Annotated in this window: 51 protein-coding genes and 12 tRNA genes (2 of these 63 only partly in view); 54 read left to right on the top strand and 9 right to left on the bottom strand. The window is 64.2% G+C overall.

What is annotated here, in order from left to right; translation table 11 throughout:
* The 16 genes from rlmE to ACFPME_RS01530 form a co-directional block, all read left to right on the top strand.
* Positions 1–333, top strand: the 3' portion of a protein-coding gene (rlmE, locus tag ACFPME_RS01605) for a 23S rRNA (uridine(2552)-2'-O)-methyltransferase RlmE (RefSeq protein WP_377302813.1). The gene continues 318 nt to the left of window position 1, outside the view; the window shows 333 of its 651 coding nt (coding positions 319–651); the start codon falls outside the window, past its left edge; the stop codon is at positions 331–333.
* Positions 330–2288 (top strand): ATP-dependent zinc metalloprotease FtsH, encoded by a 1959-nt coding sequence (ftsH, locus tag ACFPME_RS01600; protein WP_377301339.1) that lies wholly within the window; start codon positions 330–332, stop codon positions 2286–2288. The genes rlmE and ftsH overlap by 4 nt, the downstream gene beginning before the upstream one ends.
* A gap of 227 nt (positions 2289–2515) precedes the next feature.
* A tRNA-Arg gene (locus ACFPME_RS01595) sits at positions 2516–2592 on the top strand.
* Positions 2593–2769: 177 nt separating this feature from the next.
* A tRNA-Pro gene (locus ACFPME_RS01590) sits at positions 2770–2846 on the top strand.
* Between the two features lie 24 nt (positions 2847–2870).
* Positions 2871–2947: transfer RNA gene (locus tag ACFPME_RS01585), tRNA-Arg, on the top strand.
* A gap of 15 nt (positions 2948–2962) precedes the next feature.
* A tRNA-His gene (locus tag ACFPME_RS01580) sits at positions 2963–3039 on the top strand.
* A gap of 19 nt (positions 3040–3058) precedes the next feature.
* A tRNA-Lys gene (locus ACFPME_RS01575) sits at positions 3059–3134 on the top strand.
* 294 nt (positions 3135–3428) lie between these two features.
* A tRNA-Leu gene (locus ACFPME_RS01570) sits at positions 3429–3513 on the top strand.
* 89 nt (positions 3514–3602) lie between these two features.
* Entirely contained in the window at positions 3603–4895 is a 1293-nt protein-coding gene (tig, locus tag ACFPME_RS01565) for a trigger factor (RefSeq protein WP_377302811.1), read from the top strand.
* 35 nt (positions 4896–4930) lie between these two features.
* Complete coding sequence (gene clpP / locus ACFPME_RS01560) at positions 4931–5560, top strand: ATP-dependent Clp endopeptidase proteolytic subunit ClpP (protein ID WP_377301337.1); 630 nt, start codon at positions 4931–4933, stop codon at positions 5558–5560.
* Positions 5561–5669: 109 nt separating this feature from the next.
* A complete protein-coding gene (clpX, locus tag ACFPME_RS01555; protein ID WP_377301335.1) occupies positions 5670–6962 on the top strand; it encodes an ATP-dependent Clp protease ATP-binding subunit ClpX in 1293 nt (430 codons plus the stop codon).
* Positions 6963–7138: 176 nt separating this feature from the next.
* Positions 7139–9613: an endopeptidase La gene (gene lon, locus ACFPME_RS01550; protein ID WP_377301333.1), complete on the top strand. Its 2475-nt coding sequence runs from the start codon at positions 7139–7141 to the stop codon at positions 9611–9613.
* 340 nt (positions 9614–9953) lie between these two features.
* The gene (locus ACFPME_RS01545; protein WP_113724836.1) at positions 9954–10226 is read left to right on the top strand and encodes an HU family DNA-binding protein; all 273 of its coding nucleotides are present in this window, start codon (positions 9954–9956) and stop codon (positions 10224–10226) included.
* Positions 10227–10245: 19 nt separating this feature from the next.
* Positions 10246–10320: transfer RNA gene (locus ACFPME_RS01540), tRNA-Val, on the top strand.
* A gap of 9 nt (positions 10321–10329) precedes the next feature.
* Positions 10330–10406, top strand: a tRNA-Asp gene (locus tag ACFPME_RS01535).
* Between the two features lie 125 nt (positions 10407–10531).
* Entirely contained in the window at positions 10532–12433 is a 1902-nt protein-coding gene (locus tag ACFPME_RS01530; protein WP_377301330.1) for a SurA N-terminal domain-containing protein, read from the top strand.
* A 107-nt stretch (positions 12434–12540) separates the two neighbouring features.
* Here ACFPME_RS01530 and ACFPME_RS01525 read toward each other — a convergent pair whose 3' ends face one another.
* The gene (locus ACFPME_RS01525) at positions 12541–13536 is read right to left on the bottom strand and encodes a transglycosylase SLT domain-containing protein (RefSeq protein WP_377302809.1); all 996 of its coding nucleotides are present in this window, start codon (positions 13534–13536) and stop codon (positions 12541–12543) included.
* A 206-nt stretch (positions 13537–13742) separates the two neighbouring features.
* Positions 13743–14507, bottom strand: coding sequence for a hydroxyacylglutathione hydrolase (gene gloB, locus ACFPME_RS01520; RefSeq protein ID WP_377301328.1), 765 nt, complete (start codon positions 14505–14507; stop codon positions 13743–13745).
* A gap of 253 nt (positions 14508–14760) precedes the next feature.
* Between gloB and ACFPME_RS01515 the strand changes: the two genes are divergently transcribed.
* From ACFPME_RS01515 to dnaQ, 3 genes are read left to right on the top strand one after another with little or no spacing between them, the layout of a single operon-like run.
* Positions 14761–15447 (top strand): class I SAM-dependent methyltransferase, encoded by a 687-nt coding sequence (locus ACFPME_RS01515; protein WP_377301326.1) that lies wholly within the window; start codon positions 14761–14763, stop codon positions 15445–15447.
* Between the two features lie 27 nt (positions 15448–15474).
* The gene (rnhA, locus tag ACFPME_RS01510; protein ID WP_377301324.1) at positions 15475–15918 is read left to right on the top strand and encodes a ribonuclease HI; all 444 of its coding nucleotides are present in this window, start codon (positions 15475–15477) and stop codon (positions 15916–15918) included.
* A complete protein-coding gene (gene dnaQ, locus ACFPME_RS01505) occupies positions 15915–16622 on the top strand; it encodes a DNA polymerase III subunit epsilon (protein ID WP_377301322.1) in 708 nt (235 codons plus the stop codon). Before rnhA ends, dnaQ begins: the two co-directional genes overlap by 4 nt.
* A gap of 19 nt (positions 16623–16641) precedes the next feature.
* On the opposite strand, the gene ACFPME_RS01500 is transcribed toward dnaQ, so the two are convergent.
* On the bottom strand, positions 16642–17343 hold the full coding sequence (locus tag ACFPME_RS01500) for a PP2C family protein-serine/threonine phosphatase (RefSeq protein WP_377301320.1): 702 nt from the start codon (positions 17341–17343) through the stop codon (positions 16642–16644).
* A 111-nt stretch (positions 17344–17454) separates the two neighbouring features.
* Between ACFPME_RS01500 and ACFPME_RS01495 the strand changes: the two genes are divergently transcribed.
* Positions 17455–17544 (top strand) — tRNA-Ser (locus ACFPME_RS01495).
* Positions 17545–17869: 325 nt separating this feature from the next.
* On the opposite strand, the gene ppsA is transcribed toward ACFPME_RS01495, so the two are convergent.
* Positions 17870–20242: a phosphoenolpyruvate synthase gene (gene ppsA, locus ACFPME_RS01490; RefSeq protein ID WP_377301318.1), complete on the bottom strand. Its 2373-nt coding sequence runs from the start codon at positions 20240–20242 to the stop codon at positions 17870–17872.
* Positions 20243–20474: 232 nt separating this feature from the next.
* On the opposite strand from ppsA, the gene ppsR reads away from it, so the two are divergent.
* On the top strand, positions 20475–21290 hold the full coding sequence (gene ppsR, locus ACFPME_RS01485; protein ID WP_377301315.1) for a posphoenolpyruvate synthetase regulatory kinase/phosphorylase PpsR: 816 nt from the start codon (positions 20475–20477) through the stop codon (positions 21288–21290).
* A 27-nt stretch (positions 21291–21317) separates the two neighbouring features.
* On the top strand, positions 21318–21779 hold the full coding sequence (locus tag ACFPME_RS01480) for a DUF1249 domain-containing protein (RefSeq protein ID WP_377301313.1): 462 nt from the start codon (positions 21318–21320) through the stop codon (positions 21777–21779).
* A gap of 71 nt (positions 21780–21850) precedes the next feature.
* On the opposite strand, the gene ACFPME_RS01475 is transcribed toward ACFPME_RS01480, so the two are convergent.
* The 3 genes from ACFPME_RS01475 to ACFPME_RS01465 all read right to left on the bottom strand — a co-directional run bounded on the left by ACFPME_RS01475 (position 21851) and on the right by ACFPME_RS01465 (position 22116).
* Positions 21851–21927, bottom strand: a tRNA-Asp gene (locus tag ACFPME_RS01475).
* 28 nt (positions 21928–21955) lie between these two features.
* Positions 21956–22031 (bottom strand) — tRNA-Glu (locus ACFPME_RS01470).
* A gap of 9 nt (positions 22032–22040) precedes the next feature.
* A tRNA-Ala gene (locus ACFPME_RS01465) sits at positions 22041–22116 on the bottom strand.
* Positions 22117–22288: 172 nt separating this feature from the next.
* Here ACFPME_RS01465 and ACFPME_RS01460 point away from each other — a divergent pair.
* The 5 genes from ACFPME_RS01460 (at position 22289) to ACFPME_RS01440 (ending at position 27281) form a co-directional block, all read left to right on the top strand.
* Positions 22289–24055 (top strand): cation:proton antiporter, encoded by a 1767-nt coding sequence (locus tag ACFPME_RS01460; RefSeq protein ID WP_377301311.1) that lies wholly within the window; start codon positions 22289–22291, stop codon positions 24053–24055.
* Between the two features lie 152 nt (positions 24056–24207).
* Complete coding sequence (locus ACFPME_RS01455) at positions 24208–24957, top strand: FKBP-type peptidyl-prolyl cis-trans isomerase N-terminal domain-containing protein (RefSeq protein WP_377301309.1); 750 nt, start codon at positions 24208–24210, stop codon at positions 24955–24957.
* A gap of 151 nt (positions 24958–25108) precedes the next feature.
* Positions 25109–26452, top strand: coding sequence for a UDP-glucose dehydrogenase family protein (locus tag ACFPME_RS01450; RefSeq protein ID WP_377302807.1), 1344 nt, complete (start codon positions 25109–25111; stop codon positions 26450–26452).
* On the top strand, positions 26449–26673 hold the full coding sequence (locus tag ACFPME_RS01445) for a SlyX family protein (protein ID WP_377301307.1): 225 nt from the start codon (positions 26449–26451) through the stop codon (positions 26671–26673). The genes ACFPME_RS01450 and ACFPME_RS01445 overlap by 4 nt, the downstream gene beginning before the upstream one ends.
* 29 nt (positions 26674–26702) lie before the next feature.
* A complete protein-coding gene (locus ACFPME_RS01440) occupies positions 26703–27281 on the top strand; it encodes a DUF2058 domain-containing protein (protein ID WP_377301305.1) in 579 nt (192 codons plus the stop codon).
* Between the two features lie 96 nt (positions 27282–27377).
* Here the strand turns inward: ACFPME_RS01440 and ACFPME_RS01435 are convergent, their stop codons facing one another.
* Positions 27378–29459, bottom strand: coding sequence for a 3-hydroxyacyl-CoA dehydrogenase NAD-binding domain-containing protein (locus tag ACFPME_RS01435; RefSeq protein WP_377301302.1), 2082 nt, complete (start codon positions 29457–29459; stop codon positions 27378–27380).
* A gap of 299 nt (positions 29460–29758) precedes the next feature.
* Between ACFPME_RS01435 and ACFPME_RS01430 the strand changes: the two genes are divergently transcribed.
* The 11 genes from ACFPME_RS01430 (at position 29759) to recO (ending at position 42111) form a co-directional block, all read left to right on the top strand.
* Positions 29759–30253, top strand: coding sequence for a hypothetical protein (locus tag ACFPME_RS01430; RefSeq protein ID WP_377301300.1), 495 nt, complete (start codon positions 29759–29761; stop codon positions 30251–30253).
* A gap of 13 nt (positions 30254–30266) precedes the next feature.
* Positions 30267–32831 carry a putative bifunctional diguanylate cyclase/phosphodiesterase gene (locus tag ACFPME_RS01425; RefSeq protein ID WP_377301298.1) on the top strand — a complete coding sequence of 855 codons (2565 nt, stop codon included), beginning with the start codon at positions 30267–30269 and terminating at the stop codon, positions 32829–32831.
* A gap of 207 nt (positions 32832–33038) precedes the next feature.
* Positions 33039–33620: an RNA polymerase sigma factor RpoE gene (rpoE, locus tag ACFPME_RS01420; RefSeq protein WP_377302805.1), complete on the top strand. Its 582-nt coding sequence runs from the start codon at positions 33039–33041 to the stop codon at positions 33618–33620.
* 9 nt (positions 33621–33629) lie between these two features.
* Positions 33630–34322, top strand: a complete 693-nt coding sequence (locus ACFPME_RS01415; protein WP_377301296.1) for a sigma-E factor negative regulatory protein — start codon at positions 33630–33632, stop codon at positions 34320–34322.
* A 161-nt stretch (positions 34323–34483) separates the two neighbouring features.
* Entirely contained in the window at positions 34484–35962 is a 1479-nt protein-coding gene (locus ACFPME_RS01410; protein WP_377301293.1) for a Do family serine endopeptidase, read from the top strand.
* Between the two features lie 183 nt (positions 35963–36145).
* Entirely contained in the window at positions 36146–37939 is a 1794-nt protein-coding gene (gene lepA, locus ACFPME_RS01405; protein WP_377301290.1) for a translation elongation factor 4, read from the top strand.
* A gap of 101 nt (positions 37940–38040) precedes the next feature.
* The gene (gene lepB, locus ACFPME_RS01400; protein ID WP_377301288.1) at positions 38041–38952 is read left to right on the top strand and encodes a signal peptidase I; all 912 of its coding nucleotides are present in this window, start codon (positions 38041–38043) and stop codon (positions 38950–38952) included.
* Between the two features lie 205 nt (positions 38953–39157).
* Positions 39158–39541, top strand: a complete 384-nt coding sequence (locus ACFPME_RS01395) for a DUF4845 domain-containing protein (protein WP_377301286.1) — start codon at positions 39158–39160, stop codon at positions 39539–39541.
* Between the two features lie 4 nt (positions 39542–39545).
* Complete coding sequence (gene rnc / locus ACFPME_RS01390) at positions 39546–40205, top strand: ribonuclease III (protein ID WP_377301284.1); 660 nt, start codon at positions 39546–39548, stop codon at positions 40203–40205.
* Between the two features lie 140 nt (positions 40206–40345).
* Positions 40346–41278, top strand: coding sequence for a GTPase Era (gene era / locus ACFPME_RS01385; RefSeq protein ID WP_377301281.1), 933 nt, complete (start codon positions 40346–40348; stop codon positions 41276–41278).
* 101 nt (positions 41279–41379) lie between these two features.
* Complete coding sequence (recO, locus tag ACFPME_RS01380; protein WP_377301279.1) at positions 41380–42111, top strand: DNA repair protein RecO; 732 nt, start codon at positions 41380–41382, stop codon at positions 42109–42111.
* 29 nt (positions 42112–42140) lie between these two features.
* Here recO and ACFPME_RS01375 read toward each other — a convergent pair whose 3' ends face one another.
* Positions 42141–42890 (bottom strand): response regulator, encoded by a 750-nt coding sequence (locus tag ACFPME_RS01375; protein WP_377301277.1) that lies wholly within the window; start codon positions 42888–42890, stop codon positions 42141–42143.
* A gap of 45 nt (positions 42891–42935) precedes the next feature.
* Between ACFPME_RS01375 and ACFPME_RS01370 the strand changes: the two genes are divergently transcribed.
* The 16 genes from ACFPME_RS01370 to ACFPME_RS01295 all read left to right on the top strand — a co-directional run.
* Complete coding sequence (locus ACFPME_RS01370) at positions 42936–44957, top strand: translocation/assembly module TamB domain-containing protein (protein ID WP_377301274.1); 2022 nt, start codon at positions 42936–42938, stop codon at positions 44955–44957.
* 52 nt (positions 44958–45009) lie between these two features.
* Positions 45010–45621, top strand: a complete 612-nt coding sequence (locus tag ACFPME_RS01365) for a YdbL family probable chaperone protein (RefSeq protein ID WP_377301272.1) — start codon at positions 45010–45012, stop codon at positions 45619–45621.
* 113 nt (positions 45622–45734) lie between these two features.
* Positions 45735–47072 carry a 23S rRNA (uracil(1939)-C(5))-methyltransferase RlmD gene (gene rlmD, locus ACFPME_RS01360; protein WP_377301270.1) on the top strand — a complete coding sequence of 446 codons (1338 nt, stop codon included), beginning with the start codon at positions 45735–45737 and terminating at the stop codon, positions 47070–47072.
* The gene (locus ACFPME_RS01355) at positions 47069–47590 is read left to right on the top strand and encodes a CYTH domain-containing protein (RefSeq protein ID WP_377301268.1); all 522 of its coding nucleotides are present in this window, start codon (positions 47069–47071) and stop codon (positions 47588–47590) included. The genes rlmD and ACFPME_RS01355 overlap by 4 nt, the downstream gene beginning before the upstream one ends.
* Entirely contained in the window at positions 47584–48600 is a 1017-nt protein-coding gene (gene nagZ / locus ACFPME_RS01350) for a beta-N-acetylhexosaminidase (RefSeq protein WP_377301266.1), read from the top strand. The genes ACFPME_RS01355 and nagZ overlap by 7 nt, the downstream gene beginning before the upstream one ends.
* Complete coding sequence (locus ACFPME_RS01345) at positions 48597–49157, top strand: hypoxanthine-guanine phosphoribosyltransferase (RefSeq protein ID WP_377301264.1); 561 nt, start codon at positions 48597–48599, stop codon at positions 49155–49157. Before nagZ ends, ACFPME_RS01345 begins: the two co-directional genes overlap by 4 nt.
* Positions 49154–49900: an S-methyl-5'-thioinosine phosphorylase gene (locus ACFPME_RS01340; RefSeq protein WP_377301262.1), complete on the top strand. Its 747-nt coding sequence runs from the start codon at positions 49154–49156 to the stop codon at positions 49898–49900. Before ACFPME_RS01345 ends, ACFPME_RS01340 begins: the two co-directional genes overlap by 4 nt.
* A gap of 157 nt (positions 49901–50057) precedes the next feature.
* On the top strand, positions 50058–50261 hold the full coding sequence (locus tag ACFPME_RS01335; RefSeq protein WP_140655135.1) for a cold-shock protein: 204 nt from the start codon (positions 50058–50060) through the stop codon (positions 50259–50261).
* Positions 50262–50343: 82 nt separating this feature from the next.
* Positions 50344–51423: a glycosylasparaginase gene (locus ACFPME_RS01330; RefSeq protein WP_377301260.1), complete on the top strand. Its 1080-nt coding sequence runs from the start codon at positions 50344–50346 to the stop codon at positions 51421–51423.
* A 12-nt stretch (positions 51424–51435) separates the two neighbouring features.
* Positions 51436–52170 carry a copper homeostasis protein CutC gene (locus ACFPME_RS01325; RefSeq protein ID WP_377301258.1) on the top strand — a complete coding sequence of 245 codons (735 nt, stop codon included), beginning with the start codon at positions 51436–51438 and terminating at the stop codon, positions 52168–52170.
* 110 nt (positions 52171–52280) lie between these two features.
* Entirely contained in the window at positions 52281–52790 is a 510-nt protein-coding gene (locus ACFPME_RS01320; protein ID WP_377301255.1) for an HIT family protein, read from the top strand.
* A gap of 96 nt (positions 52791–52886) precedes the next feature.
* On the top strand, positions 52887–53288 hold the full coding sequence (locus ACFPME_RS01315; protein ID WP_377301253.1) for a VOC family protein: 402 nt from the start codon (positions 52887–52889) through the stop codon (positions 53286–53288).
* An 89-nt stretch (positions 53289–53377) separates the two neighbouring features.
* Positions 53378–54580, top strand: a complete 1203-nt coding sequence (fabV, locus tag ACFPME_RS01310; protein ID WP_377301251.1) for an enoyl-ACP reductase FabV — start codon at positions 53378–53380, stop codon at positions 54578–54580.
* A 96-nt stretch (positions 54581–54676) separates the two neighbouring features.
* Entirely contained in the window at positions 54677–54991 is a 315-nt protein-coding gene (locus ACFPME_RS01305; protein ID WP_377301249.1) for a type II toxin-antitoxin system RelE/ParE family toxin, read from the top strand.
* Between the two features lie 2 nt (positions 54992–54993).
* The gene (locus ACFPME_RS01300; protein WP_377301247.1) at positions 54994–55284 is read left to right on the top strand and encodes a helix-turn-helix domain-containing protein; all 291 of its coding nucleotides are present in this window, start codon (positions 54994–54996) and stop codon (positions 55282–55284) included.
* Positions 55285–55634: 350 nt separating this feature from the next.
* A protein-coding gene (locus ACFPME_RS01295; RefSeq protein ID WP_377301245.1) for a type I restriction-modification system subunit M crosses the window boundary here: on the top strand, positions 55635–55789 show its start. The gene runs 2239 nt beyond the window's last position; the window shows 155 of its 2394 coding nt (coding positions 1–155); its start codon is at positions 55635–55637; its stop codon lies beyond the right edge, outside the window.

The following is a 55789-nucleotide window of genomic DNA, read 5'->3' as shown; positions in this document are numbered from 1 at the left end:
GAGGCCCGGCTGGAGGGGCATCGGCTTGATCTTGTACTGTGCGATCTGGCCCCCAATATGAGTGGTGTGGCGCTGGCCGACCAGATCCGCGCGATGGCTCTGGCCGATCTCGCGCTCGATTTCAGCAGGCAGTGGCTCAAGCCGGGCGGGTCGTTCCTGATCAAATTGTTCCAGGGCGTCGGCTTTGACGAATATTTGCGCAGCTTGCGCGCGGACTTCACCCGCGTGACCATGCGTAAACCTAAGGCCTCCCGCGCACGTTCGCGTGAGGTGTACGCACTGGCGGTGGGTTTGAAGCCTGCCGTCGTGTCACCGGGCGAGAACCGTGCATGAATGAAACAGCGAAAAACGTGTTGCTCTGGGTGATCATCGCGGTGGTCCTTTTCACCGTGTTCCAGAGCTTCAACCCGCGCGGCGCGGCCTCTTCCGATCTGCCTTACAGTTCGTTCGTGCAGAGTGTGGACAACGGCAACGTCGCCAACGCCACCATCAGTGCCGATCAGCCCGCCACCATCAGCGGCAAGCTGAAGGACGGCAGCGCGTTCCGCACGGTCGCCCCAATGCTCGGTTTTTCCACCAATGCGGTGGTCAAGCAGATGCAGGACAAGGGTGTCGAAGTCCGCCAGGATCCCTCCGAGGGTTTCTCGCTGATCGGTCTGCTGGTGAGCTGGTTGCCGGTGTTGCTGATCGTCGGCGTGTTCATCTGGTTCATGCGCCAAATGCAGTCTGGTGGCGGCGGTCGCGGTGCGATGAGTTTCGGTCGGTCGCGCGCCAAGTTGCAGGGCGAGGACCAGATCAAGGTCAATTTCAGTGATGTCGCCGGTTGCGACGAAGCCAAGGAGGAGGTCGGCGAGCTGGTCGAGTTCCTGCGCGATCCGGGCCGTTTCCAGAAGCTGGGTGGCAAGATTCCTCGCGGTGTGCTGATGGTCGGCCCTCCCGGCACCGGCAAGACTCTGCTGGCGAAGGCCATCGCGGGCGAGGCAAAGGTGCCGTTCTTCGCGATCTCCGGCTCCGACTTCGTCGAAATGTTCGTCGGCGTTGGCGCCAGCCGCGTGCGCGACATGTTCGAGCAGGCCAAGAAGCATGCCCCCTGCATCATTTTCATCGACGAGATCGACGCCGTCGGTCGCCATCGCGGTGCCGGCCTGGGCGGCGGTCATGATGAGCGCGAGCAGACCCTGAATCAGTTGCTGGTCGAAATGGACGGTTTCGAGGGCACCGAGGGCATCATCGTGATCGCCGCTACAAACCGTCCCGACGTGCTGGATCCGGCGTTGCTGCGGCCGGGCCGTTTCGATCGCCAGGTGGTGGTGGGCCTGCCGGACGTACGTGGTCGCGAGCAGATCCTCAAGGTCCACATGCGCAAGGTGCCGACCGCCAGCGACGTCAACGCGATGACCATCGCGCGAGGCACGCCGGGCTTCTCCGGCGCCGACCTGGCCAACCTGGTCAACGAGGCCGCCCTGTTTGCCGCACGCGAGAACGCGCGCGAGGTCCGCATGAGCCATCTGGACAAGGCTCGCGACAAGATCCTGATGGGAAGCGAGCGTCGCTCGATGGCAATGAGCGAGGACGAGAAGAAGCTCACGGCGTATCACGAGGCAGGCCACGCCATCGTCGGCCGGCTGGTGCCGGAACACGATCCCGTCTACAAGGTCACGATCATCCCGCGCGGCAGGGCGCTGGGCGTGACCATGTATTTGCCCGAGGGCGACAAGTACAGCATCAACCGCGTGGCAATCCAGTCGCAGCTTTGCTCGTTGTACGGCGGTCGCGTGGCCGAAGAGCTTATCTTCGGGGCCGACAAGGTGACCACCGGAGCGTCCAACGACATCGAACGGGCCACCAAGATGGCACGCAACATGGCCACCAAATGGGGGCTGTCGGATGAGCTCGGCCCGATCACGTACGGCGAGGATGAGGACGAAGTGTTCCTTGGTCGCTCCGTCACTCAGCACAAGAGCATCTCCAACGAGACCGCCAGCAAGATCGATGAGGTAGTACGTGGCATCCTCGATCGCGCCTACGCGCGCAGTAGGGAGTTGCTGACTGCCAATCTCGAGAAACTCCACGCCATGGCCGAGGCGCTGCTTCAGTACGAAACCATCGACGCGCATCAGATCGACGACATCATGGCCGGGCGCGAGCCGGGCCCACCTGCCGACTGGACCAAGAACGCCGCGACCGGCGCCACACCGCCGCCTCCGCCGCCCAAGGGCGACGCCGGCTCCACGGTGGGCAAGATGGGCGATCCGGCGCCGCAAAGCCGCAACAGTCTGGAAAGCTGATACGTGTTTGGACGTCCATAGTGTGCAGCCCTTCCTCGTTCGGTCCGCTGCGGGGTGCCCCCGATGGTCGGGTCGATGAACCGTGGGGCCCGGACGGTTTGGAATCACGCCAGATAAAAATTTGCGAAAAAGGTTGACGCACGGTGGCGGAGTCTGAATAATTCCGCTTCTTGCTTCACCGCCTCGACGCCCAAACGTCGACGTGGCAGGGCAGAAAGTTTTTCAGTGCGCCCGTAGCTCAGTTGGATAGAGTACCTGGCTACGAACTAGGTGGTCGGGAGTTCGAATCTCTCCGGGCGCACCATTTTTACAAGGCGAGGCGGGGTGCTTGCACCCCGTTTTGTTTTCGCGGAAAGGTTTGTTCCTTTGCACGAAAACAGTTGATTGGAAATGATGGTGTGCTTCGTACGGATTGACTGAGCGAAGCATCACCCGTAACATTTGAAGGCTTCGATGACTTGAAGTGTTCGAGGATTCGTTGCGGGGTATAGCTCAGTCTGGTAGAGCGTTGCGTTTGGGACGCAAAAGTCGGGGGTTCGAATCCCTCTGCCCCGACCAGCAACGTATCCTGCGGCAGAGACTGCGCCTGTAGCTCAACCGGATAGAGCATCGGCCTTCTAAGCCGACGGTTGCAGGTTCGAGTCCTGTCGGGCGCACCAGTTACAAGATTTATGGTGGGTGTAGCTCAGCTGGTTAGAGTCCCGGATTGTGATTCCGGTTGTCGTGGGTTCGAATCCCATCATCCACCCCAGTTCCAAGCCAGGTTTCCTGGGCCGTTAGCTCAGTTGGTAGAGCAGTTGACTCTTAATCAATTGGTCGAAGGTTCGAATCCTTCACGGCCCACCAATGCAGACAAGACGCCGATCGCTTGCGATCGGCGTCTTGCTTTATGCCATCAAGGAAGCCCGGTCGTCGGGATTCGGCTGGCGAGCCGTGGACGGCTCGCTGACATGACAGGCCCTTCTTCAGCGCGCTTGTGCTGCAAGGTCATGCAACCGTAAAATGATCAGCTTTCGTATAAGGTAATCATCGACTTAGGCGGGCGTGGCAGGTGAATTTCGCAGCAGTGGCCAGGCGACATGGCCACCGGGGCATTAGCTTCGAGATCATGTACTTACGAACGTCAATGAGCGTGGCAAGGCGAGAGTGGCGGAATTGGTAGACGCACCAGATTTAGGTTCTGGCGGTTAACCCCGTGGGGGTTCGAGTCCCCCCTTTCGCACCATGCCCCGATGTTATTCCCTTGGTTTTATCGGCGGCACAGCCGCCATGGCGCCTGCGGCAGGCCCACAACATCAGGTACCAGGAGACGTCATGCAGGTTTCGGTTGAGAACATCGGCACGCTTGAGCGCAAGCTCACGGTGAAGTTCGCCGCAGAGCGGTTCGAGACACAGGTCAGCGCGCGGATCGCGGAAATGGGCCGCACGGTTCGTCTGAAAGGTTTCCGTCCGGGGAAGGTGCCGACGACGGTGATCAAACAGCGTTTTGGGGAGCAGGTCCGTGGCGAAGTGTTGTCCGATCTCATCGGCAGTACGCTGCGCGAGGCGGTGGAGCAGGAGAAACTGAAGCCGATCGCCAACCCCGCGATCAATACCACCGGCAAGCCGGAGAACGGCGAGATTGCCTACACCGCTACCTTCGAGATCATGCCGGAGTTTCCGGCGATCGACGTGACTGCGCTGGAGATCAACCGGCCGGTGGCCACGGTGACCGATGCCGATATCGACAAGATGCTGGAGACGCTGCGCCAGCAGCGCCGCAGCTTCGATGAAGTGGAGCGCGCCTCGGCCGACGCCGACTTCGTGATGTTCGAATATGCCGCTGAGGCGGGTGACTACCGTTTCCCCGCCGAGGGTATGGAGCGGGCCGGCAGCGTGTTGGGCTCGGGCACGTTGTTCAATGCGCTCGACCATGCATTGATAGGGCGCAAGGCGGGCGAAAGCTTTGATGCCGACATCGCGTTTCCGGCGGATTTCCGCAACGAGCAGTTGGCCGGCAAGACTGCCCGGGTCAGCTTTGCCGTCGTCAAGGTGCAGGCGCCGAAGCTGCCCGAGATCGACGGCGAGTTTGCCAAATTGTTCGGTATCGAAGACGGCGACCTGGAGACTTTCCGCAAGGAGGTTCGAGCCAATCTCGAGCGGGAACTCAATGCGGCGCTGATGGCGCGACTGAAGTCCGAAGTTGCCGAAAAGCTGGCCGATGCGCACGCCGGGCTCGACGTGCCGAAGCTTATGGTGCAGTCCGAGGCGCGCAACATGGCTGCCGGCAGCGTGCCGCAGGGCCAGCAGCCGCCGCCGCAGTTGATCGATGCCGCCATGCCGACCGCACGCAAGCGGGTGATCGCCGGCCTGCTGATGGGCGAGGTCGCGCGCAAGCACGAGATCAAGATCGACCGCAAGCGCGTCGCTGAGCAACTCGCCGCGATAGCCTCGACCTACGAGGAGCCGGAGAAGGTCATTGAACTCTACAACGGCGACCCCCAATTGATGTCTGGGCTGCAGAATCGTGTGATGGAAGATCAGGTGGCTGAGTGGGTGGCGGATCATGCCAAAACCACGCAGCAGGACTTGAGCTTCGACGACGTGATGCGCCCGGCTAACGTCTGAGCCTCTACAGGCATATTCACCGGAGAGCTGCCAACATGGCCATGGACCCGATCCAGAACCTCAATTTGATACCGATGGTCGTCGAGCAGACGGCCCGCGGCGAGCGCTCCTATGACATCTATTCGCGCCTGCTGAAGGAGCGTGTGATCTTCCTGGTCGGCGAAGTCAACGATCAGGTTGCCAACGTGATCGTGGCCCAGATGCTGTTTCTGGAGTCGGAGAATCCGGACAAGGACATCCACTTCTACATCAACAGCCCCGGTGGCGCGGTGACCGCGGGTCTGGCGATCTATGACACCATGCAATTCATCAAGCCGGACGTCAGCACGATGTGCATCGGTCAGGCGTGCAGCATGGGTTCGCTGCTGCTGACCGCAGGCGCCAAAGGCAAGCGGTTCTCGTTGCCGAACTCGCGCGTAATGATCCATCAGCCTTCAGGTGGCGCGCAGGGTCAGGCAACCGACATCGAGATCCAGGCGCGCGAGATCCTATACATGCGTCAGCGCCTGAACCAGATCTATGTCCAGCACACCGGACAGGCGATCGAGAAGATCGAATTGGACATGGAGCGGGATCGCTTCATGAATGCCGTTGACGCCAAGACGTATGGCCTGATCGATGAAGTGCTCGACAAGCGCGCCGGCGAGACCGTGAAATCGGCCTGATCCACAGGCCCCACCCCATAGTCACGGGATGGGCTCTGCGTCTGCAGGCAGACGCGGAGCCCTGTGTTATTCTCGCGACGCATTCAGATTTACCAGCGGGATCGAGAGTATGAGCGACGACCGGCAGGGGCGTTCCAGCGACAGCGGCAAGATTCTCTATTGCTCTTTCTGCGGCAAGAGCCAGCATGAAGTGCGCAAGCTGATCGCGGGTCCGTCCGTGTTCATCTGCGACGAGTGCGTAGAGCTGTGCAACGACATCATCCGGGAGGAACTGGAAGAAAAGGCTGCCTCCGGGCGCACCCAGTTGCCGAAGCCGCGCGAGATCCGTGAATCACTGGATCAATACGTGGTGGGCCAGACCCGCGCCAAGAAGGCGCTGGCGGTGGCGGTATACAACCATTACAAGCGGATCGAGTCGCGCCAGAAGAGTGACGACATCGAGCTGGGCAAATCCAACATCCTGCTTATCGGTCCGACCGGTTCAGGCAAGACGCTGTTGGCCGAAACGCTCGCTCGTCTGCTCAACGTGCCGTTCACCATCGCCGACGCCACCACGCTGACCGAAGCCGGTTATGTGGGCGAGGATGTCGAGAACATCATCCAGAAATTGCTGCAGAAGTGCGACTACGACGTCGAGAAGGCGCAGTCGGGCATCGTCTATATCGATGAGATCGACAAGATTTCGCGCAAGAGCGAGAACCCCTCGATCACCCGCGACGTGTCGGGAGAGGGCGTGCAGCAGGCGCTGCTGAAGTTGATCGAGGGCACCTTGGCCTCGGTTCCACCGCAGGGTGGGCGCAAGCACCCACAGCAGGAATTCCTGCAGGTGGACACCAAGAATATCCTGTTCATCTGCGGTGGCGCATTCGCCGGCCTGGAAAAGGTCATTCAGCAGCGCTCCGAGAACACCAGCATCGGTTTTTCCGCCGAAGTGCGCAGCAAGGAGCGCACCGAGAACCTGGGCAAGGTGCTGGCCGACGTGGAGCCTTCGGATCTGGTGCGTTTCGGCCTTATTCCGGAATTCGTCGGGCGCCTGCCGGTGGTGGCCACGCTGGATGAACTCGACGAAGCGGCTCTGGTGAAGATTCTCACCGAGCCGAAGAACGCTGTCACCAAGCAGTTCAAGAAGCTGTTCGAGATGGAGGAGGTGGAGCTGGAGTTCCGCCCCGAAGCACTGCAGGCCATCGCCAAGAAAGCGCTCAAGCGCAAGACGGGCGCACGTGGCTTGCGCACCATCCTTGAGCAGGTGTTGCTGGACACGATGTACGAGCTGCCCTCGCTGGAGCATGTCAGCAAGGTCGTGGTGGACGATGCCGTGATCGATGGCCAGGCCGAGCCATACCTGATCTATCGCGGCAACCTGCAACAGCGCGTGGCGGGCGAGGGTGGCGACGCAGCCTGATCCGCACTACGCGCAGCAGCAACAGCGGCTCCGGTGTTCTCCGCCGGGGCCGTTCTGTTTTTGGGCGTCTCACATACCTTGACTGCGGGCCTTGCCGCCTCCACTTGACCTGATGACGGGCCCGGCGCAGTGTCGGGACGTACCACATAGAACCGAAAATCGAGGGACTTCCATCCATGGCCAAGAACGCCCCCCTTCCCGTTGCACTGGATGCACTCCCGGTATTGCCATTACGCGATGTGGTGGTCTATCCGCACATGGTCATCCCGTTGTTTGTCGGACGCGACAAGTCCATGCGCGCGCTGGAGCGCGCCATGGAAGGCGAACGACAGATCCTGCTGGTCGCCCAGAAGAGCCCGGATATCGACGATCCCGAAATTGCCGATCTTCACCAGGTCGGCACGCTGGCCGGCGTGCTGCAATTGCTGAAATTGCCCGATGGCACGGTCAAGGTGCTGGTCGAAGGCCAGTCACGGGTGGCGGTCGAGGACTTTCAGGAACAGGACGGCATGCTGGTGGCGCGGTCGCGCCTGATCGAGCCGGTCTACAACGCCAAGGAACGCGAGTTGGATGTGGTGTCGCACACGCTGATTTCGCTGTTCGAGCAACTGGTCAAACAGAGTCGCAAGCTTCCACCGGAAGTGTTGGCCAGCCTTTCGGGCATCGATGACCCGTCACGCGTCGCTGATTCCATTGCAGCCCACCTTTCCGTGCGCATGGCAGACAAGCAAAGGGTGCTGGAGACCGCCGACGTCGGGCAGCGGCTGGAGCTGTTGATCGGGCTGGTCGACAGCGAGATGGATCTGCAGCAGGTCGAGAAGCGCATCCGTGGCCGCGTCAAGTCGCAAATGGAAAAGAGCCAGCGCGAGTATTACCTCAACGAACAGATGAAGGCGATCCAGAAGGAGCTCGGCGACAACGAGGAGGGTCCCAACGAGGTTGAGGAGCTGCAGAAGAAGATAGAGACGTCAGGCATGCCAAAGCCGGTGCTGGCCAAGGCGCGCCAGGAGTTCAGCAAGCTCAAGCAGATGTCGCCGATGTCGGCCGAGGCCACCGTGGTGCGCAACTACCTCGACTGGCTGGTTGGTGTGCCCTGGAAAAAGCGTGCCAAGGTGCGCAAGGATCTTCAGGTCGCGCAGGAGGTGCTGGACGCCGATCATTTCGGCCTGGAGAAGGTCAAGGATCGCATCCTGGAGTACTTGGCCGTGCAACAGCGCGTATCTCAGATGAAGGGCCCCATCCTGTGCCTGGTCGGCCCCCCGGGCGTGGGCAAGACGTCACTGGGGCAGTCGATCGCCAAGGCGACCAACCGGAAGTTCGTGCGTATGAGCCTGGGCGGCGTACGTGACGAAGCCGAGATCCGCGGGCACCGGCGCACCTATATTGGTTCGATGCCCGGCCGCATCGTGCAGAATCTCAACAAGGTGGGCAGCAAGAATCCGCTGTTCATGCTGGACGAGATCGACAAGATGTCGATGGACTTCCGCGGCGATCCCTCATCGGCGCTGCTTGAGGTTCTTGATCCGGAACAGAACCATGCGTTCAACGACCACTACCTCGAAGTCGATCTCGACCTGTCCGAGGTGATGTGGATCGCCACGGCGAACTCGTTGAACATTCCGGGTCCGCTGCTGGACCGCATGGAAGTCATCCGTATTCCTGGCTATACCGAGGATGAGAAGCTGGGCATCGCGCAGAAATACCTGCTTGCCAAGCAGCTCAAGGCGAACGGGCTCAAGCCTGAAGAGCTCAGCGTGACCGAGGACGCTCTGCGCGACATCGTGCGGTACTACACGCGCGAATCGGGCGTGCGCAACCTGGAGCGCGAGATCTCCAAGATCTGCCGCAAGGTGGTCAAGGAGCTGACCCTGGCCCAGGTGAAAAAGGCCAAGGCCAGAACAGCGCCCGCAAAGACGGCCAAGGCCAGGGTCAAGGCCGACACGGGAAGGGTCAAGGTGGATTCCGCCAACCTGGATCATTATCTGGGCGTGCGGCGTTTCGACTTCGGTCGAAAAGAGTTGCAGAACGAAGTAGGGCTGGTGACCGGGCTCGCCTGGACACAGGTCGGTGGCGAACTGCTGAGCATCGAATGTTCCGTGGTGCCGGGCAAGGGCAAGCTGGTGCATACCGGCCAACTTGGCGACGTCATGAAAGAGTCGATCCAGGCGGCCTTGTCGGTGGTGCGCGCCCGCGCCGACCAGTTGGGCATCGATCCGGATTTCCATCAAAAGCTCGACGTGCATATCCATGTTCCGGAGGGAGCCACGCCGAAGGACGGCCCCAGCGCGGGCATCGCGATGTGCACGGCACTGGTCTCCGTGCTTACCAAGGTGCCCGTACGTTCCGAGGTGGCGATGACCGGTGAGATCACCTTGCGCGGTCGTGTGCTGCCAATCGGCGGGCTCAAGGAGAAGTTGCTGGCAGCGCTCCGCGGCGGAATCACCACGGTAATCATCCCCGAGGACAACAAGAAGGATCTGGTGGACATGCCCGCCAACATAACCTCGTCGCTGGAAATTCATCCGGTGCGCTGGATCGACGAGGTGCTCGACATTGCGCTGGAACGTCCGCTGCGGCCCAACCCGGTCAAGGACGAGGCTTCGGCGACGATGGCGGGCGAGCCATCGGAAGTTCACTCGCTCACGCACTGACAGGCGGAGATCGTTGCTCAGCGGGTCCGGGGCGCCCTGCTGCGGCAGGGCGTTTCCGTTTCCGTTTCCGCTGCCGGCTGCTGTTGCACGTAGTCTTCTGGCGCCCGTTTTGCAAGCGGTTCCGGCAGACGCCAACCTCGCGGAAATGTTGCTGTGGCTTGTGTTGCGGATTCCAGCAAGGCACTGGTATAAAGGCGATACCGCAGTCCCGGCGCCGATATCTCGGTGCAGCGACGCGGGGTTGCGTCAAGCACCTGCGAGAGCCAACCATCATGCCGGCGTTGTCCCGTTCTCGGGCCGACTGCGCTGGCGAAAAATCCGAACAAGGGAGTTTCTTTCAATGAATAAAACCGATCTGATCAATGCCATCGCCGAAAAAGCCGAATTGACCAAGGCTGATGCAGGCCGCGCCCTCGAGGCGTTCTTCGAGACCGTGCAGAAGTCGTTGAAGGCGGGCGAGGATGTGTCGGTCGTGGGCTTTGGCACGTTCACTGTGCGCAAGCGCGCAGCGCGCACCGGCCGCAATCCGCGCACCAACGAAGCGATCAAGATCAAGGCCTCGAAAGTGCCCGCGTTCAAGGCTGGCAAGACCCTGAAGGATGCCCTAAACTAAGCGGCTGACGCTTGGTTTCGGGTGCTTAGCTCAGCGGTAGAGCGTCGCCCTTACAAGGCGGTGGTCGTAGGTTCGATCCCTACAGCACCCACCAGAAAAATGCGGAGTGGTAGTTCAGTTGGTTAGAATGCTGGCCTGTCACGCCGGAGGTCGCGGGTTCGAGTCCCGTCCACTCCGCCACAGTTCGCAAGGGCGCCCGCGTGGCGCCCTTGTCATTTGAGCAGTGCGTGTTCGCCTGATCTCGGAACAGGCCGCTTGCATCACCATGCACCACGCGTTTTCAACCACGTTGCGGGAAGATTTCAATGCTGCAGGCAATGCGTAACAAGATGCATGGATGGCCGTCCATCATTGTTCTTGGTCTCGCCGTTCTGGCGATGTCGCTGTTTGGCATGGAGAGCTACTTCACGTCGCGTGACGACGCGTTCGTGGCGAAAGTCGGCAAGCATGAAATCAGCCAGAACGCCTATCAGGACAGGATCAACCAGCTGCGGCAGCAAACCAGCGCCGAGCAGGGCGAGCATTTCGATTCCAGCATCTTCGAGAAGCCCGAGACAAAGCAGCGGATCCTGGATGGCATGGTCGATCAGCAATTGCTGCTCCAGGCCAACGATGACTGGGGCATGCGGGTATCGGATCAGGCCATACGGGATTACATCGCGGGCATTCCGGCCTTCCAGGTCAACGGTCAGTTCGACGCGGTCAGCTATCGCGCATGGCTGGCCAGCCAGCGCAAGACGCCGGACATGTTCGAGAGCGAGATACGTTCTTCGTTGGCCACCCAGTTGCTGCCTGACGCCATCAACGACAGCACCATCGTCAGCGACGCGCAGGTTGACCAGTTCCTGAGTCTGCTCACCCAGCGCCGCGACCTGCGTTACTTCCAGCTGCCGCGACCGGCGCTGCCCGATAATCAAGTCAGCGATTCGCAGATCGAAAGCTGGTACAAGGCGCATCTCGCCGATTACATGACTCCCGAACAGGTTTCGGTGAAATACGTCGAAGTCAACGGCGCGGATCTGCCGCTGGAAGCCGCACCCAGCGACGACGACCTCAGAAAACGCTATGAGGATGAAAAGCAGCGTTTCGTGCAGCCGGAACAGCGGCTCGTTTCGCATATCCTGATCAACGTACCGGCCAATGCCACGCCCGAGCAGCAAAAAGTTGCGCTGGCGAAGGCCGAGAAGATCGCCGCCGAAGCCACCCCCGGGGACTTCGCCAAACTGGCCGAACGGGACTCGCAGGACCTCGGTTCAAAGCGGCAGGGAGGCGATCTCGGATGGCTGGAGAAGGGCGTGACCAACCCCGCCTTCGACGCGGCGTTGTTCGCCCTGCAGAAAAACCAGATTTCCCAGCCCGTGCTGTCGTCCGATGGCTATCACATCATCTGGCTGCGCGATGTTCGCAGCGGCGAATCCAAGCCGTTTGAAGAGGTTCGGGACCAGCTGGTGAAGGAGGCGTCGTCGGCCGAACGCGACCGCACGTACAACGAGGTTGCCGGCAAGATGTCCGACAACACCTATCAGAACCCGACCTCGCTGGAGCCCGCTTCGGTCGCCTTGAAGCTGCCCATCAAGACGACGGCGCTGTTCGGTCGTTCCGGTGGCGAAGGTCTTGCCGCCAATCCCAAGGTGGTCGCTGCGGCGTTCAGCGATGACGTGCTGGTACAGGGCAACAACTCCGGTCTGATCGACCTTGGCGGCAACCACTCGGTAGTCATCCACATCGACAAGCATGTGCCGGCGGCGGCGCGTCCGCTGGCCGAAGTGCGTGCCGACGTGCAGAAGCGGATCCTCGACGAGCGCGCAGCGGCCCTCGAGAAGAAGCAGGCCGACGACGCGCTGGCGCGCTTGCGCAAGGGTGAATCGATGTCGACAGTGGCATCATCGTTGGGAGCCACCCTCACTGCAGTGAACGAGGCCGTGCGGCAGTCCCAGGTGCCGGCGCCCCTGTTGACGCAGGCGTTCCAGCTGCCACACCCCGCTGCCGACAAGTCGCAGTTCGCTGTTGTGGACATGCAGAACGGGACGTTCGCACTCCTGGCGCTGGACAAGGTTCAGGGCGGCGATCTTTCCAAGGTGCCGCCGGAGCAGCGCGAATCGTTGCGCCAGCAGATGGCCCAGGCCTACGGTTCCGAGACAACAAGAGAACTGATTTATCTGCTCAAGGCAAAGACCACGATCAAGCTCAACAAGGCGCGGTTGTAATGCATGCGGCGCCGCGGCCACGCGGCGTGGGGCGGTGTGAACAAGGAGGGCGGCCGATGGCCGCCTTTTTTTGTTTGAGGACGGCTCGACCGGGACGAGCGCGCAACTCAGTTTGAACCGCTTACCTGCAGTACCTGGCCCGGCTTGAGCGCACGCCCATCGAGATGGTTCCAGCGTTGCAGCTGGCGTATGTCGACCGAGTAACTCCTGGCGATTTGCCACAGGCTGTCGCCACGCCTGACCGTATGTGTTCTGCGGGGTGTCGTTGAGTTTGCCGTGGCAGCGGTTACGGCCTTGGCTGCAACGTCGTAAGCCAGCCCGTCCGGGGTATCCGTGGCGGGCTGCGCCAACAGGGCGTCCTGGAAATGCCGGGCATGACTCGCCGGCAGCAGCAGGTAGGAGGCTGCGCTGGCATCGACCAGATCACTGCGGAAAGCGGCGTTGAGATCCTTCAATGTATCCACGGACATGCCAGCGTGATCGGCGGCCCGGCTGATCGGCATCGAGTGAGGGATTTTCACCTGCACCAGCTGTTGCTCATCCGGCAACGTGGGCAGCTTCACCTTGAAGCGCCCCGGTTCCCGCACCACGCAGGCGATCGCCAGCAGTTTGGTCAGGTGCGCACGCGTGCCCTTGCGAACGGGCAATTCCGGGATCACCGGCTCGCTTCCCGGCGCGCCGTGTTGCTGGACGAGCTTGCGTACGGAGAACTCGCCGGCGTTGTAGGCGTAGTCAGCCACGCGCCAGTCATGAAACTGATCGTGATATTGCTTGAGCAGCTTCATCACCGCATGGGCAGCTGCCGGTACATCAAGGCGTCCGTCGTAGCGGCCATCGACCCGCAGACCCATGGTGCCGGCGGTGGCCGGCATGATCTGCCACATGCCGGCAGGTCGTTGCCTGCGTGCGGCCACCGGCCGGAAATGGCTTTCCACCCAAGGCAGCAGGACAAATTCCCCTGCGACATCGTATTGCGAGGCTACCTGCTGCACGTAGGCCAGTCGAGGCAATACCTGCCGCAGCTGGTTCTCGAACTGTCGGGGATTGCGTGTATAGCGTGCGGCCCAGGCCATTACCGAAGGGTCGGCATCGCAGTCGGCCATCGCGAAACTGCGTCGCAGTTGATCCCATGTAGTGTCCGGCGGTGCCGTCTCCAGTTCGCTGGCCGCTGGCGAGGTCAAGGGCACCCTCGTCGGTGCTGCGGCTGGCTCGATCTTGGTCGCTTGCGGCTGCGGTGCGTGTGAGGGCGCAGCGACGCACGCGGTCAACAGGATCGACAGTGCCGATGGCAGGAACCGCAGATGCCTGCTCATCCGGCAAACTCGTTCTTGGCTTCACGCAGGGCGGCAAAACGAGCGACGCGGTCCGCACCGACGCCTCGTCGCCCGCCCCATGCCCCGATCGCGTCGGTGTCCACGCGCAGGAACGGATTGGTCGCCAGCTCACCGGCCAGTGCAACCGGCAGCGTAGGCCGCCGCCGGGCCCGCAGTTGTGCGACTTCCTGCACTCTGCTTTGCAGGGCCTGGTTGTTTGGTTCGACGATGCGCGCGAAACGGCCGTTGGCTTCGGTGTACTCGTGGCCCGCGCAAACCCGGGTGTCGGCTGGCAGCGTCGACAGCCGGTCCAGTGATGCGAGCATCTGGGCCGGGGTGCCCTCGAACAAGCGGCCGCAGCCGAGGCTGAATAGCGTGTCGCCGCAGAACAGCAGCCCCGCTCCCACGAAGGCGACATGACTGAGCGTGTGGCCGGGCACGGCAATCACCTCGAAGTCGACCTGGGGCGCCGCCAGCCGGATCCGATCCCCGTCCCGCACCTGTTCGTTGACCCCGTCGATGCGTTCATCGACAGGTGCATAGACCGGAACGCCATGCCTCGTTCGCAGAGCGGCTGCTCCACCGATATGGTCGTGATGATGGTGTGTCAGGAGAATCGCCCGCAGCCGCAGCTGAAGCGTTTCCAGGGCCCGTTCGACGACGGTCGCATCGCCGGGGTCGACCACGATGGCATTGCCGTCGTCGTCATGCATGAGCCAGATGTAGTTATCGGCCAGCGCCGGTAGCGGTATGAGATGCAAGGCGGGCTCCGCTGCGTTTCAGGAGCACCCGGCGAGTCAGGTGCGTTGTCCGTGGTCAACGACAAACGCAGCCGTCCGGGTGCGCACGAGGCGGTCGACTATAAGCGGCCTATCGGGTCAGCTCGTTAGAAGGCCGTTAACGGTGCCATCCTCCGTTCAGCGGCGTGCGGCAGTTCCGGCCCGGCTGTGATCTGCAGCCGGCTGTCGTCAACCGGTTACACTGGAGATATAGAAAGAATGCCAGGCCCGCTGCATGCACCAACGCGATGATGACATCTATGCCAGTGCGCCACTGCGCCGATTGCTGGATGAGCAGACGCGGGCACTGAGGCCAGAGCTGCAGCGCTGTCACGGCATGCATGGGCTGCTGCTGCGCGCCTGCGGCGACGACAGGCCTCCGGCGCTGCCGATGCTGCGCTGCTGGACCAGCCTGCATCTGGATGGCGCCGGCTATGGCGGTGATTTGCGGGCCGCCGCGAATGAGCCGTTGCCCTTCGTCGACGATGCCTTCGACCTGGCGCTATTGCGGCATGTGCTGGAGGTGGCGCCGAATGCACCGGCGCTACTCGACGACGCCGTCCGCATACTCGCACCTGGTGGCGTACTCGTGCTTACCGGCGTGCATCCGATCAGTGGCTGGGCCCCTTGGTTCTACTGGCGCACGCGTGGCGAATCTCGGGTATTGCAGATGCCGCTTCACCTCGGTCACGACCTGCGGCAGGCGGGGCTGGAGATCGAGTGCATGCAGCGTGTGGGGCGCGCATGGCCAAGCCAGGAAAGGCCGGGTTCGGCACGGGGCAGCGCATTCGGCGGAGGTTACATCCTGATCGCACGCAAACGTCGCCGCATGGCGACGCCACTGCGGATCAAACCGGTACCGGTGACGGTGCCATCCAATGGCCAGTTATCGCCGGGCGCACGACGCAGCTCGGCGTCGTGACCTTTCAATGGACTTGTGTGAGCAACGATGAGCGAAGTGGAAGCATTTACCGACGGTGCCTGCCTGGGCAATCCGGGCCCGGGCGGCTGGGCCGCCCTGTTGCGCGCCAGGGACAACGAACGCATGGTTGCCGGCGGTGATCCGGCCACCACCAACAACCGGATGGAACTGATGGCTGCCATCGGCGCCCTTGAGGCGCTGAAGCGACCTTGCAGCGTCGTGCTCACCACCGACTCGCGCTACGTGATGCAGGGCATCGAATTGTGGCTGCCCAAATGGCGCGCCAACGGCTGGCGCACCGCGGACAGGAAGCCGGTCAAGAACCAGGATCTTTGGCAGCGCCTTTCGGATGCCGCAAGTACCCACCAGGTGCGCTGGCTGTGGGTGCGCGGTCACAACGGCCATATTGAGAACGAGCGGGTCGACCAGGCCGCGCGCGAACAGGCAGAACGGCTCAGGAAGCGGCCATGAGGCAGATTGTCCTCGACACCGAGACCACCGGGCTGGAAGTACGCCAGGGACATCGCCTCGTTGAGATCGCCTGCATCGAGATGGTCGAGCGACGGCTCACTGGCCGCCACTACCAGACCTATCTCAACCCGCAACGGGCGATTGATGAAGGCGCCCGGCTGGTCACCGGCATCGAAGATGAATTCCTGCTCGACAAGCCTTTGTTCGCCCATGTGGTCGACGAGTTTCTCGCCTTCATCGACGGCGCGGAGCTGATCATCCACAACGCCAGTTTCGACATCGGGTTTCTCGATGCGGAACTGGCGCGCCTGGGCAACGGCTTCGGCAGGATCGGCGATCGTTGCCGTGTCCTCGACACCCTGGCGATGGCGCGCGAGCGCTATCCCGGCCAGCGCAACAGTCTTGATGCCCTGTGCAAGCGGCTCGGCGTGGACAATTCGCGACGCGAGATGCACGGTGGCCTGATCGACGCCCAGTTGCTGGCGGACGTCTACCTAGGGATGACCTCGGGGCAGGTGGCGTTCGACCTGGGCTTCGAAAGCGGCGCGGAACAGCAGGGCGCTGTACCGGTTGCGCCGCTCGTGCTGCGGGTGCGCCCTTTCGTGTTGCGTGCTTCGCCGGATGAGCTGCTGCAGCATGAGCAGCGCCTGGATGCGCTCGACAAAGGCGGCGAAGGGCAGAGCGTCTGGCGCCGGCTGGGTTGACGAATCGCTGCTGTCTGACTCAGCAGGAGCGCACGATGATCACGGTGATGTTGTCGTCGCCGCCGCTGTCGAGTGCGGCCAGCAACAGCTGGTCCACGCATTCTTGAGCGGCAAGGTCCCTGCGTGCCGCCATACGCGCAATCGATGCGTCGCTGACCTCTTCGGTCAAACCATCGCTGCACAGCACGAACCCCATGTCCGGTTCCAGTTGTCCGCGTGCCATCCCGATATGCAGCTGCTCGGTGGTGGTCACACCCAGCGCCTGCGTAAGCACGTTGCGCTGCGGATGCCGGGACGCCAGCGCGGGATCGAGCTGGCCGGCTTCGACGAGCGCCTGAACCAGCGAATGGTCGTGGCTGATCTGACGCAGTTCCTGCTTCCACATGTAGATCCGACTGTCGCCGACCCAGGCCACTTCGTAGCTGTCGCCGATGGTCCGCAGGGCCGCAATCGTGGTGCCCATGGGCAGCAAGTCAAAACCTCGCCGGGTGTGGGCCAACAAGCGCTCGGCTGCGCCGTGTATCGCCTCTATCAAACTTTGGCCACGGGTGACCAGATCGACCACCGCATCGCGCACCAGCGCGGAAGCCACTTCGCCGTGCTGATGTCCGCCCATGCCGTCGGCAACCAGGAACAGGCCGAGCGAAGCGTCAGCGTAGTAGGTGTCCTCATTGCGTGTGCGGCGCAGGCCGACATGCGTTCCGTGTCCGAATTCGATCATGGGTTTTCAGTTGGGGCGAGCCGTCGCAGCATGCCGCAAGACCTGCTTGTTGTCACGGCAAGTTCGCTCGCGTATTATTCCCGGCTCGCATGCGCCACCATGCATCCCACTGGAGAGGTGGCAGAGTGGTCGAATGTACCTGACTCGAAATCAGGCGTAGCTGTAAGGCTACCGTGGGTTCGAATCCCACCCTCTCCGCCAGAAACGCAAACGCCCCCACGTGGGGGCGTTTTGCGTTTCTGGCGGAAGGATGCTGGACGAACTCCCTGGTTCGACGAATTCGTCCGGAACGAATTCGGACACCGCAGACTGGCCGCGTGGCACGGAAGGGATCGGCCCGAGGACGGGCCGATCCAACCCGTTGCAAGAAGCGGGATGTTCCGAAGCTGGAACACATCTGTACCGCCTGCGGCCGTCCGTTGAGCGCGCAACTTGAACGCGTTCGGCCCCAGATGGCCGAATCATTCCGCCCCTGGATCCCGGGCGTGTTCTTGTTGGTCAGGCCGGTGAATGACCCAGCTGCAGCTCAGCCAGCCTTCTTCTTGGCCAACCGCAACCACGTATCGACGACCGTATCGGGATTGAGCGACAGCGATTCGATGCCCTGTTCCATCAGCCATTCGGCCAGGTCAGGATGGTCGCTCGGGCCCTGGCCGCAGATGCCGATGTACTTGCCCTTGGCGCGGGCGGTCTTGATCGCCATCGCCAGCAATTTCTTGACCGCCGGGTCGCGTTCGTCAAACAGGCTGGCGACGATGCTGGAGTCGCGGTCGAGGCCGAGGGTGAGCTGGGTGAGGTCGTTCGAGCCGATCGAGAAGCCGTCGAAGATGTCGAGGAACTCATCGGCCATCAGAGCGTTGGAGGGCACCTCGCACATCATGATGACCTTGAGCTCGTGCTCGCCCTGCCTGAGTCCGTTCTTCGCCAGTACCTCGATCACCTTGCGGCCTTCGCCGAGCGTACGCACGAACGGGATCATCACCCATACGTTGGAGAGACCCATCACTTCGCGCACGCGCTTGACGGCCTTGCACTCGAGGCCGAACGCTTCCTCGAAGCTCGGATCGACATAGCGGCTGGCACCGCGAAAGCCGATCATCGGGTTCTCTTCATGCGGCTCATAGCGCGAGCCGCCGAGCAGGCCGGCATATTCGTTCGACTTGAAGTCGGACAGGCGCACGATCACCGGTTTCGGGTAGACCGAGGCGGCGATGGTGGCGATGCCTTCGGCAAGGCGGTCGACGTAAAACTCGACCGGTCCGGCATAACCGGCAATGCGTTCGTCGATCTTCGCCTTGATCTCGGCATCCTGCTTGGCGTATTCCAGCAGCGCCTTCGGATGCACGCCGATGTGGCTGGCAATGATCATTTCCAGGCGAGCCAGGCCGATGCCGGCGTTGGGCAGCATGCCGAAGTCGAATGCGCGCTCCGGGTTGGCCACGTTCATCATGATCTTCAGAGGCGCCTCGGGCATGTCGCCAAGATCCGCGGTGATCCGCTCGAACTTCAGGATGCCCTCGTAGATCGTGCCGGTGTCGCCTTCGGCGCAAGACACCGTGACGTCGGTACCGTCGGGAATCAGTTCCAGCGCGTTGCCGGTGCCGACCACGGCAGGCACGCCAAGCTCGCGCGCGATGATCGCCGCGTGGCAGGTACGCCCGCCGCGATTGGTGACGATGGCCGAGGCGCGCTTCATCACCGGCTCCCAGTCGGGATCGGTCATGTCGGCGATCAGCACGTCGCCGACCTGCACCTTGTTCATGTCGCTCAGTGAGCGGATCACGCGAGCCTTGCCTGCGCCGATCTTCTGCCCGATGGAACGTCCCTCGGCCAGTACCTTGCCTTTCTCGCTGAGATGGAAGCGTTCCAGCTGGGTCGCGTGTGAACGCGATTTCACCGTTTCAGGGCGTGCCTGCACGATGTAGATCTTGCCGGTATGGCCGTCCTTCGCCCACTCGATGTCCATCGGGCGGTCGTAATGCTGTTCGATGATCAGCGACTGGCGCGCGAGCTCCTGCACGTCCTCGTCGTTGATGCAGAACCTGTTGCGAAGTTCCGCTGGCGTATCTTCGGTACGCACGCGCTCGCCCGGCGCACTCGAATACACCATGCGCAACTGCTTGGCGCCGAGATTGCGACGCAGCACAGCCGGCTTGCCGTCGCGTAAGGTCGGTTTGAATACGTAAAACTCATCGGGATTGACCGCGCCCTGGACGACCATCTCGCCCAGGCCGTACGAACCGGTGACGAACACCACGTCACGGAAGCCCGACTCGGTGTCGAGCGTGAACAGCACGCCGGAGGCACCTACGTCCGAGCGCACCATCAGCTGCACGCCCGCGGAGAGGAACACCTCTTCGTGCTTGAAGCCCTGGTGCACGCGGTAGGCAATGGCGCGATCGTTGTACAGCGATGCGAAGACCTCCTTGACCTTGTGCAGCACGTCGTCGATGCCGACGACGTTGAGGAAGGTTTCCTGCTGCCCGGCGAACGAAGCGTCGGGCAGATCTTCCGCGGTGGCCGAGGAACGGACGGCGACCGCGATGTCGTCGGCGCCAGCGTCCTTGCACAACTTGATGTAGGCCGTACGGATCGCCTGTTCGAGCTCGCCGGGCAGGGCGGTATCGACGATCCAGCCACGGATCTCCTTGCCGGCGGCGACCAGGGTGTCGACGTCGTCGACATCGAGCGAGGCCAGCCTCTGCTGGATGCGCTTGGCCAGGCCACTCTTCTCCAGGTACTGCTGGAACGCGTCGGCGGTCGTCGCGAAGCCGCCGGGCACGGAAACACCGAGCTTGGCCAGGTTGCCGATCATCTCGCCGAGCGAGGCATTCTTGCCGCCGACCTTGCCCAGGTCGGTCATGCGCAGTTGGTCGAGCCAAAGCACCAGGTCGTTCAAGGGAATCTCCTCAGGGAAGCTTTGCAAGGTCACGGAATGGATATGGCGCGCAGGCCCGAAGCGGCTGCAAAGAACTGGTATTGTCCGCTGCCGATGATGCGCAGCACAAGAAGACCATTGTGCTGCGATGTCATTCCAACGGCATACCAGTCAGCCGGTGTTTCAATCGACGACAGCTTTTTGCGCTTGCGCTAAGGTGCGAACAACCGCCTCACCGCGACCAGGACACCCCATGCAGCGAACGGTCTTTTTCATCTCCGACTCCACTGGTATTACCGCGGAGACGATTGGCAACAGCATCCTGGCGCAGTTCGAGGGCGTGCAGTTCGACAAGCATCGTTTGCCGTTTACCGACAATGCCCACAAGGCGGAGGCGGCCGCACTGCGGATCAAGACCAAGTATGCGCAAAGCGGACAGCGGCCGATCGTGGTCAACACCATGGCCGACCGCGCGCTGTGCGACATCGTCGCCACCAGCGGGGCGCTGATGCTCGACGTGTTCGCGCCGTTCATCGGACCACTGGAGGACGAGCTTGGCGCCAAGCGTTCGGGCGCGGTCAATCGTTCGCATGGCATGGTGGACTTCGACAAGTACGAGGCGCGCATCAATGCGACCAACTACGCGCTCTCGCATGACGACGGCATCGATGTGAACTATGCGGAGGCCGACCTGATCCTGGTCGGCGTGTCGCGATCCGGCAAGACGCCGACCTGCCTTTACATGGCCTTGCATTACGGCGTCAGCGCCGCCAATTATCCGCTGACCGATGAGGATCTCGAGAAACTCGAGCTGCCTGCACGCCTTCGCCCTTATCGGGATCGGTTGTTCGGATTGACCATCGATCCGCAACGCCTGGCGCAGATCCGGGAGCAGCGTCGTGCCGGCAGCCGCTACGCGACCTTGCAGCAATGTCGCTGGGAGCTGGAACAGGCGGATCGCCTGATGCGCCAGGCCAGCATTCCCAGCCTCAACACCACGCACGTATCGATCGAGGAGATCGCCAGCAAGATCTTCGACCGCTTCGGTATCGAGCGGACCATGTTCTGATTGCCGACCGGAGTTTGCCCGCCTGCCATGGGTGTCGTACTGGATCACCGCAACAATCTGCTGCCGGGACGCTTCGAGTTCCTGATGGGTCTGTACGCAGAAAACTATCATCGGCTGACCCGGCTGTTCGCGCCGCAGCAACTCGCGCCCGGCCGCTATGTGTCCGACGTGGATGACGGCTTGAACGTGCATCTGCATGTGCAGGAGTGCCATCCCTACACGCTGGAACTGGAGCTCACCTACGGTTTCGTGGATGCGCATACCGGCCAGCGGTCGCCGTCGGCGCAATTGCGCATGTACACCGACGCGCACGTGGCCGAAGCGCTGCATTGTCACCCTGGCCGGCATCTGTGGCAGGTGCTGGGCCCGTTCTCGCCAGCGCATACCGTCTTCCAGCATCGTCTGCGCATGAACAGATTCTTCTCGCGCTGGCTCGAATACCTCGCCGAACAAGGCCATGGCGTCGGCACGTTGAAGCCGGCCGACTGAAGACGGCCGCGGCAGTCGCCTGGACGTGGCCGACAAAAAGCCCGCACAGGGCGGGCTTCTTGTTTGAATAGTGGCGGAGTGGACGGGACTCGAACCCGCGACCTCCGGCGTGACAGGCCAGCATTCTAACCAACTGAACTACCACTCCGCATTTCTTCCAGCTTTGCGAGCCAACTTGGCGTCCCCACGGGGATTCGAACCCCGGTCGCCACCGTGAAAGGGTGATGTCCTAGGCCTCTAGACGATGGGGACGGATTAAGTTGGTGGAGCCAGGCGGGATCGAACCGCCGACCTCCTGCATGCCATGCAGGCGCTCTCCCAGCTGAGCTATGGCCCCGCCGCTGGAAGCCGAGAAGAATAGGTCTGACTCCAATTTCCGTCAAGCTATTTCTTCGCGAACGATGACGATGGAATCGTTGCGACCGGGTCGGCGTCGGATCGCCATGCCACGGATGTCACTCCCGGTTCGTTTAAGCTGCGGTGACGATGGGTGATTGAAGAGTCCAGGCATGCACGAAATTGGTTTTATTCGCGATCTTGCCATGGTGATGATCGTTGCCGGTGCCACCACGATCCTGTTCCAGCGACTGCGTCAGCCGGTACTGCTCGGATACATCCTTGCCGGTGTGCTGATCGGTCCGCATACGCCGGGCATGCTGGTCGCCGATCCGCGGGCGATCGACGACATTTCCAACCTCGGCGTCGTGCTGTTGATGTTCACGCTGGGGCTGGAGTTCAGTGTGCGCAAGCTGCGCGAGGTCGGCATCGGCGTGCTGGCGGTGGCGCTGGGCGAAGTCGGCCTGATGCTGTGGATCGGCTACGGCATCGGCGGACTATTCGGCTGGAGCGGCATGGATGCGCTGTTTCTCGGCGCGATTATCTCGCTGTCATCGACCATGGTCGCCACGCGCACCTTGAGCGAAAGTGGACAGCGGCATCGACCGTTTGCACAACTGGTAGTCGGGCTGCTGGTGGCCGAGGACATGCTGGCGATCGTCATGCTGACCCTGTTGACCGCGGTGGCGATCGGTGGCTCGGTACAGGCGGAGACCGCACTCGCGCTGGTCGGCCACCTCGGCTTGTTCATCGTCGTCGGGATGATTCTCGGGCTGTTGCTGCTGCCGCGCCTGGTCGACTACGTGGCGGGTTTTGGAGGCGATGAAACCCTGCTGGTCAGCGTGCTGGGGATCTGCTTCGGCGCCAGCCTGTTTGCTGCGTGGATGGGTTTCAGTGTGGCGCTGGGCGCATTCCTGGCCGGCGCGGTGGTTGCCGAATCGCGCAGCGTGGCGCGGGTGCTGCATCTGGTGGAGCCGTTGCGCGACATGTTTGCCGCGCTGTTTTTCGTAGCTATCGGCCTGAAGATCGATCCCTCGATGTTGCTGCAGTACGCGCTGCCGGCGTTGCTTGTCGCGGTGGTGGTGATCGTCGGCAAGACGCTGGCATGCAGTCTCGGGGTTTTCGTGACGGGCCACGACCCGCGCATCGCGTTGCGGACGGGGCTGGGCATGGCGCAGATCGGCGAGTTCTCGTTCGTGATCGCCACTTTGGGGCTCTCACTGGGTGTGATCAGCGATTTCATCTACCCGATCACCGTGGCGGTCTCGGTGCTGTGCATGGCGACGTCGCCCTATCTGAATCGCTCCGCCGACGCCTTGACCGATGGCCTGCGCCGGCTGACGCCGCGTCCGGTGCGGTTGGTGGCAACCAGTTACAGCGGCTGGCTGGAAAACCTCAAGCCGGTCAGCGAGAACGCAGCCATCGCGGCGATATTCCGTCGACTGCTTTGGCATATCGCGATCAATGTGCTGCTGGTGGTGACCTTGTTTGTCATTGGTGCCTATGTCAACGGGCAAAGCTGGAGTTGGTTCTCGATGCTGGGTATCGACCGCGACCTGCGACATACCCTGATCTGGGCGTGCGCGCTGTTTCTGTCGCTGCCGATGTTGATCGCGATCTATCGCAAGGCCGAGGCGCTGGGCATGTTGCTGGCCGAGCTCGGGATACGCGAACGGTTTGCCGGCGCCTATACGCAGGCGATCCGCAATGTGCTGGCGCGGGTGATCCCGCTGGTGACCCTGCTGGCGCTGGCGGTGCTGGTCAGCGCGCTCGGCTCGGCGATCCTGCCGCCACGCGGTATCGCAATGTCACTGATCGTCGTCGGTATCGTGCTGGCGGTAGTGCTGTGGCGAAGCCTGGTGAAGATGCACGCGCGGCTGCAGGCGGCGCTCAAGGAGACCCTGGACAAGCCCCCATTGCCTGGCGGCGGTTCCGACTGAAAAAGGGGGCTCCGGTGAACCTTTGTGCCGATTGACGGTCAGAGCCCCGAATCGTTGCCAAGACCGGACAAGCACCGCACAATGCGAGGCCTGCCCCCATCGGGGGGGCCCGGTCGGCAATGCCGGCATATCCATACATGAGGGAGTTACGAATGAAGCACTTTCTGCGTCCCACGCTGACGGCGGTCGCGATGGCCGTTGCGCTGGGCATCACGGCGGGCGCCTCCGCCCAGACGGCTGGCGCTGCCGGCACCGTCGACAAAGCCAAGGCCAGCTACGTTGTGGGTTGGGAGATTGCTTCCCAGGTTCCGCCGATCATGCGCGACGAACTGGACCCGAACGCGGTTGCCAATGCGGTGAAGGCCGCCCTGTCCGGCCAGAAGCCGACCATGAGCGATGCCGAAGCCAAGCAGGTGCACGATGCCTTCATGGCCAAGATCCAGGCCAAGTACCAAGCGGAAATGACCAAGCTCGGCGCCAAGAACAAGGCCGAAGGCGACGCTTTCCTGGCCAAGAACAAGTCCGCTCCTGGTGTCAAGACCACGGCGTCGGGCCTGCAGTACCAGGTGATCAGCCAGGGCACGGGCGCCCGCCCGGGCCCGAACGACACGGTCGAGATCAACTACACCGGCACCTTTGTCGACGGCCAGGTGTTTGATGCCTCCGCCAAGCATCCGGGTGGCGGCGCCGCCAAGATTCCGCTGGCTGGCGTGATCCCGGGCTTCCGCGAAGGTCTGCAGTTGATGCAGGTCGGTGGACACTACAAGCTGTTCATTCCGTCCTCGCTGGCTTACGGTGCCGAGCCGCAGCCGCCGATGCCGCCAAATGCCACGCTCATCTTCGACGTCACCCTGGTCAAGACAGGCCCGACGCCGGCTGGTGCGGCCCCGGGCAGCAAGTAGAAAAACGCCGCGGGGTTCCATCACCGCAGGTAGCAGAAGGGCGCGAAGCAATTCGCGCCCTTCTGCTTTTCACGAAACCGTCAGCGGTATTCCGTTATCCGTCGCACGGATAGAATACGCGGCTGACGTTCCAGGGAGTTGTGGCAGCATGATGAAGATCACCATTTTCGGCACCGGCTATGTCGGACTCGTCACCGGCGCGTGCCTGGCCGAAATGGGCAACCACGTGGTCTGCGTCGATATCGACGCGGCCAAGGTCGCGCGCCTCAGAGGCGGCGAGATTCCCATCTACGAACCGGGTCTGGAAGCGATCGTGCGGCAGAACCATGCCAGCGGAAGGCTTGAGTTCACCGTGGACGCAGCTCCGGCGATCGCCCATGGCAATGTGATCTTCATTGCCGTGGGAACGCCGCCGGACGAGGACGGCAGTGCGGACCTGCAATACGTTCTGGCGGTGGCGGCCACCATCGGCCGGCATCTGGACCGCTACGCCGTTGTGGTCAACAAGTCCACGGTACCGGTGGGCACCGCCGATCGCGTGCGTACCGCGGTCGCTGCCGAGCTGGCCGCGCGCCACGCCGCGATCGAATTCGATGTGGTGTCCAATCCCGAATTTCTGAAGGAAGGTGCGGCCGTCGAGGATTGCCTGCGCCCCGACCGGATCATCGTGGGCGCGTCGAGCGACCGCGCGGTCGCGCTGCTGCACAAGCTGTACGCGCCGTTCAACCGCAATCACGACCGCATGGTGGTGATGGACGAGCGTTCGGCCGAACTGACCAAGTACGCCGCCAACGCCATGCTGGCTACCAAGATCAGTTTCATGAACGAGATAGCGAACATTGCCGAGCGCGTTGGCGCCGATGTGGAACTGGTACGCCAGGGCATTGGTTCGGATCCCCGAATCGGCTATCACTTCATCTACCCCGGCGCCGGCTACGGCGGTTCGTGTTTCCCCAAGGACGTTCAGGCGCTGGAGCGCACGGCGCACAGCTACGGCTACGAGGCGCTTCTGCTCGGCGCGGTCGAGGCCGTCAACCGGCAGCAGAAGACCAAGCTGTTCGAAATGATCTCGCATCACTTCAACGGTGAACTGGCGGGTAAGACGGTGGCGCTGTGGGGTCTCGCGTTCAAGCCCAATACCGACGACATGCGCGAGGCGCCCAGCCGCCGGCTCATGGAGGCGTTGTGGGATGCGGGGGCAAAGGTTCGTGCGTTCGATCCGGAAGCGCGCGGGGAGACGCATCATCTTTACGGTGATCGGGACGATCTGGTGCTTTGCGACCAGGCTTACGACGCCCTGCAAGGGGCCGACGTGCTCGCTGTGATCACCGAATGGAAGGCGTTCCGGAGTCCGGACCTTGCGCGCATCCGCGCGACGCTGGCGGAGCCGGCCCTTTTCGATGGCCGCAACCTGTATGACCCGGCTACCGTGGAGGAAGCAGGTCTGGCGTACTACGGCATTGGGCGTGGGCGCAGCCTGCGGATTCACCGATGAGCACGTCGGGCGACGCGCTGGAACGGCGACTGGACGAGATGGAGGTCAAGCTGACCTTCATCGATGAGGCGGTGCAGGCCCTGACGGCGGCGGATGCGGATCAGTCGCAGCGGATCGCGGTGCTGGAGCGCGCCATGCGCGATTTGCGTGGCGAACTGTCCTCGATGCGCGTGGCGCAGGTGGACGATCCGCACAACGAGCCACCGCCGCCCCATTACTGATCCCACCTCACCGATCACGGAACATCAGCATGGCCGATTCCCTGCGCGATCAGCTGCTCAAAAGCGGCATCGTCAAACAGGTTCAACAGGACCGCGTACGCGAGCCGAAGCGGCCGGGTGCGCCGAAGTCCGGCAAGCCGGGCCACAAAGCCGGCAAGCCGCACGCGCAGCCGCCGGCCCCGCGGCTGCCGAAGGGACAGGACGATATCGACCTGGCGCGAGCCTATGCGATGCGGGCGCAGACCGAAGCCAGCGAGCGCAAGCGCATCGAGCAGGAGGCCGCCGAGCAGGCGCGGCTGCGGCGTGAGCGCAAGCTGAAAATCCAGCAACTGCTCGACGGCCATGCCTTGAACAAGGCCGACGCGGATCAGCCGCGCAATTTCGAATACGGCGGCAAGATCCGTCGGGTGCATGTCGATGCCGCGCAATGGGTCGCACTCAACGCCGGCGAGTTGGGCGTGGTGCAGCAGGCGGGACGCTACCTGCTGGTCAGTCGCGAAATTGCCGAGCAGGTACGTGCCATCGATCCTCACCCGGTCGCGCTCCTGATCGAGCCGGGGACAGCCGGCGCAGAAGACGATGGCGTGCCCGGAGACCTGATGTGGTGAGCGCGGCTGTCGCCCGGACGACATCGCCGACTGCATAAAGAGGGACGCCCGGCGATGCCGGGCGTTTTTGCATGAGCGGTTGGGCGATGGTGCGGTTCAGACCGCGGGAGCGTCCGGCCTGTCCGGCCCGCCTTGCGACAGCGCCGGATGGCTCCAGCCGTTCTTCGGCCGGAAGCGGTCGCCGTAGCGCTGGGCCAGCTGTTCGAGTCTCGCCTTGAGCTTGTCCGTGCCCTCGCTCCGGGCGTACTGGATCGGGCCGCCCCGGAATGGCGCGAAACCCGTGCCGAAGATCACCCCCGCATCGAGCAGGTCGGCATCGTCGACCACGCCATCGGCGAGGCAGGCGATGGCCTCGTTGACCATCGGCAGGATCATGCGGTCCTGCAGGTCCGGAGGCATCACATAGTCCTTGTCTACCTCGGGTTTCTGCGGCTTGCCGTCCTGCCAGACATAGATGCCCTGGCCATCCTTCTTGCCACGCTTGCCCGCGGCGAGCCTTTCATCCAGCCCGGGCGGCACCGTCAGGCCCAGGAACGGAGCAAGCTCCTTGCCGACTGACGCACAGACATCGAGGCCCACCGTATCGGCCAGTTCGATCGGCCCCATCGGCATGCCGAACTTCCTCGCCTCGCGATCCAGCACGGCGCCGGGCACGCCCTCGCTGTACAGGCGCATCGCTTCCAGCAGGTAGGGCATCAGGATGCGGTTGACCAGGAAGCCCGGCGTGCCCTTGACCGCGACCGGCAGCTTGCCGATCGCCTTGCAGAACGAAAGCGCGCGCTTCTCGATCGCCGGATCCAGCTGATCGTGGCGCACCACTTCGACCAGCGGCATCTGTGCCACCGGGTTGAAGAAATGCAGGCCGAGAAAGCGCTGCGGCGCGGCGAGGTTGCGGCGCAGTTCGTCCAGCGGAATGCTGGACGTGTTGCTGGCGAGAATCTCGGCGGCCTGAAACTGCGGCTCGATCCTCGCGTACAACTCGCGCTTCGCCTCGGCGTTCTCGTAGATCGCCTCGATCGCCAGATCGGCCGAAGCCAGGCCGCTTCCCTCCACATCGGCGCGCAGCCGGCGTACGGCAGCCTCGATCTTCTCCGGCGTCTTCAGCTTCTTCTCGTACAGCTGGCGGGCGCGATCCAGCGCAGGCTGGATGTATGTCATCCCGCGATCCTGCAGGGTCACATCGAAACCCTTGAATGCGGCCCACGCGGCAATGTCGCCACCCATCACGCCAGCGCCGACCACATGCACGTGCTTGATGCCGTGATCGGCACCGCCGCCCTGGCCCTTCAGTCGCTCCTGCAGGAAAAAGATCCGGATGAGGTTCTGCGCGGTCGGCGTCTTCGCCAGTTTCGCCACCGAACGCGCTTCGATCTTCAACCGCTGCTGGATACCGGAGCCGCCGCGTTTCCATACATCGATGATCGCGAACGGAGCGGGGTAGTGCTCCCTGCGGACTTTGGCGGCGGTCCGCCTGAGCATCATCGGCGCCAGGAGCTGCCGCGCCAGCCAGGTGTTGCTGGCCCACGCCTTGGCGCGTCGCCCGAACGGGTGTTGCGGTGCGTGGCGCAACAGCAGCCGCGCTTCGGCCAGCAGTTCGTCGGCGCGCGCAACGCGGTCCACCATGCCCAGGCCGAGCGCGCGCCTGGCCGACAGCGATTTGCCGGTGAGCATGATCGGCAGTGCCTCGGTGGCGCCGATCAGGCGCGGCAGGCGTGCGGTGCCGCCCCAGCCCGGGTGGATGCCGAGCATCACTTCCGGCAACGCGATCCGGGTCTTGTCGTCGTCGGCAGCGATGCGGTGGCGGCAGGCAAGAATCAGCTCGGTGCCGCCGCCCATGCATGCGCCATGCACCGCCGCCACCGTGGGGAAGGGCAGGCGCGCCAGCGATTCGTATACACGCTGACCGTGCTCGATGTTCTCCCGCACGGTGTCGTGACGGGCGTACTCGACGAATTCCTTGATGTCGGCTCCCACCGCAAACCCCGCCGGCTTCGCCGAATGGATGATGACGCCGGGAGGCTTGTCGATCGCCAGCCGCTCGACGATCTGCTCCAGCTCGTCCAGCACCGCACGCGAGATCGCGTTGACGCTGCTGTTGGCGCGATCCAGCGTCAGCGTGACGATGCCGTCGTCACCTTCGCCGGTCTTCCAGTGGTTGAAGCGCAATCCTTCGAACATGGGCGTAAAGGCGTGGTGGGGGAAGCCCGAACCATACCTTTCCGCCGCCTTGATTGCGAGATGTGACGGGCTTGCTTGACCACACCGTGGCGCCAGTGTGAAATCACCCTCGTGAGCGCCACGGCAACCCGCCAGAACCGGTCGACCGGAGTTCGATCCATGGCGGACCCACGCTGACAATGGAATAACGCACCGTGGTTCAATGGGCCAGGCAACGGCCGGGCAGCGCCCGACAGGCCAGTCGATCGCAGGCGTGACGATCTCACCTGGCATTACCGCCGACGCAGGACGGGGACGCAATGACTTCCGCAATGGCCTCCGCTCCACCGCAAGCCGGTGCCGATGTCTTCGATCGGATCCTGGCGGCGCCCAGCGGCCTGGTCGTGCTGGACAGCAAGGACGTGCATACGCTGATCGGCCAGTTCCGGGTGCTCGCGCGGCATTCCGGCCAGGCGGTATATCTGTGGCAACCGGACACCGGCCTGGGCAGTCTGCGCGATGCGCATGTTCGGGTGCCTGATTGCCAGCGACTGGGAAATGCCTTGCGCTACATGCAGCAAAGCATGCATTTCGGCGTCTACTTCCTGCTCGGGCTGGAACTGCCGTTGTCGGCGATGGACGCCACCTTGCTGCGCCAACTTGCCCGTGCCCCCAAGGATTATCTTCGCCGGGTCGTATTGATCGACGCGCCGCCGGCGCTGACCGAACATCTGGGCGAGCTGGCCACGCACCTGGGTAGCGAAGATAGCCAGCCCCGGCGCCTGCGCCTGCGCGACGGCCGCTGGCTCTCATGAGGTCCGCAAACCGATGACCTCCGGCATCCTGGTGGTGGCAGCACAGCGCGAGTTGAGGCGCAACCTGTTCGACGCGCTGGACCAGGCGGGCTATTCGCCGATCCACAGCGCACGCAACCTTCAGCACGCGGCGATCCTGCTGGAAGGGCGCCCGCCGCTGCCGCCGCTGCAGTTGATGGTGGCGGTGCTGGAAGGCGATGAGCAGCAGGCGCGAAGTTGCTGCGAGCACCTGCGCCGCCTGCCCGGCGGGGCGGAAACACCGCTCCTGGCGGTACTCGACAACGAAACCTCGCTCAGCCCCGCCGACTTGCCGGCCGGGATCACCGACTGGCTCTCGGCCGCGCAGATCGCCACCGAGCTGGTGCCGCGCTGGCGGCGTTCCCAGGCAGGCAAGAAAGCGTCGTCCAGGGCGACTCCTTTGCCGATCGCCGGGGTGATCGAGGATTACCGTTACGCGTTCGACGAAGGCGACAGCGAATGGCTGATCGCCGATGCGCAAACCCATCGCCTGCTCGAGGTCAGCCCTACGCTGGCCCGCCACAGCCGACTGCACGCCAGTCAATGGGAAGGTTTGCTGCTGTCCGATGTATTGCGCTTCGAGGGTATCGCGATCGCGCAAGTTCTGGCTGATGCCGACCGCAGCTGGCATCCGTGCCAGCGCAAGTCGTCGCAGGGCGTGGACACCGGCCAGGCCAGCGTGCGGCGCATCCGCCATGGCGCGCGCGACGCGCTGGCCCTGATGTTTCGCAGCGACCGCGCCGACCTGCGCGCGGAGGCCGCACTGTCGTTGCTGTCACGGATATTTGCCTCGACCAGTGGCGTGGACGCGCAGATCGCCGCGGGCCGCCTGTTGTTCGACGAACTGGGTCTGGATTACCTCGCGGTCTGGTCAGCGCGCCAGGATGGCGCCGACATGCCGACCCAGCTTCTACAGCTGTGGAACGGCGGGGAACCGGCATGGCCGCCCGCGCAGTTGCAGAGCTCGCTGCAGCTGGTGCTGGCTGGCAAGCCGATGTTGTACCGCGTCGATGCCAGGCGGCTGGCGCCGGGCGACCCGCTGGTGCAGCAGCTTGAGCTGAACGGTTTTGCCGGCTTGCCGCTGTATGACGAACGCCATACGGTACTCGGCGCGATGCTGGCCGGCTGCCGCAAGGGATTCGGTGAAATGGGCATCGTCGAGCCGGTGCTGCGCTGCGCCGCTGCCCGTTTTGCCCAGATGCTGGAACTGGGCCGCACGCGCGAGCAGGGCCGTGCGGAGGGGCTGGTCGATGCGCTGACCGGCCTGCCCAACCGGTTGCTGTTCAACGACCGACTGGACACGATCATCCGTGAGGCGACCCGCAACGGCGAGTGCTTTGCGGTGCTGTTCGTCGATCTCGACCGCTTCAAGGCGATCAACGACACCTATGGTCACGCCGCCGGCGACCAGGTCCTGCGCGTAGTCACGCAGCGCCTGTGCAGCAGCATCCGTGCCTCCGACACAGTAGCGCGTTACGCCGGCGACGAGTTCACCATCGTGCTGCGCCATATCGTGAAAAACGATGACGTGTCACGCGTGGCCGAGAAGATCGTGCAGGTGATGGAGACGCCGCTCTACCTCGACGACGGCACCGAGCTGCAGGTGACCGCGTCGATGGGGCTGAGTTTTTTCCCCGATGACGCCGGCGATGCACAGACCCTGCTCAAGCATGCCGATGAGGCGATGTATGCGGCCAAGCACCTCGGTCGCAACAATTTCCAGATCTACGAAGTGAGCCCGGAGTACGCCCGCGAGCACGGCATGGCGTTGAAGTCCCGTCTGCGTCACGCCGAAGGCAACGGCGAATTGCGCGTGGTGTACCAGCCGCAGGTCAACACCGAAACCGAGGACATCGTGGGCATGGAGGCGCTGGTCCGCTGGGAGCATCCGGAGCTGGGCATGATCAGTCCCGCGGTGTTCATACCGCTGGCCGAAGAGAGTGGGCTGATCGTCTCGATCGGCGAGTGGGTCATGCGCACCGCCTGCCGCCAGGCGAGGGAATGGGAGGAGCGTTACGGATTGCGTTTGCGTCTCGGCGTGAACCTCTCTGCGGTGCAGTTGATGGAACCCCAACTGATGGAAACGGTGGCCACGGTGCTGCGCGAAACCGGCCTCGACCCGACCTTGCTGGAAATGGAAATCACCGAAAGCATCAGCATCAAGACCGCGCCGAATCTGGTCGAGAATCTGCACGCGCTGCATCGCATGGGTTGTCATATCGCCATCGACGATTTCGGCACCGGCGCGGCCTCGCTGGACTATCTGCGCCGGCTGCCGGCCGATCGCATCAAGATCGACCAGAGTTTCGTGCGCAATATCGGAGTGGATCCCGACGACGAGGCGATCGTTCGCGCCACCATCGAAATGGCCCATCGGCTGAAGCGGGCGGTGGTGGCCGAGGGCGTGGAGATCGAGCAGCATCTGCAATTTCTGCGTACGCACGGCTGCGATGAGCTGCAAGGCTATCTGTTCTGTCGGCCGCTGCAGCCGGTCAGCTTCGACAAATTGCTGGCCGAACGCCAGCGGCTGCTGGAAGGGCGCGTCGCCGAGCCGGCTTGAGCCGCCGCCCGCCGCCCCCATAACTGAACCGGGCCCATGGTTCGGGATGCCGGTCGGATATGACAATCAGCCAACAGGCTGTGCGCTATCGTGGGGCGATACCCTTCAAGAGGCTGAACTCGGGCGCCGAACTGCGGTCTGAGCGCCGCGTTCAGTTCAAAACAGCTTCCGCAGCGGATGACGGCATTGACGACGGATACGGCCCGGATGGGCGAAAACGAACTGGATCGCGCGCTGGTCGAGCGGGTGCAGGGCGGGGACAAGCGAGCTTTTGACCTGCTGGTGCGCAAATACCAGCACAAGGTGATCGGGCTGGTGTCACGCTATGTACGCAGCCATGCCGAGTGCGAAGACATCGCGCAGGAATCATTCATCCGCGCGTGGCGGGCGATCGGCTCGTTCCGTGGTGACAGCGCGTTCTATACCTGGCTTTACAAGATCGCGGTGAACACCGCCAAGAACCATCTGGTGGCGATGGGGCGGCGCCCGCCGGCGGGTGATATCGATGCGGACGATGCGGAGTTCATGGCCGGCGCCGAGCGCATGCACGACAGCGCCACCCCCGAGCGCGAACTGATGCGCCAGGAAATTGAACAATCCGTATTTTCCACTGTCCAAGCCCTGCCCGAAGAGCTGCGGACAGCCATCACGCTACGCGAGGTGGATGGCCTCAGTTACGACGAGATCGCCGACGCGATGGGCTGCCCGATCGGTACGGTGCGTTCGCGCATTTTCCGGGCACGTGAAGCCATTGACGAAAAGCTGCGGCCTCTGTTGTCGGACCGCTGAGGATCAGACATGAAACAGGCAGGCAAGAATCAGGCAGGCAATCAGGCCGACATTGATCCCAATGTCCCGGAAAGCCTTTCCGCCGGTATCGATGGCGAGTTGTCGAAAGAACAGCTCCGCTTTCTGTTGCGCCGGCTCGATCACGACCCGGCGCTGCAGCAAACCTGGACGCGTTATCACCTGGCCCGCGACAGCCTGCGCCAGCAGTTGCCGCCAATGGCTGCGGCTGGCTTTGCAGAGCGGGTGATGCAGGCGATCAGCGAGGAGTCGGCGCCGGCTGGCGCATCCCGGCGCAGCCACTGGCTGCGCTGGTCGACCGGTGGCGCGATCGCCGCCAGCGTGGCCGCCGCCGCCCTGATGATCGGTCAGCCCACCGGGGATGCCGAGCGCATGACCGCGTCGACCGCCCGGCAGGGCAGTGCCGTCGCCGTGGCCGCGTCGGCAGTCAAGTCGACCATGCCTGCTGCCGTACCGCCGTGGTTGAGCGGGAACTCCGCCGGACTGCTCAGTCAGCAAGCTTCGGCGACGCTGGGTGCGCCGTTCGGGCCGAATCAGCCAGCCTACGGGCGGCGTCTGTCGGCCTATCCGTCGATGCACCGCTATCGCACGCTCGACAACGACGACGGCAGCTACCTGCTGCTGCTCGACCCGTCGCAACAAGTAGCGCCGGGCACTGCGCGTCAGGCCACCGCCGCGCAATAAGGCGAGTTCGCGTGTGATTGCCCGCGGCCCGCTGCAATTCTGCTTCAACCGCCATCGACCGCCGCTCCGGTCGATGGCGCGCGCCCGGCGAGGACTCGGCGCAAGCCACTGAAGTCAACCATCAGCCCGGATGTCGGCTGTTAGTCCACTGAGGAGGAGTCATGAAACATCTCATCTTGCGCACCGTAGCCTGTTGCGCGTTGCTCGGTTGCGCCACCGTCGACGCGGTGCAGGCGCAACCGTCGCCGCCTGTTGCCGCGGGCTTGCCCGACTTCACCGGCATCGTGCAGAAAAATGCATCGGCGGTGGTTCACGTCGAGGCCAAATACACCGGCGAGAAGCAGGGCCCGAACCGCAGCATCGGCGGTCAGGTCATGCCGGGCCAGGGCATGCCGGACGATCCGCAGGCCGAGATACTGCGGCGCTTCTTCGGCATGCCGATGATGCCGTCGCCGCAGGAGCAGAAGCACACCTCGCTCGGCTCCGGTTTCATCATTTCGCAGGACGGCTACATCCTCACCAACAACCATGTGGTCGACCATGCGGACAAGGTGACCGTGCGGCTGCAGGATCGGCGCACGCTCACCGCGAAGGTGATTGGCACCGATCCCACCTACGACATCGCACTGCTCAAGGTCGATGCCGGCGGCAGCCTGCCTGCGGTAAGCATCGGCGATTCGCGCAACCTGAAGCCGGGTCAGTGGGTCTTGGCGATCGGCTCGCCGTTCGGCTTCGACTACACCGTGACCCAGGGCATCGTCAGCGCGGTGGGGCGCAACCTCGGCCAGCGTGACCAGCCCTATACCTCCTTCATCCAGACCGACGTGCCGATCAACCGGGGCAATTCCGGAGGCCCGCTGTTCGACCTGCAGGGTCGCGTCGTCGGTGTCAATTCGCAGATCTACTCCAACACCGGCGATTACCTCGGCGTGTCGTTCTCGATTCCCATCGATGTGGCGATGAGCGCCGTGCAGCAGATCAAGAGCAAGGGCTACGTGTCGCGCGGCATGCTCGGCGTCACCATGCAGCAGGTCGATGACGACATCGTCAAGGCTTTCAAGCTCGACAATGGCGCAGGTGCCGCCGTGGTCGACGTCAGCCCCGACAGCGGTGCCGCCAAGGCTGGCATCCAGCCCGGCGACATCATTCTTTCGTATGACGGCCAGGTGTTGCAGCAGGCGGCGGACCTGCCGCCGCTGGTGGGCATGACCAAGCCGGGCAGCAAGGTTCCGGTGGAAATTCTTCGCAACGGCAAGAAGCAGACGCTCGATGTCACCATCAGTGAAGCGTCGCGCGACCAGAGCGCGGTGAACAATCAGGGAGGCGCCATGTCGCCAGGCCATAGCGGCTCGACCGCGCTGGGCTTCACCGTCCAGCCGCTGGACAACGACACCCGCAAGCAGCTGGAGTTGAAGTCGGGGCAGGGCGTGGTGATCAGCGAGATCACCGGCCCGGTGGCCGCGCAGGCCGGTTTGCAGGCAGGTGACGTGATCCTGATGGTCAACCAGCAGAAGATCGGCAGCGTGGCCCAGTTCCAGGCGGCGACCAAAGACGTGAAGGCAGGCGGCACCGTGCTGCTGCTGGTGCGGCGCGGCGATCAGAGCAACTTCATTGGCCTGACCCTGCCGGACGGCAAGTAGCCGGCCCGGCTGCCCATGAACAGCACGGGCGCCTGTCCAGGTCGACGGCGCCCGTGCGGTATCCACGACTCGGTGCGGGCCGGTTCCATGCGATAATGCCGGGTTAGCATCACTTCATGGTGATGCGTTGCTGCGCATGGTGCGCGGCAATGAAACCCAAGCCCGACAGGCACCCAGCGCTCCATGGAATTGATCCGCAACTTCTCCATCATTGCCCACATCGATCACGGCAAATCCACGCTGGCCGATCGCATCATCCAGCTTTGTGGCGGGCTAGCCGATCGCGAGATGGAAGCTCAGGTGCTCGACACCAATCCGATCGAGCGCGAGCGCGGCATCACGATCAAGGCGCAGTCGGTATCGCTGCCGTACACCGCGCGCAACGGCAAGACCTACCAGCTCAACTTCATCGACACTCCCGGCCACGTGGATTTCTCCTACGAGGTCAGCCGCTCGCTGGCTGCCTGCGAAGGCGCGTTGCTCGTGGTCGATGCTGCCCAGGGAGTCGAGGCGCAATCGGTGGCGAACTGCTACACCGCAGTCGAGATGGGCCTCGAAGTGGTGCCGGTATTGAACAAGATCGACCTGCCTACCGCCGACGTGGAGAAGGTCAAGCTGGAGATCGAGGCGGTGATTGGCGTCGATGCCACCGATGCGGTTGCCATCAGCGCCAAGACCGGGCTCAACGTGGTCGAGGTGCTCGAAGCGATCGTGGCGCGCATCCCGCCGCCGAAACCGCGCGACACCGATCGCCTGCAAGCGCTGATCATCGACTCGTGGTTCGACAACTACCTCGGCGTGGTGTCGCTGGTTCGCATCATGCAGGGCGAGATCCGCCCGGGCGACAAGCTGCTGGTGATGTCGACCGGGCGAACGCATGAAGTGGGCGACGTCGGTGTGTTCACGCCCAAGCGCAAGAAGCTGGACAAGCTCGGCGCCGGTGAGGTGGGCTGGATCAACGCCTCGATCAAGGACGTGCACGGCGCGCCGGTCGGCGACACGCTGACCCACGCCGGCAAGCCCGCCGACAAGGCCTTGCCGGGCTTCCAGACCATGCAGCCGCGCGTGTTCGCCGGGTTGTTCCCGGTGTCCTCGGATGACTATCCGGCGATGCGCGAGGCGCTGGACAAGCTGCGCCTCAACGACGCGGCGCTGTTCTTCGAGCCGGAATCGTCCGAAGCGATGGGCTTCGGTTTCCGCTGCGGCTTCCTCGGCATGCTGCACATGGAAATCGTGCAGGAGCGGCTCGAGCGCGAGTACGACCTGGACCTGATCACCACGGCGCCGACCGTGGTCTACGAGGTCCTGAAAAGCGACGGCACCACCATGTTGCTGGACAACCCGGCCAAGCTGCCCACGAACTCCAGCCTGGTGCAGGAGATCCGCGAGCCGATCATCGTCGCCAACATCCTCACGCCGCCGGACTACATCGGCAACGTGATCACCCTGTGCGAGGAGAAGCGCGGCGTGCAGCGCTCGATCCAGTATCTGGCGACCCAGGTGCAGATCAGCTACGAGATGCCGCTGGCCGAGGTGGTGATGGATTTCTTCGACCGGCTCAAGTCGGTCTCGCGCGGCTACGCCTCGATGGACTACCACTTCGACCGTTTCGAGGCCGGCCCGTTCGTGCGTACCGATGTCTTGATCAATGGCGACCGGGTCGATGCGCTCAGCCTGATCATGCATCGCAACCACGCCGAGCGGCGTGGCCGCGAACTGGTCGAGCGGATGAAGGATCTGATCCCGCGCCAGCAGTTCGACGTGGCGATCCAGGCCGCGATCGGCGCGCAGATCATCGCGCGTTCCACCGTGAAGGCCCTGCGCAAGAACGTGCTGGCCAAGTGCTACGGCGGTGACGTCAGCCGCAAGAAGAAATTGCTGGAGAAGCAGAAGGAAGGCAAGAAGCGCATGAAGCAGGTCGGCCGGGTGGAGATTCCGCAGGAAGCCTTCCTTGCCGTGCTGCGAGTGGATAAATAGTTTTGTCCGGCGAGGCGGCATCGGAAGGGGAGAACCGGAGCCGCGCGCTCTTGCGATTCCCTTTTTCCGATGCCGCCTTGCCGGCTCCATAGGAGCGTCACATGGAATTTGATTTCTCGGCGATTCTGCTTGGCCTCACCGCATTGTTCGGCGTGGTGTGGGGGCTGGATCGACTGTTTTTCTACAAGAAGCGCAAGGCGCGCCTGGATGCCGCTGGCGATGAGTATCGCGACCCGGCACCGGTGGACTGGGCCCGTTCGCTGTTTCCGGTGGTGCTGGTGGTGCTGTTGTTGCGCTCGTTCGTGGCAGAGCCCTTCCGCATCCCGTCCGGCTCGATGATGCCTACGCTCGACGTGGGCGATTTCATCCTGGTCAACAAGTTCGCCTATGGCCTGCGCCTGCCTGCGTTCAACAACAAGTTCGTCGACCTGGGCGAGCCCAAGCGCGGCGACGTGGTGGTGTTCCGCTTTCCCGGCTACCTGTGCGAGGACGGCGGCAAGCTGGTGCGCAGCGGCGACCTGAGCTGCAACGACCCGCACGCGCCGGTGCCGCAGCAGAACTGGATCAAGCGGGTTATCGGCCTGCCGGGCGACAGCATCGAAGTGCATGGCGCCGATCTGCGGGTCAACGGCCAGCCGGTCGCGACGGACGAAGTGGGTCCCTACTTGGGCAATCCGCAGCGCAGCGTGGACCAGATCATGCTGAACATGGGCGCCACGGTCCTCACCGAACACCTGCCGCGCGAGGACGGCAGCACCGTCAACCACACGATCGCCCGGATGCCGGCGTACAACGATCCCCTGTCGATTCCCAGCGACCATGTACCGTCGAAGGTCCCGGCCGGGTGCTACCTGGTGATGGGCGACAACCGCAACGACAGCCTCGACAGCCGCTGGTGGGGCTGCATGCCGGAGAAGAACCTGGCCGGCAAGGCTTTCCTGATCTGGATGAGCTGGAAAGGCTGGGGTACCGGTGGCGTGGACTTCTCGCGGATCGGCACGGTGATCCACTAGCTCCCGTGGATCACGAGCGGCGGGCCGAAGCGTGACCGCTTCGAGCCTGCCGCACACGGACCGTCAACAGTGCGAGAATCCGCAGGCATAATCGCGGCGTCGGGCCAGGCAGCATCTCCGGTGCCGGCAGGGGCCCAGACCCGGAAACACATCCGGTGCATTCACAGATTGGCGGCCGCAACACATGCGGCATAGCGAGGGGACTATGAAATCCAGGCAGTCGGGCGTCACCTTGATCGGGTTTCTGATCATCATGGCCATCGTGGGCTTTCTCGCCTACATGGCAATGAAGTTGTTGCCGTCGTATTCCGAGTACATGGGCGTGGTCAAGGCGATGAACCAGGTCGCCACCGAAGGCACCAACGGCAAGTCGCTGGACGATATCCGCCGGGGCCTGATGTTCAAGATGGGCTTCCAGTATGTCGACGATGCCACCATCAAGCCCGCCAACATCACGATCAAGCGCGACGCCGGCGGGGCCAGCCAGCTGCAGGTCGCCTACGACAAGCAGATCCCGTTCATGTACAACATCGACTTCCTGTTGCACTTCAACAAGAGCGTGCCGTTGCAGGGCAATGTAGGCCAGTGATCCCTTGAAGCTGAATTATCGTTTTCGCGACCCGGCGCTGGCGCTGCTGGCGCTGACCCACCGCAGCATCGGCAAACCCAACAACGAGCGGCTGGAGTTTCTCGGCGACGCGCTGCTTGGCGCGATCATCGCCGAGATGCTGTACGAGGTTCATCCCAAGTCCAACGAAGGCGAGCTGTCGCGATTGCGTGCGCAGCTGGTCAACGGCCCTGCGCTGGCCGTCGTCGCGCGTGAGCTGGAACTGGGCGACGAATTGAAACTCGGCCCCGGCGAGCTGAAAACCGGCGGGTTCCGACGCGAGTCGATCCTGGCCGATGCGTTCGAGGCACTGGTCGCCGCGATCTACATCGATGGCGGTTTCGACGCTTGCCGCGCGGCCGTTCGTGACCTGTTCGCCGAACGGATCGGCGCGCTGCGGCGGTCCTCCAAGGACGCCAAGACGCGCTTGCAGGAACATCTCCAGGCCGGTGGCTGGCCGCTGCCGATCTACGAACTGACCGCCAGCCATGGTGAAGATCACGCCAAGACGTTCGATGTCAGCTGCGCGATCGTCGAGCCGTTTCCGCTTCTCGCCGAATGCCGCGGCAGCAGCCGCCGCGCCGCCGAACAGGACGCGGCCGAGATCGTGCTGAACCAGTTGCTGGAACAGCAACGCAAACCCTGAGCCGGGTTCCGCAACCACCGCAAAGGCCGCCAGGGCACGGGCAATCGTCCGGCCGCGGCGCGCACGCGGAGCCCCTGGCGCCATGCCGTTTCCGGCGAAGCACTACACTTGACCTCCGACTTGCCGAGCACCTCACCGCCATGAACCACGAACTGGATTCCGCCGCCGGCACCTTGCCGCATGAGAATTTCCGCTGCGGCACGGTCGCGCTGGCCGGGCGTCCCAATGTGGGCAAATCGACCCTGCTCAACGCGCTGATCGGTTATCGCCTGTCCATCATCAGCCCGCGGCCGCAAACCACGCGCCATCGCATTCTCGGCATCAACACCAACGAGGCCGGACAGATCCTGTACGTCGACACGCCGGGGCTGCACCGCGGCGCCAAGAAGGCGATGAACCGCAGCCTGAACCGGGCCGCGCGTTCGGCGATCAGCGACGTCGACCTGGTGGTGCAGGTGATCGAGGCCGGGCGCTTCACCGACGAGGACGAGGCGCTGTACGCCGCGCTGGTCGAGCAGTCCTCGCCGCGGCTGCTGGTGATCAACAAGGTCGATCTGAACAAGGACAAGACGGTGATGCTGCCGTTCGTCGCCGACCTGGTGGCCAAGCACAGCTACGACGAAATCCATTACGTCAGCGCGCTCAAGGAGCAGGGCCTGAAGGAGCTGGAACAGGCCATCCTGAAACGCCTGCCGGTACAGCCGCCGATGTACGGCGAAGACGAAGTCACCGATCGCAGCGAGCGTTTTCTCGCCGCCGAAATGGTGCGCGAGCAACTGATGCTGCGACTGGATCAGGAACTACCCTACGCCACCACGGTGGAGATCGAGCAGTTCAACGACCGGCCCGATGGCATCGCCGAGATCCACGCGATCATCTGGGTCGAGCGCGCTGGCCAGAAGGCCATCGTGATCGGCAACGGCGGCGCCCAGCTCAAGGCCATCGGCACCAGCGCCCGCCGCCACATGGAGCGCATGTTCGAGCGCAAGGTGTTCCTGAAACTGTGGGTCAAGGTGCGCGAAGGCTGGGTCGACGACGAGAACATGATCAAGAAGTTCGGCTATACGGATTGAGAGCGGGAAACAGGGAACGGAGAACGGGTAAGCGCAAGCTGCCGCGCGTTATCGTGTTCCCCATTCCCCATTCCCCGTTCCCCGTTCCCCGCCCCTGACCCATGCGCATCGAACAGCAACCCGCCTACGTCCTGCACGCGCGCGCGTACCGCGAGACCTCGCTGTTGCTCGAGTGCCTGACCCGCGAGCATGGCCGGCTCGGCGTGGTGGCGCGCGGCGTGCGCGGCGAGCGCAGCCGCCTGCGGCGGGCCCAGCTGGAACCGTTCCAGCCTTTGCTGATGGACCTCCTGCTGCGCGGCGAAATGGCTGCGCTGACCGCGGTCGAGGCGGTCGGCACCCCGCTGCGGCTGTCCGGCGACGCCGGCCTGGCCGGGCTCTACCTCAACGAGCTGGTGGTGCGCCTGACCGGCCGCCAGGACCCGTTCCCGCTGCTGTTCGACGCCTATGCGCAGACGCTGGGGCGGCTGGCGGCTGGCGAGTCCCTGGCGTGGACCCTGCGGCGATTCGAACGCGACCTGCTGGAGCTGATCGGCTACGGCCTGCAGTTGCAGCATGATTCCGACGCGGGCGAGCCCTTGCTGCCGGATGCGTTCTACCGTTATCGGGTCGAACAGGGCGCGGTGCGATGCGCGGCGGGTAGCGCGCAGGCATTGCGCGGCAGCGATCTGCTGGCGCTGGAGGACGATCGCATGCCCGACAATCGCGGCCTGAAGGCGCTGCGCGACATGATGCGTGAGGTCATCCGCTTTCATCTGGGCGGCGGCGAGTTGCGCGCATGGCGGGTATTGTCGATGGCGGTCTCGCGCCGGCCGGGCGACAACGCCGCCGGCTAGGCAAGCTACGCTCGCCCGGCGCGAACGGCCTAGCTGTCCAGTGCCTGCAGCGTCGCCAGCAGCGCCCCGCGAAAACGGACCAATGCGGCAGGGGTCGCGCCGCCGTCCTGCAGCAGTTGTCGCTGCAACAGCACGGTCTGCGCCGACAGCGCAGCGGCGCCGCAAAAGCCGCAGGAGGAGCGCAGCCGGTGCAGCCGTTCGCCGAACACACCATGGTCGCGGCTCAGCGAATCCAGTTCCTGATCCAGCCGGGCCAGCTCTTCGCGCAGCAGCAAGCGCAGTGCGCGCATCGTGGTCGCGTCGCCGCTGGTGCTCAGCGCGGCGCCGTCGTCGAGCAAGCGTGCCGCACCGATCGTCGGTGAATCCGGTTGCACCAGCGCCAGCACGCGCTGCAGGTCGGAGACCTTGCAAGGCTTGAGCAGAATGTCGCTGAAGCCGGTGTCCAGCAGCTCCCGGCGCTCGGCCGGCTCAAGCTCGGCGGTGGTGGCCACCGCGATGCTGTCGGCGGATTCCGCCCGTGCATCTTCACGGAGCCGGGTGAGGATGTTCAGCGCGCCCGCGCCCGGCATGCGGCAATCCAGCAGCAACAGGTCGAACGCCCGGGTCCGGGCTTGTTCCAGTGCCATGAGGCCGTCTGCGCAGGCCTCAACCCGGGCCCCCAGCGAACGCAAGCCGTCGCACAGAAAGCGGCAGCTGCCGGGATCATCGTCTGCCACCAGCACGCTGGCCCCGGTGAGAAGCGGAGGCGCGGGACTCGTGCTGGCGAGGGGGCTGGTCATGACGAAATCCTTGTCGTTCAGCTTAATTTGGCAGAATGGCGCGACATGCGCCCGACATCAAGCCACCTTTTGCTCTGTTGCTGCCTACTGCTGGGGTTCGGCTGGATGGTGCCGGCGCGGGCGGATGTGGTGCTGAGCGCGAAGTCCATCACCGTGCCGGGCGTTCGCCTGCAATCGGTGACGGCCAGGCTGGATGCCGAGGCCGCCGGTGGGCTGGCGCTGACCTTGCGTGCCGCCCAGGCCGACCTTCCCGCGATGGGCTGGCGAAAGCTGGGCCTGACCCTGCAGGGCAATCTGCAACGCGACGAGCGCCTGCGCTGGGTGTTCGATGGCGAGGTGCGGCTGGCCGGTGCTCCGGGTGGCGCGCTGAGCGGCGCCCACGTGAACATTCTGCTCAGCGAGTCCGCGAACACCTTGCTGGTGGACATCCTGCAGGGCAAGGCGCACGTCAGCACCGCGCTGCCGCTGGATCAGCCGACCCACGCGCAGATCCGTCTGGATCATCTTCCCGCCGGCTGGCTGCAGGGGCTGCTCGGCACGGTCTGGTCGGGCCGCCCCACCGATGGCCGGGTGGACGCCGAACTGGCGCTCGACCTGCGAGAGGCCGGCATCCAGTCCTCCGGGCGTTTCACCCTGGACGGCGTAGGTTTCGACACGCCTGCCGGCACCTTGGCCGGGCAGGGGTTGAACGGCACCGGCCGCTTCGATCTCGATACCACCGACGGCCCGGCGCGGATGGATCTCGACGCCGGTCTGCGTGGCGGCGAGTTGCTGCTGGGCCCGCTTTACGCAAAATTGCCCGATCACCCGGTACAGCTTGGCCTGCGGGCCAGCGCGCAGGATGGCGCGTTTGAAGTGAGCCGGTTGCGGGTCAACGATGCCGACGCGTTGCAGCTCGACGGCGCGCTGGCATTCGACGCCAAGGGTGGACTGAAAACGCTGAAGCTCGATCGCCTCCATGCGAGCTTCCCCGCTGCCTACCAGCGCTACGGCCAGGCATGGCTGAGCACCCTGGGCCTGCAGGACATGCGCATCGCAGGGCAGCTCAACGGCAGCCTCGATCTGCGCAGCGACGGCCCGCGCAGCTTCGCGTTCACGACCGACCGCCTGGACATGGCCGACGCGGCGGGCAGGCTCGCCATCGAGGATCTGCGCGGCGGGCTGGACTGGTCGAGCCAGGGCGATCGCCCCGCCACGACGCTGGGCTGGCGCAGCCTGCAGTTCTATCGGGTGCCCAACGGCGCGGCGCAATCGCAATGGCGCAGCCATGACGGCACGCTCAGCCTGCAGCAGCCGTTGCTGGTGCCCGTGTTGAACGGGCAGCTGCGGATCGGCGAGCTCGATTGGCGGCCGGCGGCGGCCGAAGGACAGCGGCTGGCGACATCGTTGGTGCTGACCGGCGTCGACATGACAGCCTTCAGCCAGGCCATGGGCTGGCCGGCCTTTCCCGGCACGCTTGGCGGGGCGATCCCGTCGCTGCGCTGGGTCGGCGATCGCTTCGAACTGGCCGGCGGCCTGTCGGCCAGTCTGTTCGATGGCTTCGTCGACATCACGCGGCTGTCCCTGCAGCAGCCGTTCGGCCCCAGCCCGGTACTGAATGGAGACATCGCGCTGAAGCAGCTCGATCTGGCGGCGATCACCAGCGTGTTCGATTTCGGCAGCATCACCGGGCGACTGGACGGCTCGGTGAATGAGCTGCGGCTGGTCGACTGGAGTCCGGTCGCGTTCGACGCGAAGCTGCTCGCCGGCAGTGGCGGGCGCATCAGCCAGCGCGCCGTGAACAACCTCACCACGGTCGGCGGTGGCGGTATCGCGGCCGGGCTGCAGGGCGCGGTGCTGAAACTGTTCAAGACCTTCGGCTACAGGCGGATCGGACTCAATTGCGTGTTGCGCGGTGCGGTCTGCCAGATGAGTGGTCTGGATCCGGGCGAGGACGGCTACACTATCGTCGAAGGCAGCGGCTTGCCGCGGCTGCAGGTGATCGGCCACCAGACCCAGGTCGACTGGCCCACGCTGGTTCAGCGTCTGCACGAAGCCATCAATGGAGCGGCACCGCAGATTCGTTGACGGCGTTCCGATGCGCTTTTTCTTCCACCACTCCCAACTGCCGGAATCCACCATGCGCAAGCTTGTCCATGTGATCCTGACCTCGCTGGCCGTGGCGCTGGTCGGCTGCGTCACCATCAATGTCTACTTTCCCGAGGCTGCCGCGCAGAAGGCCGCCGACCAGTTCATCGGCAACGTGCTGGATGGCGTCGCACCCGCCGCCGCGCCCGCCCCGAAACCGCAGAAGCCGGCAGCTGGCAGCGATGGTCATCAGCGGCCTTCGGCGATGCTGCTCGACCTGCTGATTCCCGCCGCGCAGGCCGCCGACACGCCGAACATCCGCATCCAGACCAGCGCCACCGAAGCCATTCGCGGACGCATGCAGGCGCGCTTCCAGGGCGCGCTGGGCGACCTGCTGGACAGCGGCGCGGTGGGCTTCACCCATGACGGCATGGTCGCCATGCGCGACGCCGCCAAGGTGCCACTGAGCCAGCGCGCACAGGCCAACACCACGGTGGCCGATGAAAACCGCGACCGCGTCGCGCTGTACCGGGAGGTGGCCAACGCCAACAACCACCCGGAATGGGAGCCGCAGATCCGCGCCACCTTCGCCAAGAGCTGGATCGAAAAGGCCCGTGCCGGCTGGTACTACCAGAACGCCGCGGGCGCCTGGGTGCGGAAGTAGGTCCGCGAAGCGGCGCGCTCCCCCGCAGGCGGGGAGCGCGCCCCGGCAGCCATCCCGGGGCTGATCTGTGATAATCGGCGGCCAGCCATCGCGGCTCTATCTGCCTACGCCTCATGTCCCGATCCAACACCGTCTCGCCCACGCCTTTCGAAGCCCACATCACCGACCTCGGCCATGACGGCCGCGGCGTGGCCCGCATCGACGGCAAGACCGTGTTCGTCAGCGGCGCACTGTTGGGCGAGCAGGTCATGGCGCGCCTGCGCAAGCGTCACCGCCATTTCGACGAGGCCGAAGTCGTCGAGGTGATCACCCCCTCGCCACATCGCGTGGAACCGCGTTGCCGGCATTTCGCGCACTGCAGCGGCTGTTCGCTGCAGCACCTGGATGCGGAATCGCAGATCGCCGCCAAGCAGCGCGTGCTGGCCGAGAATTTCGAACGCATCGGCAAGGTCACGCCGCAGCTGTGGCTGCCGCCACTCAGCGGCGCGCCGTGGGGTTACCGGCGCAAGGGCCGCCTGTCGGTGCGCAACGTGGCGAAGAAAGGCCGCGTGCTGGTGGGTTTCCGCGAGGAGCAGAACCCGCGCTTCGTCGCCGAGATCCAGCAGTGCGAAGTGATGCATCCCGCGCTCGGCCCCAAGGTCGGCCTGCTGGCCGACCTGCTCAGCGCGATGGATGCGGTCGACACGATTCCGCAAATCGAATTCGCCGCAGGCGACGACCTGATGGCGCTGGTGTTCCGGCACATGCAGCCTTTGAGCGAACGCGACCAGGCTGCGCTGGTCGCGTTCGGCCAGCAGCATGGGCTGGCGATCTACCTGCAGCCGGGCGGCAACAGCAGCGTGCATCCGCTGTGGCCGGAAAACCCGCGGCTGGCCTTCCGCATCGCCAGCGGCGATGCCGCCATCGAGGACGTCGAGCTGGAGTTCCAGCCGCTGGACTTCGTGCAGGTCAACGCCGACATGAACCAGCGGATGATGGCGCGCACGCTGGAGCTGCTCGATCCGCAGCCGACCGATCGCGTGCTGGACCTGTTCTGCGGCCTCGGCAACTTCACCTTGCCGATCGCGCGCCGGGTGGCCGACGTGGTCGGTGTGGAAGGCGAGCATGGGCTGGTCGAACGCGCGGCGCAGAACGCCGCACGCAACGGCATCGCCAACGCCAGCTTCCACGTGGCGAACCTGTTCGAGGATCAGCGCGGCGCCGACTGGGCGCGCCAGCCGTGGGACAAGCTGCTGCTCGACCCGCCGCGTGCCGGGGCCGACAAGGTGCTGGAGTATCTGCCGCACAAGCAGACTCGCCGCATCGTCTATGTCTCCTGCCATCCCGCTTCGCTGGCGCGTGACGCCGGCATCCTGGTCAACCAGCACGGTTTCAGGCTGGCCTCGGCCGGCGTGATGGACATGTTTCCGCATACCGCGCACGTCGAATCGATCGCGCTGTTTGAAAGATGAAAATCGAAATCGAACGCAAATTCCTGCTGGCCAGCGACGACTGGCGTGCTGCCATCGAACGCAGCGAGCCGATCGCGCAAGGCTACCTGGTGGGCGCGCAGGCGCTGCGCGATGGCAGTGCACGCGCTTCGGTGCGGGCACGCCTCGCCGGCGAGCACGCATGGTTGAACATCAAGGCGGCCACGCCGGGCATCGCCCGGGCCGAGTTCGACTACCCGATACCGGTAGCCGATGCCAGGGCATTGCTGGCCAGCCTGTGCAACGGCGTACTGGAAAAAGTGCGCCACCATGTGCGGGTCGACGGCGTATTGTTCGAGGTCGACGAGTTCGATGGCGACAACCACGGACTGATCGTCGCTGAAGTGGAGCTGCCGGCGGTCGATGCGCCGTTTCCGCGGCCGCCGTGGCTGGGCCGCGAAGTCAGTGCACTGACCCGCTATTACAACGTCAACCTGATCGCGCATCCGTACCGGCAATGGTCGCCGGCCGAGCGCACTGCCGAGGATGCCGCATGTTGATGATCGGCGTGGCCGGGCTCGAACTGGCCGAACACGAGAAGCGCTGGCTCACCGCGCCGGGGGTGGCCGGCGTGCTGCTGTTCGCGCGCAATTACCAGTCGCGCGGGCAGCTGAGCGCGCTGTGCGAATCGATCCGCGAGATCGGCGGCGACGAGCTGCTGATCGCGGTCGATCAGGAAGGCGGCCCGGTGCAGCGCTTCCGCGACGGCTTCACCCGCCTGCCGCCGCTGGCGGCGATCGGCGCCCGATACGAGCACGATCCCGCGGACGCCGTGCGGCTGGCCGAGGAACACGCCTGGGTCATGGCCAGCGAGCTGCGTGCCAGCGGCGTCGATTTCAGCTTTGCGCCGGTGGTGGACCTGGCCCGCGGCAACGCGGCGATCGGGTTGCGCGCGTTCCATGCCGATCCGGCGGTGACCGCCGAGCTGGCGCAGGCCTATGTGCGCGGCATGCACCTGGGCGGCATGGCGGCGGTACTCAAGCACTTTCCCGGGCATGGTTCGGTCGCCGCCGATACGCACGAAGCGCAGGCGATCGACCCGCGTCCCCTCGACGTGATCCGCCGCGACGACCTGCGGCCGTTCGCCGAATGCATCGAGGCACGGGCCGAGGCGGTGATGATGGCGCACGTGACCTATCCGGCGGTGGACAGCCGGCCGGCCGGCTATTCGAAAGTGTGGATCGAGCAGATCCTGCGTGGCGAACTCGGGTTCGCCGGCGCGGTGATCAGCGACGACATCAGCATGGCCGCCGCTGGCGCCGCCGGTGGCGTCGGCGAGCGGGTGCGGGCGCACCTGGCTGCCGGCTGCGACCTGGTGCTGGCCTGCTTTCCCGAGGTGGTGGACGAGGCGATCGCGGCGATGCAGGGCGAAACCATCCTGCCGTCGTCGCTCCTGGCCAGCCTGCGCGGCGAACTGGGCGCGGACTGGGACGGCCTCACCAACAATCCGCAGCGCGATCGTTTCGTCGCACGCATCACGGCGCTGCTCGCCGATCAGGGAACTGCATGACTACTTCATTGCCGCCGCTGGCCGCCGCGCTGGCGCAGTCGGATCTGCTGCACGATCGCGGCGAGCTGGAGGCCGTGATCGTCGACATGGGCCGGCGGATCGACGCCGCACTCGACGGCGAGCGAGCGGTTTTCCTTACCGTGATGAACGGCGCGCTGATCTTTGCCGGCCAGCTGGCGCTGGCGATCCGCACCGATCTGGAATTCGACTACGTGCATGCCACCCGCTACCGCGGCGCCACCTCGGGCAGCGAGCTGCACTGGCTGCGCGAGCCGGCCGTGCCGCTGGCCGGCCGCGTGGTGCTGCTGGTCGACGACATCCTGGACGAAGGCCACACGCTCAAAGCGGTGCGCGAGGATTGCTATGCGCGCGGCGCGAAGAAGGTACTGATCGCCAGCCTCTGCACCAAGCGTCATGACCGCCTGGTCGAAGGCATCGCCTCCGATTTCAACGGCGTCGAGCTGCCGGACCGCTATGTGTTCGGCTACGGCATGGATTATTACGAGCAGGGCCGCAACCTGCCGGGCATCTATGCGTTGAAAGAGGCAGCCGCATGAGCACGATCGACCTGGCCGTCATCGGCGGCAGCGGCCTGTACAAGTTTCCGGGCCTGCAGAACGCCGAGCGCCTTGCCGTGGACACGCCTTACGGGGCGGCCTCGGGCGACGTCGTGCTTGGCGATTTCGCCGGCAAGCGCTTGGCGTTCCTCGCCCGCCACGGCGAAAGCCACACTCTGCCGCCGCACCGGGTCAACTACCGCGCGAACCTGTGGGCGCTGCACAGCCTTGGCGCTCGCCGGGTGATCGGCGTCAACGCCGTGGGCGGCATCCGCAGCGACATGGGGCCGCGGGTGATCGTGGTGCCCGACCAGCTGATCGACTACACCCATGGCCGCGCCACCAGCTACTGCGACGTCGAGGGTGCCGAGGTGAAGCACATCGACTTCAGCGAGCCGTATACCGAATCGCTGCGCCGGCCCCTGCTGGCGGCGGCGCGCGCGGCGGGCATCGCGGTGATCGATGGTGGCTGCTACGGCGCCACCCAGGGGCCGCGGCTGGAGACCCGCGCCGAGATCGCGCGGATGAAGCGCGACGGTTGCGACCTGGTCGGCATGACCGGCATGCCCGAGGCCGCGCTGGCGCGCGAGCTGACGCTGGAATACGCGTGTCTGGCACTGGTGGCGAACTTCGCCGCCGGCTGCGGCGACGAGGCCGAGATCAGCATCGAGGAGATCTTTGCGCATCTGGCGGCAGCCACCGCCGAGGTGCCACGCATCCTCGCGGCGATGCTGAAAAGCTGAGCAAGGCATCCGGCCTGGGAGGGCCCCAGGCATCTCTCGTATTGCGTTCAGCCTTCACATATTGCTACTTTTCGCCAGCCAGGGCGGCGAACCGAGGGGGCAAGTGGTTCAGCGCGAGTACTGGCGCACCCAATCCATGGATACAGAGGTTCGCGCAATGAGTTTCGGTACAGTCAAATGGTTCAACGACGCCAAGGGCTTCGGTTTCATCTCACCAGAGGACGGTGGGGCGGACGTTTTCGTTCATTTCTCGGCGATCACCAGCAAGGGCTTTCGCAGCCTGCAGGAAGGTCAGCGCGTGCAGTTCGAAGTGACCCAGGGCCCCAAGGGCGCCCAGGCTTCGGCAGTCGAAGCCGCCTGACCGGTCAGGCATACACTTGATGCAAAAATAGAAACCCCGCATCCGATGCGGGGTTTTTTTGTGGTCGTGGCCGGAGCATGCAATGACTGATCGCAGGCGTTTTCTCAAAGCTTCCCTGCTGGGCGCTTCGGCCTCGGTACTGGCCTGGGGCGGCAAGCTGGCCGCCGAACCTTCGGACCGAAGCGGCAAACCGGCCGCGCCGGCACCGCGCACGCCGGCGACCACGGTGGCCCGGGTGGCTTCGACCTGGGACTTCGGCATCGCCGCGAACCAGGCGGCCTGGTCCATCCTCGGCAAGGGCGGTCATGCGCTGGATGCGGTCGAACTCGGCGCGCAGGTGCCCGAGTCCGACCTGAAGAACCACAGCGTCGGCAAGGGCGGCTACCCCGATCGCGACGGCCACGTCAGCCTCGACGCCAGCATCATGGACGCCGACGGCAACTGCGGCGCGGTCGCCGCGCTCGAACACATCGCCCATCCGATCGCGGTCGCGCGGCGGGTGATGGAGCGCACGCCGCACGTGCTGCTGGTCGGCGAGGGCGCATTGCAGTTCGCGCTGGAGCAGGGCTTCAAGAAGGAGGAGCTGCTCACGCCCGAAGCCGAAAAGGCCTGGCACGAATGGCTGAAGACGGCGAAGTACCAACCCTCGATCAACAGCGAAGTGCACGACTACGGCAAGGGCGGCAGCACCGGCATGCCCGGCGGCGCCCATAACCACGACACCATCGGCATGCTGGCGATCGACGCCCACGGCCGCCTGGCCGGCGCCTGCACCACCAGCGGCATGGCGTGGAAGATGCGCGGCCGCGTCGGCGACAGCCCGATCATCGGCGCCGGCCTGTACGTGGACGGCGAAGTCGGCGGCGCCACCTCCACCGGCGTCGGCGAGGAAGTGATCCGCAACGCCGGCAGCTTCCTGGTGGTCGAGCTGATGCGCCAGGGCCGCTCGCCGCACGAAGCCTGCAAGGAGGCCGTGCTGCGCATCGTCAGGAAGCGCCGCGAAGCCTCCAGGACCCTGCAGGTCGGCTTCCTGGCGATGAACCGCGCGGGCGAGGTCGGCGCCTATGCGATCCAGCACGGCTTCTCCTACGCCGTGTGCGATGCGAAGAAGCAGGACGCCCTGATCCCGTCGCAAAGCGTCTACACCACGAGCTACTCGTGATCCCGCTTGCCCATGATGCTTGAGATCGCCGCCAATTCGGTCGCCTCCGCCCTGGCCGCGCAGGACGGCGGAGCAGGGCGGGTCGAACTGTGCACGGCGCTGGAGCTCGGCGGCCTCACGCCGTCGCACGCGCAGATCGCGCTGGCCCGCGAACGCCTGCGCATCCCGCTGCACGTGCTGATCCGTCCGCGCGCCGGCGACTTCCTCTACAGCGATCTCGAATGCGAAACCATGCAGCGCGACATCGAAGCCTGCGCGGCGCTGGGCTGCGATGGCGTAGTGCTCGGCGTGCTCGATGCCGAGGGCAAGGTCGACATGCCGCGCTGCCGCGCGCTGATCGCCGCCACCGGCGCCCTGGGCGTCACCTTCCACCGCGCGTTCGACCTCGCGCGTGATCCGCTGTCGTCACTGGACGACTTGATCCAGCTGGGTTGCGAGCGCGTGCTGACGTCCGGAGCCCAGGCCAGCGCATGGGAAGGCGCGGCGCTGATCCGCCGGCTGGTCGAGCTGGCGGCCGGGCGTATCGTCGTGATGCCAGGCGCGGGCGTGGACGCCGGGAACATCGGCAAGCTGCACGAGATCACCCGCGCCACCGAGTTCCACGCGTCGGCGAAACGGCAGCATCCGTCCGGCATGCGTTGGCAACCGGAGTTGCTGCAGGACATGCAGGATGGGGAGTTGCGCAGCGATGTCGAGCAGATACGAGGGATGGTGGCGGCGTTGAACGGCGTGGCTGCTTCACGCTGACTTGCTGGGGGACGGGGGCAAGTTCAGGCTGCAACAAGGCGGACAGCTTCGCCGCCGCTCAACGGAGCGTTGGGCCGCTTGGGGCAAACCAGCTTAATCGGAGAGGGCAAATGATCGAACTTCCCATAAGGGATCCGTGTGACCTTTGTGTGGCAGGTCGCGAAGAACGATGGAAAATCATAGACGAAAGCGAACATACGTTAACCGTGATCAACCCGTGGCAATTCGAAGTTGGCCAGTGCTGCGTCATCACACGTCGGCATGTCGCGACGCTACTCGATCTTTCCGACCAAGAGTGCGGGACCATAATGGCCTCGGCCAAGAGGGTCGCAGAGGCGCTGGTCAAGACTTATCGGCCCCTCGGAATACTTACGTTCCAGAACAACGGGGTCTTTAGTGGACAGGAAACACCGCACTTCCATTTTCATGTCGTGCCTCGGCAGAAGGGCAGTGATTGGGGTATAGGCCCGCCTCAACTCGCAACATTCGATGGCGCCGGACGCCAAAGAGGTGCCTCAAACGATCCAAGCGGGGATGCGCAACGTCGAGAGCGAGTTCAGGTTTCTGCCAAGCAACTTGCTGAAACCGCGAGCCTGATTCGCTCGAATCTGCCGGCGTAGTGTTCCGGCGCTGGCATTGGAAGGCGTCAGGCAGGGTGCGGGCACCAGCCAGGCGCAGCAGATAGCGACACACCCATCGACACCCAGGAGAGCACCGTGAGCAAACAGATATTCATCAACCTCCCGGTCGCCGACCTGCCGAAGTCCATTGCCTTCTTCGAAGCACTCGGCTTTTCCCGGAACCCGCAGATGGGCGATGACTCTGGCGCGTGCATCGTCGTCAGCGACACGATCTTCGTGATGCTGGCTACGCAGGCCAGGTTTCGACTTCACGCCCAAGGCCATCTGCGACACCGGCAAGGCCGTCGAGGTTTTGCTCAACCTCCATTGCGAGAGTCGCGACGAGGTGGATGGTCTCGTGGCCAGGGCGCTCGCCGCGGGCGGTACGACCTACGACCAGCCGGAAGACCTGGGCTTCATGTACTCGCACAGCTTTGTCGACCCGGACGCCATGGCTGGGGACTCTTCCACATGACCGCCACGCCGGCGCAGGCCTGAGCCGTAGCGGCCACGGCTCCCTACGGCAGCGCACGGCCACCCTGCTTGGTTACTATGGCGAATTGCCACATAGCATCGGGAGCCCTCGAGTGATCATCAAGCCCAAAGTCCGCGGTTTCATCTGCATCACCGCCCACCCGGTCGGTTGCGAGCGCAACGTGCTCGACCAGATCAAGGTCACCCAGGCCGCGGGCCACGACAAGGCCAAGGGCCCGAAGCGGGTGCTGGTGATCGGCGCGTCCACCGGCTACGGCCTGGCCTCGCGCATCACCGCGGCGTTCGGCTACGGCGCCGCCACGCTCGGCGTGTTCTTCGAGAAGCCCAGCAGCCACGAGAAGACCGGCACCGCCGGCTGGTACAACTCCGCCGCGTTCGACAAGGCGGCCAAAGCCGCGGGCCTGTACAGCAAGTCGATCAACGGCGACGCGTTCGCCCACGAAACCCGCGCCAAGGCTATCGAGATCATCAAGAACGAGATGGGCGGCCCGATCGACCTGGTGGTCTACTCGCTGGCCTCGCCGGTGCGCAAGCTGCCGGACACCGGCGAGGTGGTGCGCTCGGCGCTCAAGACCATCGGCGCGCCGTTCCACAACACCTCGGTCGACACCAACAAGGACACCGTGATCGAGGCCACCGTCGAGCCGGCCACCGAGCAGGAGATCAAGGACACCGTCACCGTGATGGGCGGCGAGGACTGGGCGCTGTGGATCGACGCGCTGAGCGCCGCCGGCGTGCTGGCCGAACACGCCAAGACCGTCGCCTACAGCTACATCGGCACCGAGATCACCTGGCCGATGTACTGGCACGGCACCCTGGGCCGGGCCAAGCAGCACCTGGACAACACCGCGAAGCAACTGCGCAGCCGCCACCCCGGCCTCGACGCCTACGTCGGCGTGATGAAGTCCGTCGTCACCCAGGCCAGCGCCGCCATCCCGGTGATCCCGCTGTACGTGTCCATCGCCTTCAAGATCATGAAGGAGAAGGGCATCCACGAAAACCCGATCGAGCAGGCCAACCGCCTGTTCCACGACCGCCTCTATCGTGCCGATGGTGCGGCCGCACCCACCGACGACGAAGGCCGGTTGCGGCTGGACGACTGGGAACTGCGCGACGATGTGCAGATCCCCTGCAAGACGATCTGGCCCACCGTCACCACCGAAAACCTCAAGCAGATCACCGACTACGCGGGGTACAAGCACGAGTTTTTGCAGTTGTTCGGGTTTGATCGGGGGGATGTGGACTATGACGCGGAGGTGGAGGCGGATCGGCGGTTTGACTGCATAGAGGGATGAGCCGCCTCTGCAGTTCGCAAACGTGCCTGCACAAGGCGGGCGGGTTGTCGACATACGCCATTGACGCATATGCGCCAATGGCGTAGTGTCTGCCCCATGGTCTTTGTTGAAACGCCCCTGTTCACCAGTCAGATCAAGCTGCTGCTGAGCGACGACGACTATGGCGCGTTTCAACGGGCGCTGGCTGACAATCCGCAATCGGGCGATGTCATTCCCGGCACAGGCGGCCTGCGCAAGATCAGGGTCGCGGCCAAGGGCCACGGCAAGAGCGGCGGCGCGCGTGTGATCTATTACCACTTCGTATCCGCGTCACGCATCGGCTTGTTGTTCGTATATCCCAAGAACGAACAAGTCAGCCTGACGCCAGCTCAGAAACTGGCGCTTCGTAAAATCATCGAGCAGTGGAGGTAGCCGTGGACGCCAAGCATTTCGCCAGCCTCTTCGAAAGCGTGACCCAGATGGACGAGATCGTTCACGGCGTGCGCGAGCCTTCGCGCGAGTTCCATATTGATCCCATCGGCGTCACCGAGATTCGAAAAGCCACGGGCTTGTCACAAGCCAAGTTCGCCACGCTCATCGACGTGCAGGTCGGGACGTTGCGTAATTGGGAGCAGGGGCGACGCGAGCCTACCGGGCCGGCCAAAGCGTTGTTGCGAGCTATCAGTAGAGATCCCAAGCATGTGCTTCAGGCGTTGGCCGGGTGATGACGGAAGGGACGGAGATGGGTCCGCTTGTCCATTTTTGGTGAGATCTCGCTCTCGGAAAGGGCGTGCGCGCCTGTACCTCGGTCGCGCAGATTGCTTAAGCACGAATCTTGCGTGGTTCCCAAGCATCTGACATGTCCCTCTCATTCTGGGTAGCCCGGTCGTCGCCGGTTTCTTCGCCCACAGCGAGCAGCGGATTCAACACACCAGTCCGACAGCAGTGACGAGGAGAGAGATAAGGGGCGCTGACCCAGCTATGGCGAAGCGCACACTGATCGGTTTTTGCACTCTGACCCTCGTTTCTGGCGCTTTTCACAACCTTCAATTGCACATTAAAAACCAGGATATAAGTGAACCAGCAGTCCCATAACCAACTCGTTTCGTTCATTTGGCGCATTGCCGACGACTGCATCCGTGATGTTTACGTCCGCGGCAAGTATCGCGACGTGATCCTGCCAATGGTTGTCCTGCGTCGTCTGGACACTCTGCTGGAACCGAGCAAGGA

Origin of the sequence: Rhodanobacter umsongensis (genome assembly GCF_042654965.1) — a bacterium.
Taxonomy (GTDB): domain Bacteria; phylum Pseudomonadota; class Gammaproteobacteria; order Xanthomonadales; family Rhodanobacteraceae; genus Rhodanobacter; species Rhodanobacter umsongensis.
This window is presented reverse-complemented; position numbering and strand designations above follow the sequence as displayed.

What these genes read in the sequence shown, in the direction of transcription:
- ACFPME_RS01375 (WP_377301277.1), bottom strand. Translation starts at nt 42,890, where the DNA reads ATGACCAGCCCCCTCGCCAGCACGAGTCCCGCGCCTCCGCTTCTCACC.
- ACFPME_RS01395 (WP_377301286.1), top strand. Translation starts at nt 39,158, where the DNA reads ATGAAATCCAGGCAGTCGGGCGTCACCTTGATCGGGTTTCTGATCATC.
- ppsR (WP_377301315.1), top strand. Translation starts at nt 20,475, where the DNA reads ATGCAGCGAACGGTCTTTTTCATCTCCGACTCCACTGGTATTACCGCG.
- ACFPME_RS01515 (WP_377301326.1), top strand. Translation starts at nt 14,761, where the DNA reads ATGCACCAACGCGATGATGACATCTATGCCAGTGCGCCACTGCGCCGA.
- dnaQ (WP_377301322.1), top strand. Translation starts at nt 15,915, where the DNA reads ATGAGGCAGATTGTCCTCGACACCGAGACCACCGGGCTGGAAGTACGC.
- ACFPME_RS01525 (WP_377302809.1), bottom strand. Translation starts at nt 13,536, where the DNA reads ATGGCCGACTGCGATGCCGACCCTTCGGTAATGGCCTGGGCCGCACGC.
- era (WP_377301281.1), top strand. Translation starts at nt 40,346, where the DNA reads ATGAACCACGAACTGGATTCCGCCGCCGGCACCTTGCCGCATGAGAAT.
- rlmD (WP_377301270.1), top strand. Translation starts at nt 45,735, where the DNA reads ATGTCCCGATCCAACACCGTCTCGCCCACGCCTTTCGAAGCCCACATC.
- ACFPME_RS01480 (WP_377301313.1), top strand. Translation starts at nt 21,318, where the DNA reads ATGGGTGTCGTACTGGATCACCGCAACAATCTGCTGCCGGGACGCTTC.
- ACFPME_RS01455 (WP_377301309.1), top strand. Translation starts at nt 24,208, where the DNA reads ATGAAGCACTTTCTGCGTCCCACGCTGACGGCGGTCGCGATGGCCGTT.
- nagZ (WP_377301266.1), top strand. Translation starts at nt 47,584, where the DNA reads ATGTTGATGATCGGCGTGGCCGGGCTCGAACTGGCCGAACACGAGAAG.
- ACFPME_RS01415 (WP_377301296.1), top strand. Translation starts at nt 33,630, where the DNA reads ATGAAACAGGCAGGCAAGAATCAGGCAGGCAATCAGGCCGACATTGAT.
- lepB (WP_377301288.1), top strand. Translation starts at nt 38,041, where the DNA reads ATGGAATTTGATTTCTCGGCGATTCTGCTTGGCCTCACCGCATTGTTC.
- ACFPME_RS01370 (WP_377301274.1), top strand. Translation starts at nt 42,936, where the DNA reads ATGCGCCCGACATCAAGCCACCTTTTGCTCTGTTGCTGCCTACTGCTG.
- ACFPME_RS01365 (WP_377301272.1), top strand. Translation starts at nt 45,010, where the DNA reads ATGCGCAAGCTTGTCCATGTGATCCTGACCTCGCTGGCCGTGGCGCTG.
- ACFPME_RS01320 (WP_377301255.1), top strand. Translation starts at nt 52,281, where the DNA reads ATGATCGAACTTCCCATAAGGGATCCGTGTGACCTTTGTGTGGCAGGT.
- tig (WP_377302811.1), top strand. Translation starts at nt 3,603, where the DNA reads ATGCAGGTTTCGGTTGAGAACATCGGCACGCTTGAGCGCAAGCTCACG.
- ACFPME_RS01330 (WP_377301260.1), top strand. Translation starts at nt 50,344, where the DNA reads ATGACTGATCGCAGGCGTTTTCTCAAAGCTTCCCTGCTGGGCGCTTCG.
- ACFPME_RS01335 (WP_140655135.1), top strand. Translation starts at nt 50,058, where the DNA reads ATGAGTTTCGGTACAGTCAAATGGTTCAACGACGCCAAGGGCTTCGGT.
- ACFPME_RS01460 (WP_377301311.1), top strand. Translation starts at nt 22,289, where the DNA reads ATGCACGAAATTGGTTTTATTCGCGATCTTGCCATGGTGATGATCGTT.
- ACFPME_RS01430 (WP_377301300.1), top strand. Translation starts at nt 29,759, where the DNA reads ATGACTTCCGCAATGGCCTCCGCTCCACCGCAAGCCGGTGCCGATGTC.
- ACFPME_RS01500 (WP_377301320.1), bottom strand. Translation starts at nt 17,343, where the DNA reads ATGATCGAATTCGGACACGGAACGCATGTCGGCCTGCGCCGCACACGC.
- ACFPME_RS01440 (WP_377301305.1), top strand. Translation starts at nt 26,703, where the DNA reads ATGGCCGATTCCCTGCGCGATCAGCTGCTCAAAAGCGGCATCGTCAAA.
- clpX (WP_377301335.1), top strand. Translation starts at nt 5,670, where the DNA reads ATGAGCGACGACCGGCAGGGGCGTTCCAGCGACAGCGGCAAGATTCTC.
- ACFPME_RS01355 (WP_377301268.1), top strand. Translation starts at nt 47,069, where the DNA reads ATGAAAATCGAAATCGAACGCAAATTCCTGCTGGCCAGCGACGACTGG.
- rnhA (WP_377301324.1), top strand. Translation starts at nt 15,475, where the DNA reads ATGAGCGAAGTGGAAGCATTTACCGACGGTGCCTGCCTGGGCAATCCG.
- ACFPME_RS01425 (WP_377301298.1), top strand. Translation starts at nt 30,267, where the DNA reads ATGACCTCCGGCATCCTGGTGGTGGCAGCACAGCGCGAGTTGAGGCGC.
- clpP (WP_377301337.1), top strand. Translation starts at nt 4,931, where the DNA reads ATGGCCATGGACCCGATCCAGAACCTCAATTTGATACCGATGGTCGTC.
- ftsH (WP_377301339.1), top strand. Translation starts at nt 330, where the DNA reads ATGAATGAAACAGCGAAAAACGTGTTGCTCTGGGTGATCATCGCGGTG.
- ACFPME_RS01345 (WP_377301264.1), top strand. Translation starts at nt 48,597, where the DNA reads ATGACTACTTCATTGCCGCCGCTGGCCGCCGCGCTGGCGCAGTCGGAT.
- ACFPME_RS01305 (WP_377301249.1), top strand. Translation starts at nt 54,677, where the DNA reads ATGGTCTTTGTTGAAACGCCCCTGTTCACCAGTCAGATCAAGCTGCTG.
- recO (WP_377301279.1), top strand. Translation starts at nt 41,380, where the DNA reads ATGCGCATCGAACAGCAACCCGCCTACGTCCTGCACGCGCGCGCGTAC.
- ACFPME_RS01340 (WP_377301262.1), top strand. Translation starts at nt 49,154, where the DNA reads ATGAGCACGATCGACCTGGCCGTCATCGGCGGCAGCGGCCTGTACAAG.
- lepA (WP_377301290.1), top strand. Translation starts at nt 36,146, where the DNA reads ATGGAATTGATCCGCAACTTCTCCATCATTGCCCACATCGATCACGGC.
- ACFPME_RS01530 (WP_377301330.1), top strand. Translation starts at nt 10,532, where the DNA reads ATGCTGCAGGCAATGCGTAACAAGATGCATGGATGGCCGTCCATCATT.
- ACFPME_RS01445 (WP_377301307.1), top strand. Translation starts at nt 26,449, where the DNA reads ATGAGCACGTCGGGCGACGCGCTGGAACGGCGACTGGACGAGATGGAG.
- ACFPME_RS01545 (WP_113724836.1), top strand. Translation starts at nt 9,954, where the DNA reads ATGAATAAAACCGATCTGATCAATGCCATCGCCGAAAAAGCCGAATTG.
- ACFPME_RS01450 (WP_377302807.1), top strand. Translation starts at nt 25,109, where the DNA reads ATGAAGATCACCATTTTCGGCACCGGCTATGTCGGACTCGTCACCGGC.
- lon (WP_377301333.1), top strand. Translation starts at nt 7,139, where the DNA reads ATGGCCAAGAACGCCCCCCTTCCCGTTGCACTGGATGCACTCCCGGTA.
- ACFPME_RS01410 (WP_377301293.1), top strand. Translation starts at nt 34,484, where the DNA reads ATGAAACATCTCATCTTGCGCACCGTAGCCTGTTGCGCGTTGCTCGGT.
- ACFPME_RS01435 (WP_377301302.1), bottom strand. Translation starts at nt 29,459, where the DNA reads ATGTTCGAAGGATTGCGCTTCAACCACTGGAAGACCGGCGAAGGTGAC.
- ACFPME_RS01325 (WP_377301258.1), top strand. Translation starts at nt 51,436, where the DNA reads ATGATGCTTGAGATCGCCGCCAATTCGGTCGCCTCCGCCCTGGCCGCG.
- rpoE (WP_377302805.1), top strand. Translation starts at nt 33,039, where the DNA reads ATGGGCGAAAACGAACTGGATCGCGCGCTGGTCGAGCGGGTGCAGGGC.